Annotated in this window: 38 protein-coding genes and 2 pseudogenes (1 of these 40 running past the window's edge); 30 read left to right on the forward strand and 10 right to left on the reverse strand. The window is 69.5% G+C overall.

What is annotated here, in order from left to right:
* Positions 1 to 796, reverse strand: a protein-coding gene (locus ACIPWY_RS37705) for an IS5 family transposase (protein ID WP_393705696.1) whose coding sequence is annotated in 2 segments (ribosomal slippage) — positions 1 to 458 and positions 461 to 796 — 825 coding nt in all; it reaches 31 nt to the left of the window's first position. Because the reading frame shifts where the segments join, the coding sequence is not laid out codon by codon here.
* A 594-nt stretch (positions 797 to 1,390) separates the two neighbouring features.
* Here ACIPWY_RS37705 and ACIPWY_RS37710 point away from each other — a divergent pair.
* From ACIPWY_RS37710 to ACIPWY_RS37720, 3 genes and pseudogenes are all read left to right on the forward strand, one after another.
* Positions 1,391 to 1,813 carry a hypothetical protein gene (locus ACIPWY_RS37710; protein ID WP_362909828.1) on the forward strand — a complete coding sequence of 141 codons (423 nt, stop codon included), beginning with the start codon at positions 1,391 to 1,393 and terminating at the stop codon, positions 1,811 to 1,813.
* Positions 1,814 to 2,669: 856 nt separating this feature from the next.
* Entirely contained in the window at positions 2,670 to 2,861 is a 192-nt protein-coding gene (locus ACIPWY_RS37715; protein ID WP_362909826.1) for a hypothetical protein, read from the forward strand.
* 4 nt (positions 2,862 to 2,865) lie between these two features.
* Positions 2,866 to 3,093 (forward strand): annotated as a pseudogene (locus tag ACIPWY_RS37720) (transposase); the annotation flags it as partial.
* Between the two features lie 3 nt (positions 3,094 to 3,096).
* Here ACIPWY_RS37720 and ACIPWY_RS37725 read toward each other — a convergent pair.
* Positions 3,097 to 3,560: pseudogene (locus tag ACIPWY_RS37725) on the reverse strand (IS5 family transposase); the annotation flags it as partial.
* 30 nt (positions 3,561 to 3,590) lie between these two features.
* On the opposite strand from ACIPWY_RS37725, the gene ACIPWY_RS37730 reads away from it, so the two are divergent.
* Positions 3,591 to 4,097 carry an SMI1/KNR4 family protein gene (locus ACIPWY_RS37730; RefSeq protein WP_362909824.1) on the forward strand — a complete coding sequence of 169 codons (507 nt, stop codon included), beginning with the start codon at positions 3,591 to 3,593 and terminating at the stop codon, positions 4,095 to 4,097.
* A 414-nt stretch (positions 4,098 to 4,511) separates the two neighbouring features.
* On the opposite strand, the gene ACIPWY_RS37735 is transcribed toward ACIPWY_RS37730, so the two are convergent.
* Together ACIPWY_RS37735 and ACIPWY_RS37740 are read right to left on the reverse strand one after the other, a co-directional pair.
* The gene (locus ACIPWY_RS37735) at positions 4,512 to 5,285 is read right to left on the reverse strand and encodes a hypothetical protein (RefSeq protein WP_362909822.1); all 774 of its coding nucleotides are present in this window, start codon (positions 5,283 to 5,285) and stop codon (positions 4,512 to 4,514) included.
* 799 nt (positions 5,286 to 6,084) lie between these two features.
* Complete coding sequence (locus ACIPWY_RS37740; RefSeq protein WP_362909820.1) at positions 6,085 to 6,216, reverse strand: integrase; 132 nt, start codon at positions 6,214 to 6,216, stop codon at positions 6,085 to 6,087.
* 324 nt (positions 6,217 to 6,540) lie between these two features.
* On the opposite strand from ACIPWY_RS37740, the gene ACIPWY_RS37745 reads away from it, so the two are divergent.
* Both ACIPWY_RS37745 and ACIPWY_RS37750 read left to right on the forward strand, forming a co-directional pair.
* The gene (locus ACIPWY_RS37745; RefSeq protein WP_393705678.1) at positions 6,541 to 7,338 is read left to right on the forward strand and encodes a maleylpyruvate isomerase family mycothiol-dependent enzyme; all 798 of its coding nucleotides are present in this window, start codon (positions 6,541 to 6,543) and stop codon (positions 7,336 to 7,338) included.
* Positions 7,339 to 7,797: 459 nt separating this feature from the next.
* Complete coding sequence (locus tag ACIPWY_RS37750) at positions 7,798 to 8,061, forward strand: hypothetical protein (RefSeq protein WP_401536823.1); 264 nt, start codon at positions 7,798 to 7,800, stop codon at positions 8,059 to 8,061.
* Positions 8,062 to 8,391: 330 nt separating this feature from the next.
* Here ACIPWY_RS37750 and ACIPWY_RS37755 read toward each other — a convergent pair whose 3' ends face one another.
* Entirely contained in the window at positions 8,392 to 11,778 is a 3,387-nt protein-coding gene (locus tag ACIPWY_RS37755; RefSeq protein WP_393705677.1) for a BTAD domain-containing putative transcriptional regulator, read from the reverse strand.
* Between the two features lie 192 nt (positions 11,779 to 11,970).
* Between ACIPWY_RS37755 and ACIPWY_RS37760 the strand changes: the two genes are divergently transcribed.
* The 4 genes from ACIPWY_RS37760 (at position 11,971) to ACIPWY_RS37775 (ending at position 16,259) form a co-directional block, all read left to right on the forward strand.
* Positions 11,971 to 12,543 (forward strand): SDR family NAD(P)-dependent oxidoreductase, encoded by a 573-nt coding sequence (locus ACIPWY_RS37760; RefSeq protein WP_393705676.1) that lies wholly within the window; start codon positions 11,971 to 11,973, stop codon positions 12,541 to 12,543.
* A gap of 99 nt (positions 12,544 to 12,642) precedes the next feature.
* The gene (locus ACIPWY_RS37765) at positions 12,643 to 13,905 is read left to right on the forward strand and encodes an MFS transporter (protein ID WP_362909813.1); all 1,263 of its coding nucleotides are present in this window, start codon (positions 12,643 to 12,645) and stop codon (positions 13,903 to 13,905) included.
* A 466-nt stretch (positions 13,906 to 14,371) separates the two neighbouring features.
* Positions 14,372 to 15,541 (forward strand): transposase, encoded by a 1,170-nt coding sequence (locus tag ACIPWY_RS37770; RefSeq protein ID WP_393705675.1) that lies wholly within the window; start codon positions 14,372 to 14,374, stop codon positions 15,539 to 15,541.
* Between the two features lie 28 nt (positions 15,542 to 15,569).
* Positions 15,570 to 16,259, forward strand: a complete 690-nt coding sequence (locus ACIPWY_RS37775) for a response regulator transcription factor (RefSeq protein ID WP_362909879.1) — start codon at positions 15,570 to 15,572, stop codon at positions 16,257 to 16,259.
* Positions 16,260 to 16,313: 54 nt separating this feature from the next.
* On the opposite strand, the gene ACIPWY_RS37780 is transcribed toward ACIPWY_RS37775, so the two are convergent.
* Entirely contained in the window at positions 16,314 to 17,075 is a 762-nt protein-coding gene (locus ACIPWY_RS37780) for an arylmalonate decarboxylase (RefSeq protein ID WP_362909809.1), read from the reverse strand.
* Positions 17,076 to 17,331: 256 nt separating this feature from the next.
* On the opposite strand from ACIPWY_RS37780, the gene ACIPWY_RS37785 reads away from it, so the two are divergent.
* The 12 genes from ACIPWY_RS37785 (at position 17,332) to ACIPWY_RS37840 (ending at position 30,160) form a co-directional block, all read left to right on the forward strand.
* Positions 17,332 to 18,489 (forward strand): isopropylmalate synthase, encoded by a 1,158-nt coding sequence (locus ACIPWY_RS37785; protein WP_393705674.1) that lies wholly within the window; start codon positions 17,332 to 17,334, stop codon positions 18,487 to 18,489.
* 111 nt (positions 18,490 to 18,600) lie between these two features.
* Positions 18,601 to 18,786: a lysine biosynthesis protein LysW gene (locus ACIPWY_RS37790; RefSeq protein ID WP_081222306.1), complete on the forward strand. Its 186-nt coding sequence runs from the start codon at positions 18,601 to 18,603 to the stop codon at positions 18,784 to 18,786.
* A gap of 1 nt (position 18,787) precedes the next feature.
* Positions 18,788 to 19,642, forward strand: coding sequence for a RimK family alpha-L-glutamate ligase (locus ACIPWY_RS37795; RefSeq protein ID WP_362909805.1), 855 nt, complete (start codon positions 18,788 to 18,790; stop codon positions 19,640 to 19,642).
* The gene (gene argC, locus ACIPWY_RS37800) at positions 19,639 to 20,694 is read left to right on the forward strand and encodes an N-acetyl-gamma-glutamyl-phosphate reductase (RefSeq protein ID WP_393705673.1); all 1,056 of its coding nucleotides are present in this window, start codon (positions 19,639 to 19,641) and stop codon (positions 20,692 to 20,694) included. Before ACIPWY_RS37795 ends, argC begins: the two co-directional genes overlap by 4 nt.
* Positions 20,691 to 21,521, forward strand: a complete 831-nt coding sequence (locus ACIPWY_RS37805) for an acetylglutamate kinase (protein ID WP_393705672.1) — start codon at positions 20,691 to 20,693, stop codon at positions 21,519 to 21,521. Before argC ends, ACIPWY_RS37805 begins: the two co-directional genes overlap by 4 nt.
* A complete protein-coding gene (locus ACIPWY_RS37810; RefSeq protein WP_401536829.1) occupies positions 21,518 to 22,081 on the forward strand; it encodes a type 1 glutamine amidotransferase in 564 nt (187 codons plus the stop codon). The genes ACIPWY_RS37805 and ACIPWY_RS37810 overlap by 4 nt, the downstream gene beginning before the upstream one ends.
* A 73-nt stretch (positions 22,082 to 22,154) precedes the next feature.
* Positions 22,155 to 23,270, forward strand: coding sequence for a Glu/Leu/Phe/Val dehydrogenase dimerization domain-containing protein (locus tag ACIPWY_RS37815; protein ID WP_362909797.1), 1,116 nt, complete (start codon positions 22,155 to 22,157; stop codon positions 23,268 to 23,270).
* The gene (locus ACIPWY_RS37820; protein WP_393705670.1) at positions 23,270 to 25,054 is read left to right on the forward strand and encodes an AMP-binding protein; all 1,785 of its coding nucleotides are present in this window, start codon (positions 23,270 to 23,272) and stop codon (positions 25,052 to 25,054) included. Before ACIPWY_RS37815 ends, ACIPWY_RS37820 begins: the two co-directional genes overlap by 1 nt.
* A 48-nt stretch (positions 25,055 to 25,102) precedes the next feature.
* A complete protein-coding gene (locus ACIPWY_RS37825) occupies positions 25,103 to 26,401 on the forward strand; it encodes a pyridoxal phosphate-dependent aminotransferase (RefSeq protein ID WP_393705669.1) in 1,299 nt (432 codons plus the stop codon).
* Positions 26,402 to 26,438: 37 nt separating this feature from the next.
* Positions 26,439 to 27,413 carry a fumarylacetoacetate (FAA) hydrolase gene (locus tag ACIPWY_RS37830; RefSeq protein WP_393705668.1) on the forward strand — a complete coding sequence of 325 codons (975 nt, stop codon included), beginning with the start codon at positions 26,439 to 26,441 and terminating at the stop codon, positions 27,411 to 27,413.
* A gap of 111 nt (positions 27,414 to 27,524) precedes the next feature.
* The gene (locus tag ACIPWY_RS37835; protein ID WP_393705667.1) at positions 27,525 to 28,916 is read left to right on the forward strand and encodes an NtaA/DmoA family FMN-dependent monooxygenase; all 1,392 of its coding nucleotides are present in this window, start codon (positions 27,525 to 27,527) and stop codon (positions 28,914 to 28,916) included.
* Complete coding sequence (locus tag ACIPWY_RS37840) at positions 28,913 to 30,160, forward strand: LLM class flavin-dependent oxidoreductase (RefSeq protein ID WP_393705666.1); 1,248 nt, start codon at positions 28,913 to 28,915, stop codon at positions 30,158 to 30,160. The genes ACIPWY_RS37835 and ACIPWY_RS37840 overlap by 4 nt, the downstream gene beginning before the upstream one ends.
* A gap of 640 nt (positions 30,161 to 30,800) precedes the next feature.
* Here the strand turns inward: ACIPWY_RS37840 and ACIPWY_RS37845 are convergent.
* Complete coding sequence (locus ACIPWY_RS37845) at positions 30,801 to 31,793, reverse strand: helix-turn-helix domain-containing protein (RefSeq protein ID WP_393705665.1); 993 nt, start codon at positions 31,791 to 31,793, stop codon at positions 30,801 to 30,803.
* A gap of 137 nt (positions 31,794 to 31,930) precedes the next feature.
* Positions 31,931 to 35,665 carry a S8 family serine peptidase gene (locus tag ACIPWY_RS37850; RefSeq protein WP_393705664.1) on the reverse strand — a complete coding sequence of 1,245 codons (3,735 nt, stop codon included), beginning with the start codon at positions 35,663 to 35,665 and terminating at the stop codon, positions 31,931 to 31,933.
* A gap of 1,448 nt (positions 35,666 to 37,113) precedes the next feature.
* On the opposite strand from ACIPWY_RS37850, the gene ACIPWY_RS37855 reads away from it, so the two are divergent.
* Complete coding sequence (locus tag ACIPWY_RS37855; protein WP_393705662.1) at positions 37,114 to 39,792, forward strand: SpoIIE family protein phosphatase; 2,679 nt, start codon at positions 37,114 to 37,116, stop codon at positions 39,790 to 39,792.
* 637 nt (positions 39,793 to 40,429) lie between these two features.
* Positions 40,430 to 41,665 carry a PP2C family protein-serine/threonine phosphatase gene (locus ACIPWY_RS37860; protein WP_393705661.1) on the forward strand — a complete coding sequence of 412 codons (1,236 nt, stop codon included), beginning with the start codon at positions 40,430 to 40,432 and terminating at the stop codon, positions 41,663 to 41,665.
* A gap of 628 nt (positions 41,666 to 42,293) precedes the next feature.
* Here ACIPWY_RS37860 and ACIPWY_RS37865 read toward each other — a convergent pair.
* Both ACIPWY_RS37865 and ACIPWY_RS37870 read right to left on the reverse strand, forming a co-directional pair.
* Positions 42,294 to 44,606 (reverse strand): GH92 family glycosyl hydrolase, encoded by a 2,313-nt coding sequence (locus tag ACIPWY_RS37865; protein WP_393705660.1) that lies wholly within the window; start codon positions 44,604 to 44,606, stop codon positions 42,294 to 42,296.
* A gap of 335 nt (positions 44,607 to 44,941) precedes the next feature.
* Complete coding sequence (locus tag ACIPWY_RS37870) at positions 44,942 to 46,327, reverse strand: MFS transporter (RefSeq protein ID WP_401536834.1); 1,386 nt, start codon at positions 46,325 to 46,327, stop codon at positions 44,942 to 44,944.
* Positions 46,328 to 46,977: 650 nt separating this feature from the next.
* On the opposite strand from ACIPWY_RS37870, the gene ACIPWY_RS37875 reads away from it, so the two are divergent.
* The 6 genes from ACIPWY_RS37875 (at position 46,978) to ACIPWY_RS37900 (ending at position 51,299) form a co-directional block, all read left to right on the forward strand.
* Positions 46,978 to 47,673: a HemK2/MTQ2 family protein methyltransferase gene (locus ACIPWY_RS37875; RefSeq protein WP_401536836.1), complete on the forward strand. Its 696-nt coding sequence runs from the start codon at positions 46,978 to 46,980 to the stop codon at positions 47,671 to 47,673.
* The gene (locus tag ACIPWY_RS37880; protein ID WP_401536838.1) at positions 47,657 to 47,911 is read left to right on the forward strand and encodes a CDGSH iron-sulfur domain-containing protein; all 255 of its coding nucleotides are present in this window, start codon (positions 47,657 to 47,659) and stop codon (positions 47,909 to 47,911) included. Before ACIPWY_RS37875 ends, ACIPWY_RS37880 begins: the two co-directional genes overlap by 17 nt.
* Entirely contained in the window at positions 47,908 to 48,924 is a 1,017-nt protein-coding gene (locus ACIPWY_RS37885; RefSeq protein ID WP_401536840.1) for an iron-containing redox enzyme family protein, read from the forward strand. The genes ACIPWY_RS37880 and ACIPWY_RS37885 overlap by 4 nt, the downstream gene beginning before the upstream one ends.
* 208 nt (positions 48,925 to 49,132) lie before the next feature.
* Positions 49,133 to 49,537 carry a cofilin family protein gene (locus ACIPWY_RS37890; RefSeq protein WP_362909770.1) on the forward strand — a complete coding sequence of 135 codons (405 nt, stop codon included), beginning with the start codon at positions 49,133 to 49,135 and terminating at the stop codon, positions 49,535 to 49,537.
* A 664-nt stretch (positions 49,538 to 50,201) separates the two neighbouring features.
* Complete coding sequence (locus tag ACIPWY_RS37895) at positions 50,202 to 50,762, forward strand: hypothetical protein (RefSeq protein WP_362909766.1); 561 nt, start codon at positions 50,202 to 50,204, stop codon at positions 50,760 to 50,762.
* A gap of 54 nt (positions 50,763 to 50,816) precedes the next feature.
* The gene (locus ACIPWY_RS37900; protein WP_401536843.1) at positions 50,817 to 51,299 is read left to right on the forward strand and encodes a hypothetical protein; all 483 of its coding nucleotides are present in this window, start codon (positions 50,817 to 50,819) and stop codon (positions 51,297 to 51,299) included.
* Positions 51,300 to 51,301: the final 2 nt, after the last annotated feature.

Consider the following 51,301-nt stretch of genomic DNA (forward strand, 5'->3'; position numbering starts at 1 on the left):
TTGGTCAGTCTGCGGTAGCAGATGAGGGTGCAGGCGATGCTGGTGAAGGCCAGGAAGTGGTCGGCTTTGCGTTCGTAGCGGCGGTGGAGGCGGCGGCAGCCGGCGAGCCAGGCCATGGTGCGTTCGATCGTCCACCGATGTCGTCCGAGTCGCTGCGAGGTCTCGACGCCTTTGCGGGCGATGCGGTGCCGGATGCCCCGCTGGGATAACCATCGCCGCAGGTGGTTGTAGTCGTAGCCCTTGTCGGCGTGGAGTTTGCCGGGCTTGCGCCGCCGTTGGCCGCGGTGGGAGCGGATCGGTGGTATTCCCTTCACGAGCGGGATCAGGGCCTGGCTGTCATGGACGTTGGCGCCCGAGATCCCGACGGACAGGGGTAGGCCGGTCCGCTCAGTGATCAGGTGGATCTTCGAGCCGTACTTGCCCCGATCCACAGGATTCGGACCTGTCAGATCCCCCTTTTAAGGGCCCGCATGTTCACCGAGTCGATCGCGCACCTCGACCAGTCCAGGTCACCGCGAGAGCCCAGTTCGTCGAGGACCAGGCGGTGCAGTTTGGCCCACACCCGTGCCTTCGTCCACTCTGCAAACCTGCGGTGGGCCGTTGCCCCGGACGACCCGAACGACGCAGAGGGCGGCTGCTGCCAGGTGCAGCCCGACGTGGCCACGAAGACGATCGCGGCCAGAACCTCACGGTCACCATGTCTTCGCCGGCCACCGCCCTGAGGCCGCGTCGGCGCCTCCGGCACTACCCGTTGGAACAGATCCCACAACTCATCCGGCACCAGCCGCTCAACGATCCCCACCACGGTCAACAGCCTACTGAGCCAAATGAGATGACTTCTAAAGCGGTGGTCGGCCGACAAATCCTGTGGCGGTACAGCAGCGAACTACAGCAACCACACCAACTGGCCCCCGCCGGCGATGACTCCGTAAGGCCGTAGCGCGACTGGTCCGACCCTCACCAACCGATCTACATAGAGCTGCGGATCAGAAGGTGGTGCGCAGTCTCAGGCGCAGCGGGCGATATCCCATCGCGCCTGGGGAGGCACCACCGTAGGGTCACACCGTCCCGACAAACGGCGCCCGGGGGCGCCCCAGGCGGAAGCCAAACCGGTGGGAGTAAGAGGCGGCTCGCGGGGTGGTCGCACGCGTGGCGCGCGGTCGGCGTCCTGAGTAGTCCCCACCGGACCCTGGCAGTTGCTCGTGCCAGACCCATGCCAGGTTGGGCGGGGAGCCACGGGGAACGGCGGGCAACGGGCCGTGCGCCGAGGGCCGTCAGGCCACTGCCTCGCAAGTCAGACACCCAACACCCCTAGAGCTACCAAGCTTCCCAAGCTCATGTCCCGCCTAAAGCAGTGGGCGGTTCGGCCGCCGTCAGTAAGGATGGCGGCATGCACTACTTCAACGTGACTGGCTGGCTCGCGATCTTCACCGGCACGGAGACCATGACCGGTAGAACCGTGCACGTGGATGCTTGGGACGACGAGACAGGTGTAGCCCTTGTCGTCGATCCCCAGCGAGGAACCCGCAGGCCAGTCACCGATTACTCGGACTTCTCGCACCTGGAGCAGTCCGACCAAGTGATAGCCGCGGTACCTGGCGGGGGTTGGCAGGCGTACTGGAAGGACGAGGGACCCGACAATGGACCGTTGACCGAGCAGGTACTTGCGTGGCTCGTCACTTCCAAGGGACGGGCCACTCCGATCACGGTCGACGCGCACGGATATGTGGACGGTGCCGAAAGCGCTGACCGGCTCATTCCGCCCGGGGAGGAGCGAGGGGGCTCTCTGCCGCCTGAGTGTCTAACTGCGTGACAACCGCGACGCACAACCGCGAACTACCGTGGATGTCAGCGGACCATCAGCGCAGGTGACAGGCACAGCAGTCCAAGGGCAGCGGCCATCCCAAGTTGCTTCGGGACGAAGCGGTCGTTGAGGAAAAGCGCTGTCAGGGCTGGAAGCGAACGAATCCGTTGAACTGGTCCAGGTGGAACGGTGAGCCCGGGCGCGTTGGTTGCCAGCCCTGAGCGAGAGCCGATGTGATGGCGGCGCTGACATCTCTGGGCAGCACGGCGGCAGTCGGCGCGCCGAACCAGTTGCTGGCATGCGGCTGATTCGTGGTGACGACGAGGGTCGTGCCGGGGTGTCCGCGTGTTGCACTGCGTACGTACACGGCCTGTCGCAGAGAGCCTGGTCGTAAGTCGGCCGGCGGCGCAGGCGCCAGCGGTAAGCCGTGCCGTCGACGACGATGCGTCGCGAGCCCTTGCGGCCGATTGCCATGGCGCACCCCAATCCCCTGGACTGGCCGCGATGCTAACTGGTCAGACCGTGGACGAGCCGAGGATTTCGGGCCGTCTCTGGGCTGTCCGAGGCTGCTCAGCAGTGATCAGCGGCGACTGTCACGCGCTCCGGCCCCATGCCAGATCCGTACCAGGTTGGGCGGGGAACCGCGGGGAACGCACCGTCGACGTCGAGGGCTCTTAGCCCAGCTCTCCTAGGGCCTGTCTGGCAAATGATCACCGAGCGGGGATGTGGTGCTCGGTCCAATTGCCTTGCCGTCCTGACGCTGGCCAGCGATTCTGTGCCGGTGCCAGGGCAAGGGAAAAGAAGGCGGCAACAAGAGGCCGAGCGGCTTGCTGCTCGCACTGCACCGGACGTGGGGCGGTGGGAAGTGTTCCTTGAGACTCGGGACGAGGCGGAGTTGCGCGCGCACCTGCGCCGTCTTCGGGAGGCACGAATCGACGGCTCGATGATCCGGATCGACGCGCTGTGCGGCCGCCTGGCGCTGCCGACCACCTACCGGCTGAGCCGGTTCGTGGCGGACCCCGCGTGCGAGGCCGATCACGAGCACTCCGATCATTGATCTTGTGGCAGGTCGAGGTGAGTTGACGGATACGGCGTGGGAGCGGATAGAGCCGCTGCTGCCGCAGGTGGACGGGCGTGGCCGTCCGTGGCGTGATCACCGTCAGGTGGTCAACGGTGTTCTGTGGCGGCTGCGGACCGGGGCGCCCTGGCGCGATCTCCCCGAGCGGTACGGGCCGTGGCGGACCGTCTACGAGCGGTTCGCCCGCTGGGAGGCGGACGGGACGTGGGCGAAGACGTCGTCGGCGGGTGGCCGCCTGGTCGCGGCGCTCGGGGATCGTGGCGACGATGCTCCGGCGCCGCAGCAGGCGGCGGATCGCCCTGCTGGAGTACGCCTTGTCGCCCAGCACGCGCTTGGGTGTCGTGCGCGGGCGGCCCCTTGAGGCGCGCGGGACGCAGATCCCATCGAGGACCTGGCTGAACGCGGTGGCGTCATTGACATTGCCGGGCGTGAGCACGATCGACATGGGCAGGCCCCGGCCGTCGACGGCGAGGTGGACTTTGGTGGTCAGCCCTCCTCGGGACCGACCGAGGGCCTGGCGCGCCTGCGAGCGGCCCGGATCTTCCAGTTCGTCCCCGTCTGCATCCCCTTTTTACGGGCGCCGGCTGCGTGCTGGTGGGCCCGGTTGACGGTGGAGTCGATCGAGACGGTCCATTCCACCCGGCCCACCGCGTCATCGCGGACCTGGACGTGCTCCAGTACGGACATCCGGGCGCCGAGGATCTGCATGTGACTGATGACGAGCTCATAGCGGCTGTCCGTACCTACGCAGCTGACCAAGATCTTCCTGGTCCGGCTCTACCGGCGGATATTGCTGCGTTCGAGCACATCGCCGGGCACACGATGCCCCACCTGCTGAAAAGGATCTACCTCGAAGCCTCCAATGGCGGCTTCGGACCCTGGGAGGTCGTCTCCCTGACCGATACGGGCGACTGGTTCAGTGACTGCGAGGACATCGCGATGGCCTACCGCGAGTTCGCAGAACCTGAGCGCGGCCTACCACCCGGGCTCGTTCCCCTCATGGACCGCTGCTGCGCCATGAGGGCACTCATCGACTTCACGACGGCCGACGGGCAGATGTGGGAGTCCGATCCGAATCTCTGCTGCAAGGAGCACGCCTTGGCCCCACTCGGGCAGTCGCTGGCCGAGTGGCTTGCCGACTCGTTGCACGGCGCCATACCCGATGGGTCCTATCCGCACCGCGAACTGGCTGCCGAGGACTGCCCAGCCGGATGAACGGACGCACTCCGAGCTTCTGGACAGAAGGTATCAATCACCCTGAATAAGGGCCCCCTCAGTAATCACATGAGGGAGCCCTAGTACGTCCGCTGCGCCCAGGCGTGCGAAGCATCACAGGTCAGAGCGCTTCCAAGTTCTCCTCGGGCGCCTCGCCAGGCCTATGTAATGGAGGCAAGACACTCCAGGGGGAGTTGCTCCAAGCAACACGTTCCCGTGCCCCAACCGTCCCCGATCGAGCGGGGAACACCGGGGAACAGCGGGAACCCACGGGCACTGGCCGGACAGCCCCGGACAGAACCAGGGATGCAGCTGCATTTCAGAGTTGGATACCTCGCCGCCGACCGCGCGACGCCGAAGCTAAAGGTTGTCCCGTTAGCTGTGCCGAGTAGGTCGAGAGGCAGTCCAGGGAACTCAATTCACTACGACGTTGTCGCCGGCCGAAGTCGACGGCCCGGTGGTGGTGTTGCCGTAGTACGCCCAGCGCCAGGTACCGGTCTGGGATGCCTTCACGGTCGTCCTGAGATCACCCGAGCCGTTCGCGTATACCTTCTTCACCGTGGTGTAGGAGGTGGCCCCGGTGGGCTTGAACTGAAGGCTCACCAGGCGGCCTTCGTAGGAGGCGTACTTCCTGGTCTCCCAGTTGGCCCGCGTGACCTTTCCGGTCACAGTGATGGTCCTGCCCTTGGCTACCGGCTCGGGCGAGGCATTCACAGTCAGGCGGGAGTTGCGCTTGACGTAGACAGTGAGGCCCTCATCGTCAGTGTCACCGCCGCCGCCCTGGAAGGACACCTCGGCCGCGACCTTCCAGGCTCCGGCCTCGCTGTTGTGCATGTCCCACACGCTCGGGTCGAAGTACATCGTCTCGTTGAAGTCGCACACGCCAGTGCTCACCTTGATGCAGTCGCTCGTCTCGATGGCGTGCCACAGCCGATCACCCGTCGGATCCGCATTGCCGCGGTACAGGAACACCGCCGGATACTTCCACTCGTGGGTGGTCGCCATACGGAAGGAGGTGGGCGCCGCGACCTCGTTCGACACCCCGATCACAATGGGCTTGCCCCCGTTCACCTGGACACGGGTGAACGAGACCCCGCCCTCGGCCGCCCCGGCCGGCACGGCGACCACGCCCGTGAACACCACCGCCGCGCCACCGGCCACGACAGCTCTCCAGACCTTCTTCCCCACCTGATCCCCGATCTTTGCTCCGAAAGGCGCCGGAGACTCCTCTTCCGGCGTCTTTCAGACAGCCTGGATCCACACGGGGTTGTACACCCATGGATCACGATCGGGCATCAGGCGATCTTCGCCTCGCACGAGGCGGCCGACACCGGTCGAAGATCATTTACGGAACAACCTTCAGGGCCTCACACGGACAGTAGTAGCGGTGCGTGTCTAACTGCGTGACAACCGCGACGCACAACCACGAACAACCGAGGACGTCAGCGGACCATCAGCGCCGGTGACAGGCACCGCAGCCCAAGGGCAGCGGCCATCCCAAGTTGCTTCGAGACGAAGCGGTCGCGTCGCCAAGGTGCATTGTGTGAGCGACGACGTTCCGGCCTGCGCTGAGTGCGGCCAGCCCATGCGGTCTGGTGGCCTCGTGCTCTCCGAGCGGGAGGACGAGGGCCGGCAGATCTGTCGGTCGCTGTGGAAGTGCGCCGACCGACACGTCTGGTGGCGCTGGGCCGACCGGCCGGACGGGCCATGGGAAGTCTGCCCCTTGCCGCAACGGTTCCGCTGACATCCAACGTTGACATCAACGAGCCCGGACGGCGGCATACGGCAGCGCCCGGCAACGGCACCCGCGCACAGGTGGTACCGCAGTCACGCAGGGGCGGGATCGAACTTACAAGGCAGATGTCGGCGGTTCGAAACCGTCCGCGCCCACCTGGGAGAAGACCCCCGGCCGTTCTCGGCCCGGGGTCTTCGACGTACAGGGCTGCTTCAATGCCCGAATCCCATGACTGCTCGCGCTATCCCATGATCACTCGCGCTCGGGCCGCCTCCTGAGCAGCCAGTCCGTGTGGCTGACAGCCTCGCGCTGCGTGTCCTGCACGACGTGGGTGTACGCGTTCGACGTGACCGCGATCTGACGATGGCCGGAGGGTGACGGCAACGGCCCTCCAAGGCTGAGCTGTTACGGACTTCTCTACCTCGTCAAGGCACCCGGCTGCGCTCCGCTCCGCCGGGCGCGCTCCCGGCTGCCTGTGCGCTGCGCTCCTGCCTTCGGCCCGCTCTGCGCGCGCTGCGCCGACGCGTGCCCGCTGAGTAGGCCCGAGGGCATGAGTCGAGACCCGTGGACGCCGCAGCCGCTCAACGACAAGACCACGCCTCCGGCGAGGGCGCTCAGACTCCGGGTTGGACGGGGCGACGTATGCGAGTGCCGGCACATCGTGAAAATCACTGTCTGATTGTCGGGACACGGTGATAGAGAGTCCATGTGACAACGACACTTGCGTTCCCCGTTCTGATGCGACTGATCGACGAACGGTCGAGCGCCTTCCGCGCCGCGGTCGCCTCCGCGCCCCGCCTCGACGTACAGGTGCCGACCTGCCCCGAGTGGACGCTGTTCGATCTGGCGCAGCACATCGGCGAAGGGCGCCGCGACTGGGCAGCCACCGTCGCCGCAGGGCCTGCTCCGGCCAAGTCCGCAGCGGAGGGCGCCCCGGCTGCGCCTCGGGAGCGCGAGGCGCTGCCGGCCTGGCTGGCGGAGTCCACGGAGCAACTGCTGGACGCACTGCGGAAGGCCGGCCCGGATCGCGGTTGCTGGACGTGGTGGGGTGCGTCCCAGTCGCCGCAGACCTGTGGCGCCGTCGCCCGGCACCAGCTCCAGCAGATCGCGGTGCACACCTACGACGCCCAGGTCACTGTGGGTGCCCCGGAGCCGCTGCCGGATGAGGTGGCACTCGACGGTGTCGAGGAGTTCCTGTCCACCTGCGTCGCAACGACGAGCGCCTGGCCGCACAAGCCCACTGCCTTCGACTTCCACGCCGCCGAGGGCCACTCCTGGCGCCTCACGGTCGACGGTGACGGCGCACGCTCCACCCGTATCTCCGTGCCCGGCACGACGCCTGTCGCCGCTGCCGACGAGGGCCCGAAGGCGGCTGGCGTCTCCGTTCGCGGCACGGCCAGTGAGCTGGTTCTCTTCGTGTACGACCGTATCCCGGCGGACTCCCTGCAGATCGAGGGAGACGCAGGCTTGTTCGACCTGCTCCGCGCGTGGGAGCCGGAGGAGTAGGACGGGTGCTGTTGGGCGGCGAAGTAAGCCTTGTCAAGACTGCATGCGGCGTCCGACACCAGCGGCTGAGAGACTTCGCCGGCCTTGAGTTCGAGGACATGCAGGGGAACGGACTAGCGATCAGGTGATCCGATCGGAGCGGCTTAACATCACCTCTCATGGCCACAGTGATCTTGACCGTCGGGCTGGCGTTCATCGGCTACCTGGCGACCTATCTCAACGGACTGCGACTGGCGCAGAGACAGGCCCGACTGACGCGGGTCAACATCCAGTTGAGCGACTTTTACGGTCCTCTGTTCGCGCTGATGGAGGCCAACAGCCGCGCCTACGACACCTTCTCTGAGATGTACGCCCGCCCCGACGGGCGATCCCTTCCACCACGACATACCTCCGACCGAGCAGGAGCTCGCGCGGTGGCGCACATGGGCCACTACCGTCTTCATCCCCAACATTCAGGCAATGCGCGACGTGGTGGTCACGAAGGCCGACCTTCTGATCGAGGAGGAGATGCCTTCGGCCCTGCTCCAGCTCTGCGCGCATGTCGCAGGATACGAGATCACCGCCGCGCAGTGGGCCGAGGGCAATTACGAAGAACACCTGTCACTCATATCGTTCCCTGGGCGGGAGCTGAGGGAGTACACCCGCGACCGGTTCTCTCACCTGAAGAGCGAGCAGGCGAGGCTGCTGGGGCGCCGACGCGGGCGCTCAAACCGTCGACGCTGAAGCGGAGAGGCGAAGCCGCGCCGCAGCCGTGCCAGAACGGGCGGGGACTCACGGGGAGTCGGGATACGCAGAGGCGCGTGCCGTTGAATCGCATCTTCGAGCGGCACAGGCCCTGGCTCCGGCCGACCGTGTCCAGGCCCGCTCCCGCGAAGCGGACCTGGACACGAAGCGGATCGTCCCGGACACCCGCGGACTCGACGACCGGACTGCCTGCACCCGTCCAGGACCCCCTCGGGGCCCCGGTCTTCATCACCACCGCGGCCACCGAGGGGGCACACGCGTTCACCGAGAAGCGCCCGCCGGCCTGGCACGGCCAGGAGTTCCGTTCGGTCAAGTCGACTCGCGTCCGGACAGGTCAAGTGCCGTGCGAGCGTGGCGCATTGCTTCCTCGGCACTCAGTACGGCGCCGCGCTCGTACGCCTCCGTGAACGCGGAAGTGCCCAGGGCTGTCCGGGCCGCAGCGGTGATGCGGTCGACGTCACCGCGTTCCGCGGGCGGCAGCGGGGCTCCGGCCCGGGAGCGGGCGGCTGCCGCCGCGCCCAGGAGTTCGGCCGCGCAGGTGGCGGTGGGGTCCTGTCCGGGCAGGGTCGCCGCACCGGCGAGACCCTCCAGGGAGAGTGCCAGGGCGCGGGGTTCGGCGAGGAGGCGGGCGATCTCCAGCCCTTCCAGGTGGTGCGTCGCCGCCCCCTTCGCGTCACCGCGGAGCTCGGCGACGAAACCGAGTTCGGCGAGGAGCAGGTGGTCACCTGCCTGGGACGACACGTCGGCGTAGCCGTCGCGGATCTGCAGGAGGTGCGTCTCGGCCTCGTCGAGGTCACCGGAGCGGCGTGCGCCGAGGGCGAGGCCCATCACGGAGTGGATCTCACCGTACTTGTAGCCCTGCTCGGCGGCGATCCGACGTGCCTGTTCATGCAGGTCGCGAGCACGGTCCCAGTCGCGGGCGAGCAACGCGAGGCGCCCGAGCCCGGAGAGCCGCGCGGACACCTCCGCCTCCAGGCCCAACTCCCGTGCCATCCGGAGCCCTTCGTGCTGACGGCGTTCCGCGTCCGCGTACGCGCCCTTGATCTCGGCGAGTGCGGCGAGCGGGGACACGGTCTGCAACTCTCCCCAACGGTCGCCCAGTTCGCGAAAGAGCTGGGCGCTTCGCAGACCGTCACGGCCGAGTCCGGTGAGGTCGCCGCAGATCAGCGCGAGGGTCGCGCGCAGGCCGAGCGCGGCAGCGGTGACCCACTGGTCCCCGGCGGCGGTGGCCAGGGTGAGGGCACGGGTGTTCAGCTCGTTGCCTTCGGCCGTTTCACCCGCGCTGAACAGCCCGTACGCGCAGAGCCACAGCGCGCGGGCGCGCCGGACGGGGTCGGGGATCGCCTCCGCACCGGTGTCGAGGCCGCTCGTGGTGTCGAGGCCGTCTTCCGTGGCCGTGCAACTTCTCGCCGAGAGAGCGGCGACTGCTGTGAGGTCTCCGGTGAGCAAGGCGAACGCGGTGTGCAGCAGGGCGAGTTCGGCGGGTACGGAGGAGCCGGACGGGGTGGCCAGCGCCGAACCGAGGTTGCGGCGGGCCTCGTTGAGTCGGCCACGCAGCAGCCACCACCAGGCCAGAGCGGTGGTCAGCCGGACCGCTTCCTGTGGTTCCCCGGCGAGCGCGCGGCGCAGCGCTTCGTCGAGTGCCGTACGGAGGTTGCCGGCCTCGGCGTCCAGCCGGGCCAGCCAGGACCGCTGCGCGTCGCCTCGCAGGTGCGGCTCGGCGTGTTCGGCGAGGGCCCGGTAGTGGCGCAGGTGACGGTCCCGTACGGCGGTGAAGTCCTCCATCTCGTGGAGCTGTTCGGTCGCGTACGCGGCGACGGACTCCAGCAGGCGGTAGCGGGGGCCGGTGGGTCCCTCCACCACGACGACCAGGGACCGGTCGACCAGCCGGGTGAGGAGGTCGAGCACCTCGTCGCGGGTGACGCCGTCACCCGCGCAGACCGCTTCGGCGGCGTCGAGGTCGCAGCCGTCGGTGTGCGCGCCGAGGCGTCGCAGAACGATGCGTTCGGGCGCGCTGAGCAGTTCCCAGCTCCAGTCGATGACCGCCCGCAGGGTCTGCTGGCGGGCCGGCGCCCCGCGCTGTCCGAAGGTCAGCACCCGGAAGCGGTCGTTGAGCCGGGCGGCCAGCCCCTTCACTCCGAGGGCCCGTACGCGGGTGGCGGCGAGTTCCAGGGCGAGCGGGATGCCGTCGAGGCGGCCGCAGATCTCGGCGACGGCCTGCTGCTCGGTCTCGTCAGGTGCTTGCGGGTCGCGCGGGAATCCGGGGGTCGCTGCGGCCGCGCGTTCCATGAACATGCGGACGGCGTCGGCGGGCGGCAGGGTCTCGACGAGGAACACCGCCTCGCCCGCAAGGCCCAGCGGCTGCTGCCCGGTGGCCAGGACGCGCAGGCCGGGAGCGGTGCGCAGGAGCAGCTCGGTGAGTTCGGCGGCCGCGTCGACGACGTGCTCGCAGTTGTCCAGGACGAGCAGGGTGCGCCGGTCGCGCAGGGCGGCGGCGAGCCGGTGCGGCAGGGAAGCGGCCGAGGCACCGGTGCCCGGCAGTGAGTGAGGGGTGTCGTCCCGGATGCCGAGGGTGGCGGCGATCACCTGGGCCAGGTCCGCCGCCGTGCCGGTGCGGATGCCGGAGAACTCCACGAGCCATACTCCGTCGGCCGGTTCACCGGCCTCGGCGCTCTCGTGCTCGGCCTTGGCCGCTGCCACGGCCAGCCGGGTCTTGCCGACGCCGCCCGGCCCGGTGAGGGTCACCAGCCGCAGCTCCGCCAGGAGTTGGGACAGCCGGGCGAGAGCCTGGTGACGGCCGACGAGAGGGGTGAGGGGGACGGGAAGATTCGACTGGGCGCCCGGTCCGGGAGTACGCGGGGCGGCGACGGTGCCCGTGCCGGAGGCCACGGCCGTGCTACGCGTCGCGCCGGCGCCCACCCCGGATGCGTGGCCCGGCGCCCTTCTCCGGGGCGTCCCCGCACTCAGCTCGGGGTCCTGCCGGAGCAACGCCCCGTGCAGCCCGGCCAGTTCGGGGCTCGGATCGACCCCCAACTCCTCCACGAGCCGGCACCTCAGGTCGTCGTACGACGCGAGAGCCTCGCTCTGCCGCCCCGCCGCGTACAGCGCCCTCATCTGGACGGCGCGCAGGCGCTCCCGAAGGGGGTGACGTGCCACGAGGTCGGCGAGCTCCCCGGCGAGAAGCGCGTGGTCCTGTGCCTCCAGACGCGCCTCCGCCTGATCCTCCAGCACGGACAGCCGCTGCTCCGCGAGGCGTTGTGAAGCCCCCTGCACGAACCCGTCGTCCGCGAAGTCCGCGTACGCCGGCCCCCGCCACAGGTTCAGCGCCTCGGTGAGCAGGGCGGCCCGGGCGCGCGGGTCCGGCACGGGGCGGGCGCCGGTCACCAGAGCACGGAACCGTACGGCGTCCACCTCGTCGTCGCCGTCGAGCCGCAGCGCGTAGCCCGGCGGCTGCCGCACCACCCGGTCGCGGCCGACGACCCGGCGCAGCTGGGAGATCTTGGCCTGAAGGGCGGCGCGGGGATTGCCCGGAGGCGTGTCGCCCCACAGGTCCTCGATGAGCCGGTCGGCGGACACCGGCCCTTCGTCGTTCGCGAGAAGGTCCGCCAGCAGCGCCCGGACCTTGGCCTCGGGGACCTTGACCTCCCGGCCCTCGCCGTCCCACACCACCAGTGGCCCGAGCACCCCAAACCGCATGGTCACCACCGTACATGTCCGGGGAACCGGCGCCCGCAGGCTCTCGACGGCACCGCCCGGGCGTCACCGCCCGCCACGCGGCGGTCAGCCCGAAGGTTTCCGGAAGGTTCCCCGAAGCGCCTGGGCGCAGAGTCGTCGTCGGGGAGGCACCACGCACCGGCGAGGAACGGGCACCCCCGGAGGGAGGCACTCATGACCAGGTACGCGGGCAGGAAAGCTCTCGTCGTCGGCGAGGTCACCGGCATCGGCCTGGCCATCGCGAAGCGTCTCGTGGAGGGCGGGGCCACTGTCCTGCTGACCGTCCGCACCGCACCCGAGCGCGCCCACGCGGTCGCCGAACTCGGCTCCGCCGCCCGCGTCGTCACCCCGTCCACCCTCGAAGCAGCCCTCGTCGCACCGGCAGGAACCGGGCCCGGGGCTGCCACAGAAGGCGGCCTCGATCTCCTGTTCTCCGACGTCGTGGCCACCGCGCGGCCCCTGCTGCCCCATCTCGGGGTCGGCAGCGCGATCGTGCTCACCGCCCCGACCCCCTGCCCCGACGTCGTACGGGCGCTCGCCACCGAACTCGTCGCCCGGGGCATCCGCGTCAACGCCGTGGCCCCGGGCTGTATCGAGGCACCGGGCGCCGGCGCCGTCCCCCTTCCTCCGCTGGGCCGTCTCGGTGCCGCCGAGGAGGTGGCCCGCGCCGCGCTCTTCCTGGCCACTGAGGCGACGTTCTCCACGGGGGTGCGGCTGCCTGTCGACGGCGGCCTCACCTTCCCGTGAAGCGGCCGCCGTCCCGTACGTGCGCCCTACTGCGTCCATCACCGTCCCCATGCCCCTCGACGTCCCACACCCCCTCCCGGAACACCTGGAGCACATCCCATGAGCACCGCACCCGACACGGCGCCCGTCGCCGCGGCATCGGACCCGAAGAACGAAGGCGAGGAACAGCGGAAGCTTCCGCTGTTCGCCCTGTTGGCCCTCGCCACGGCCGTCTTCATCACCAGCCTGACCGAGACCCTCCCCGCCGGTCTGCTGCCCGCGATGAGCCAGGACCTCCATGTGAGCGAGTCCGCGACCGGCCAGACCGTCACCGTCTACGCGATCGGCACCGCCCTGACCGCGCTCCCGCTCACCGCGGCCACGGCGGGCTGGCGGCGCAAGAAGCTGCTGCTCACCGCCGTGGGAGGCTTCGCCCTCGCCAACACGGTGACCGCCGTGTCGTCCGTCTACGAACTGACGATGGCGGCGCGGTTCGTCGCCGGCGTCGCGGCCGGTCTCGCCTGGGCCCTGCTCGCCGGTTACGCGCGGCGCATGGCCCCCGCCCACCTCCAGGGCAAGGCGATGGCCGTCGCGATGGCGGGCATCCCCGTCGCGCTCGCCCTCGGTGTGCCCGCCGGTACGTTCCTCGGCGACTGGCTCGGCTGGCGCGTGGCGTTCCTCGCGATGACGGCGCTCTCGCTGCTGCTTCTGGCATGGATCACCGCGGCCGTCCCGGACTTCCCCGGACAGGAGCGCGGTGAGCGGCCCAGGATGCTGCCCACCCTGCGTATCCCGGGAGTGACTCCGGTCCTCTTCGTCACCCTCGTCTTCGTCCTCGCCCACACCATCCTGTACGCGTACATTGCCACCTACCTCGACAATCTGGGCCTGGGCGGCAGCACCGGCCTGGTGCTCCTCGTCTTCGGTGCCGCGTCGCTCGCGAGCATCTGGATCGTCGGCGCCCAGATCAACCGACGGCTCCGCGGACTCACCATCGGCGGCGCCCTGCTGGTCGCCCTCGCCGCCGCGCTCCTGGCGGTCCTCTCCGACACCACCGCCCTCGTCTTCGTCGCCGCGGTGCTGTGGGGTCTGGGCTGGGGTGGAGTGCCCACGCTGCTCCAGACCGCCGTCGGTGACGCGGGCGGCGAGTCGGCCGACTCGGCCCAGGCCATGCTCGTCACGCTGTGGAACGTGGCGATGGCGGGCGGAGGCATCGTCGGAGGCATCCTGCTCGACGTGGTCGGCAGTGAGTCCTTCCCCTGGACGGTCCTGCTGCTCCTGCTGCCGGTGATCGCGGTCGTCCTGTATGCCCGTCAGGCGGGCTTCCCCGCCCGACGGCCCGTCGCTCCTGCGGAGGCGACGGTGACGGACCCGGCGGCCTGACGCGCAGAGGCGCTGAGGCGCGACGACCGGCCGTCGGAGGCCGTCAGCACTCCGGCGGCGGAAGTCGCCCCGTGGTCGCCCGCGCCCGGCGGGTCGTCGCACCCTGCCGGTCGCGGGGCGCGGTCGCCGAAAGCCGCGTCTGCTCACGGCACTTGAGGCAAGTTCATGACTTGTTAATATTTCACCTGACATGTCCGTCGCTCCGCTTCGCCCCTGGTGGAGCCTGTTTCCCGGCCCGCGCGTGTCACTCGCGCGGAGTCCCACGGGTGGCGTTTACGCAGGTCAGCCCGCGACCTCGCAAAGTAGACGGCGGACCCGGGTAAACCCTGGCCGGAACGGTACTTTCACCTCGTACGTATGTGCCATGCATCCACTCGGGTGTGGGCGGTGATCCGGTATCGAGGGGGCGTGGCGTCGGATGTCGTCGAGTGAGATACGCGCGGGGGCGCCGGGCGACGGCGCACGCATGCGGAGGTTCATGGACGAGGTCTTCGGGGTGAACCAGCGCCCCGAGCAACGGCGTTGGGCCCAGGCGTATCTGTGGGCCCTGATCCACGTGTCCGGCAAGAAGACACTGCGGCGCATCGCACGGGCCAGCCCCATACCTACGGCTGCGGCGCGGGGCCTGCACCAGTTCGTCAACGCCAGTCCGTGGAACTGGGTTCCGGTGCGCCGACGGCTCGCCCGACTGGTAGCCACGCGGACGACTCCGCACGCCTGGACCGTCGCCGAACTCGTCATCCCCAAGCGGGGCGAGCACTCGGCGGGCGTGCACCGACGTGTCGACGCAACGACCGGACGCACCGTCAACTGCCAGAGGGCACTGGGCCTGTTCCTCACCTCGGGCACCCAGTCCTACCCGGTGGACTGGAGTCTCGTGCTCGGGGGAGCGTGGGACTCGGACCGCGAGCGCAGGCGCCGTGCGCGCATCCCGGGTGCCGAGGTGGGACGCACCGCCGCCGATCACGTGGTCCGGTACGCCACCGAGATGGCCGATCAGCCGCAACTCCCGCGCCTGCCGTGGGTGCTGGACCTCACCCGGTGCGACGACGTGGCCGGGGTCCTCGCGGGTCTCGCCCGGCTGCGGGCCGACGTCGTGTGCGAGGTCTCCCCGGACCAGCAGGTGATCACAGGACGGCACGCCTCCGTAGTGACCACGGTGAGCGCGCTCATGGAGGTGCGGCACGGCCGCCAGACGCACGTGCTCCTGCGGCAGACCCCCGACGGTCCCGTCAGGGCCGTGCCGGTCCACACCCACGCGGACACGGTGGGGCTGCCCGCGCCCGGAGGCGCCGACGAGGCCGGCTCCCGTCGGTACCGCACCCTGGAACGGCCCGACCCGGAAGGCCGGCACCCCGCCCGGTACTGGCTCACGACACTCACGGACCGCCGGGTGGAGGAGAACTTCCGTCTGGCCCGGAGCCACTCCGCAGCTCTCTCCGCCGTCACCACGCTCGCGCAGCGGTTCGGCGCCCTCGACTTCGAGGGTCGCTCCTTCCCCGGCTGGCACCATCACATGACCATGGCCTCGGCCGCCTACGTCTACCAGCGCCTGTCCGCCACCCACGGCGGACAGGCCGTACCACCCGACCCGCCCCGCGCACCCGCCGGCGCACTCGCCGGAGCCTCGAACTGACGTGAAGCCGAGGAACAGGGGTGGGCACATGCGACAAGTACTCGTGGTGGAGCAGAACGCCGAGAACGCCGCGACCATGGTGAGCGATCTCCGGCGCCAGGGATTCACGGCTCGCAGCGTCGGCACCGGAGAGCGGGCCCTGCGTGCGTCCGGTGACGCCGATCTGCTGCTGTTCTCCCTGGAGTTGCCCGACATCGACGGACTGGAATTGTGCAGAGAACTGCGGAACAGCGGTGAGACCGCGCTCATAGCCGTCACCGATGCCGACGACGCACTGGGCCGTGTTCTCGCCCTGAACGCGGGCGCGGACGACTGCGTGGTGAAAAGCTGGGGATTCCGCGAGATCGGAGCCCGCATCGAGGCGGTGCTGCGCCGTTCCCAGCCCCGGCAGGTACTTCCCGACGCCATCTCCCTTCGCCATCTGCATATCGATCCCCGCCTGCGTGAAGTGCGTCTGCACAACCGGCTCGTCGGGGTCACGTCGAAGGAATTCGAGCTGCTCTACACCTTGGCCGCCACCCCCGAAACGGTTGTGACGCGAAAGGAGCTCATGGCCCAGGTCTGGGGAAGCAACTGGGGCCACAGCAGCCGTACGATCGACACGCACGTGAGCAGCCTCCGGGCGAAACTCGGCTCCAGCGGCTGGATCATCACGGTCCGGGGTGTGGGCTACCGCATGGGGTACGCATGGCGCATGGCCGAGACGTCCGCCGGGTGAGAGCCGGTCGAGCCGGGGCCCGGGGACGCGTGGTCGCGTTCCCGGGCCCTCCCGTCACGCCGTGCGGACCGACGTGCGCTCCAGCCTTCGCAGCAACGGGTGGTGTGCCTCTTCGGTGATTCCCGCCGCTCGCCGCGCCCACCAGGCCGACGCGAGGTTCGAGGAGAGCAGGGTGCGCCCCGGGTCGTGTCGGGCCAGCTCGTCGAGCGCGGCGAGGGTGCCCATGCCCGTGCCCGTGAACAACAGGGCGGTTTCTGCGGGCAGTTCCCCCTCCCGTATGTGCGTCAGGAGCGTCCTGGTGGTGACCTCGTACGGGTCGTAGTGCGCACCGCCGTCCGCACCCGCACCCGCAGGAACGAGCACCACCCCGTCGACCGTGAGACCGGCTCGCTCCCAGAAGGCGCGCGAGGTGTCGGTGAGCCATGGCCGGTAGGGGGAGACGAGCGTCAGACGGGTCACCCCGAGCGCCTCGCAGACCGCGAGGATCGCCTGCGTCGACGATCGCACGGGGGAGCCGGCGCGTCGGGACAGCTCGTCGCAGAAGTCCCGGTCACCCTCGGGGTCCAGCAGGTAGTGCGACGCGCTGCACGCCACCACGGTGGCGTCCAGCCGCAGTGCGCCGAAGCTGCCGAGCAGGGCGGGCAGAACCTCGTTGTACGTCTCCAGCATGGCTCTGAGCCCGGCTCCCGGCGTCACCGGGAACCTGGAGGTGTACACGTTCATCGCGGTGCCGAGCAGATGGTTGAACTCGGGTTCCGCCGTGGGGTTTTCCGGTGGAACGACGACCCCCAGCCGGGGCAGCGAGAAGAGATCCATGACCGCACGCTAGGACGCGAGTGCCGTGAACGGCCCTCGCTTCACCGATATTTGGCAGGCAGCCCACACCCGCCCAGGAGTCCCTATCCTTCTTGAGATTCCTTGACACTTCACCACACAGGTCTGACACGGACGATATTGCTCTTTCGGGCCCGGCGGCGAAGGATGTTGATCGGCGATCAGGCCGGTCCCCCCGAATTCCGATTCACAGACCCTTTCGCGAATGCAGACCCTTCGGGAACAAGGAGTGAAGGAAATGGCAGAAGCAGTGAGCCTCGAGAATCTGGAGAGGCCGCCCCGCATATCCGACGCGACGCTGCGGGACTCCGCCCACATGGCGGGTGTCGAGTTCGGCCCCGATGACGCCGCCGCCATCGCGGACCTGCTGGTGCGTACGGGCGTCGAGCTCGTCGAGGTGGGCATGGTCTCCGGGCCGGACTCCAAGGACGCCGATCTCGTCCTCGCCACCCACGAGGCCGTCGGCCCCGAGCGCAGCATGACGCTCCTTGTCGTACGTGACCGCCGTCAGGTCGCGCGGGCTCTCGATGAGGCCGAGCGCCTGGGCGTACGCCACATCATGTACTCCATCCCCACCTCCAAGGAGCACGCACGGCTGAAGCTCGACTCGACCAGTCCCAAGTTCCTCCAGACCCTGGCGCGTTCGGCGATCACCCAGGCCAAGGAGCGCGGCTTCCACGTCACGTTCAGCGGCGAGGACGGCGCCCGCACCCCCAAGGAGCGCCTCGTCCCCTACGTCGAGGCGGGGTTCGCGGCGGGGGCCGACCGGTTCCGGCTCGCCGAGACCGTCGCCCATCTGTCCCCCTGGCAGATGGAAGGTGTGATCGCGGACATCGTCGCGATCGACGGATCCGAGATCGAGATCCACTCCCACAACATGCTGGGCATGGCCGTCGCCAACTCCCTCGCCGCGGTCCGGGCCGGCGCCCGGTGGATCTCAGCCACCGTCGGCGGCATCGGTGAGCGTGGGGGCAACGCCCCGCTGGCCGAGCTGCTCACCTCGCTGCGCGTGATCCACGGCGACACCCGCTTCGATCTGAGCCATCTCACCGAACTGTCGAGGATCGCCCTCGGCGGAGCCGGCCTGGGGGACGCCTTCCAGTCCGGGCCGACCACCCCGCACGCCTTCGCCTACGAACTCCCCGGGCAGCTGAACCACCCCGAGGCGTACGAGACGCTGCCCGCCGAACTCGTGGGCAACAGGCGCGAGTTGCGGGTACGTAGTCGCCTCACCTCCGCTCTGGTCGCCTGGGCGCTGACCGACTCGGGCCTGGAGGTCGACATCGACGCCTTCACCCCGTGGCTGGCCCAGCGGCAGGAGCGCGACGGGCGCCCGACGCTCGACCGGGACGCGATCCGCAAGGCCGCGATCGACTTCCGCCCCGCGCACGCCTGAACTCCGCCCGCACGCAGGATCACGCCGCACGTCCGAGCATCCCGCACGCAGGAACACCGCACGCAGGAACACCGCACCCGTATGTCCCGTCCACCCAAACGGAGTTGACCGATGTCCACCGCCACCCTGACCGGCGTATGCCCCGAGTGCGAGACCGACCTGACCGTGCCCCCGGTCACCAAGGGCGAGACCCTCTCCTGCCCCGAGTGCATCCTGACTCTCCGCGTCGAGGCCGTCGAGGACGGTCGTCTGACGCTGGAGATGATCGAGGTACAGCTCCGCGACTGGGGCCAGTGACATGGGCAGTGAGCGCGCTGTCGCGGTCGTCGCCGATCGGATCGCCTGGGAGGAACGCCTGCTGATCGAGGCGGCCCCGGCCTTCGGACTCCGTCTGGACTGGATCAACGACGAATCCCTCTCCCTCGGCCACCCGGACGCCCCGGCCGTCAAGGGCTACGAAACCCTCCTGATCCGCAGCCGCAGCTACACCCGCGGCGGACTGATAGCCACCCTCGCCGAGGCGGCCGGCGTCCCCACCCTGAACACGGCCAGGGCCATCCACGCCTGCGAGAACAAGGCCGCCCTGCGCGCCCTGCTGCACACGGCGGGCGTGCCGGTGCCGGACCACCGGCTCGTGCTCTCCCGCAAGGACTTCGACAAGGCGCTCGGCGAACTGCCGCCGCCCCTCGTCCTCAAGCCCGTCTTCGGAGGCATGGGCAAGCGGGTCACGCTCATCCGCCATGCCGACACCGCCCACTCGGTCTACGACTACATCGAGGACCTGGCGCACGCCTTCGAGCAGGCCAGTGTGGTGGAGCCGTACCTGGGCGGCCGTTCGGTGCGCTGCTTCGTCGTCGGGCGGGAACTGATCGGCGCCGCGGAGTTCGAGAGTGGCGGGAGCGACTGGCGCAACAACGCCGCTCTCGGCAACAAGAACCGCGCGGTCGCCCACGACCCCGACGTACTCAAGATCATCGACGGAGTGGTCGACGTCCTCGGACCCGGCATCTACGGGGTCGACCTCTTCAGCACCCCCGACGGCTACGTCGTCAACGAGGTCAACCACGCGCCCGGCTTCCGGGCGGTGGCCTCCGCCACCGGTGCGGACATCCCCTCGGCCGTCGGCCGTTACGTGCAGGAGCTGCTCGCATGATCCGTGCAGGAGTCGTCGGTGCCTCCGGGCTCGCCGGCGGCGAACTCATCCGACTCATCACCCAGCACCCTGACCTGGAACTGACCTTCCTCGGCGGCGCCTCCAGCATCGGCAGGCGCCCCTCCGAGCTCCACCCCGGACTGCGCATCCACCAGGGACTGACCGTCGAGCCCGTCACGGAGGAGGTCGCGGACAAGGTCGACGTCCTCTTCCTGGCCACCCCGGCGCCGGTCTCGGCCGAGCTGGCCTCCCTCTACGCCGACCGGATCCCGGCCGTCGTCGACCTCAGCGGTGCCTTTCGCATCCGTACGCCGCACCTGCACGACCGCTGGTACCCGAAGGTCGCACGACGCACCGACCTGGCCGACCGCTTCGTCTACGGCGTACCCGAGCTGGTCGGCGACCAGTTGAAGGACGCCGCGCTCATCTCGCTGCCCGGCTGCTACGCCACCGCGATCACCCTGGGACTGGCGCCGCTCACGCTCGGCCTCGGCCTGGACCTCAAGACGGTCGTGGTGGACGGCAAGAGCGGCTCCAGCGGCGGCGGGCTCCAACTGCGCACCTCCGACCTGCACCCGTTCCGGGCCGGGGCCATCGCCCCGTACTCGCCGACCGGGCACCGGCACGCCGCCGAGGTCGCCGACTTCCTGGAGCGGAGCAAGCCCGGCGCCGTCGGCAACCTGTCCATGTCGGCGTACGGCGTCTCCAATGTGCGCGGTCTGCTGACCTCCTCGTACGTCTTCACCGACGACAAGGTGGACCAGCGCGAGCTGTCGCGGGCGTATCTGCGCTTCTACAAGGGACGCCCGTTCGTGCGCGTGCGACGGCACGACGAGACGCTGATCCCGGTGCCCGACCCCCAGGTCGTCCTCGGGTCCAACTTCGCCGACGTGACGGTCCTGCACGACGAGGAAGGCAGCCGGATCGTCGTGCTCGCCGCGCTCGACAACCTCGTCAAGGGCGCCGCCGGACAGGCGGTGCAGGCTGTGAACCTGCGGTTCGGCCTGCCGGAGGAGACAGGACTGACGCAGCAGCCGGTGATGCCGGCATGAGCGCACAGCACCTTGCCCCTACGGTCGTGAAGCTCGGCGGCAGCTGCCTGGACGACCTCGACGGCAGCTGGTGGGACGACCTGGCCCGCCTCGGCCGGGACCGCCCCCTGGTCCTCGTGCACGGTTGGTCCAAGCCGCTCAAGCGTCTCAGCGCGCGCTACAGCGAACCGTCGGCGATCCTGCGCGACCGCTACGGCAACCAGAGCCGCTGGACCACGCCCGAGGTCATCGACGACATCAAGGCCGTCAGCGCCGAACTGGCCGCGGACGTCCTGGGGCGGCTCGAGGACCGCGGCATCACCGCGGAACGGCTGCTCGGCAGCGACGGTCTGGTCAGCGCCGGCGAGGGCGAGCGCTGGTGGTGGCGGGAGAAGCAACTCGTCGAGCTGGAGAACTTCGTCGGCCCGATCACCGGTGTCGACGTGACCCCGCTGAAGAGCCTCAGGCCCGGCCACGCCCACCTCGTCACCCCGCTCGCACGGAACGCGGCCGGCCAGGAGGTCAACACCGACGCCGACCGGGCCGCCGCCGCCATCGCCGGGGCCACCGGTGCCACCGACCTGGTCCTCGTCACCGACGTCGGCCACCTCCTGATCGACGGCGAACCGGTGAGGCTCATCAGCGGCCCGGCCGCGGCCGCCTTCCGCGACAAGGGAGCGAAGGGCGGCATGCGCAAGAAGCTGCGAGCCGCGGGGGAGGCCCTGGACCACGGAGTGGAACGGGTCGTCATCGGCAGCGCCGCCGTCACCGAGCTACTGGACGGCCGAGTCGGCACGGTCATCACCGACGAGCGGCCCTCCACCCACACATCAGGAGCGAGCGCATGACGCGGCCCCGTGTACTGGTCGTCAACAACGGAACCCTGTCCCTCAAGCAACTCCGGTCCCGGTTCGAGGCGTTGGGGTCCGACACCGACGCATCCGACGCCTTGTCCGTACCCGCTCGGGTGGACGGCCGCTACCAGGCGATCGTGCTGAGCGGCACCAAGGTACGCGCGTACGACACCGAGTACTACAAGCCACTGATCGACCTCGTCGCCGCCACGGACGTGCCGGTCCTCGGCATCTGCGGCGGTATGCAGATCCTCTCCGTCGCGGCCGGCGGCCGCCTGGAGGAAGGACCGCAGCGGGTCGGCGGTTACGAGGCACAGGTCGACACGCAGGAACCGCTCTTCATCTACGTGAAGCCGACGGTCACCGTCTTCCACCGGCACACCCTCTACCTCCAGGAAGCCCCGGCGGGCTATCGCACCATCGGCCGCTCAGAGCAGGCGCCCGTCGAGTTCCTCCGCTCCGACGACGGCCGGGTCTTCGGCTCCCAGGCCCATCTGGAGTTCCGCAAGGACGGCCTGGAGATCCTGCGCGGCTTCGCGCAGCTCTACCGGTGACCCCCACCCCGCCCGATTCCCCTCACCTCTCAGTTCCTGAGATCCCTCACACACCAGACGCAAGGAATTCGCCATGAGTGCTCTGGAAGAGCCGCAGGACCCCGCCCTCACCGTCCACCTCAACGGCAGCGGCGGCGTCATCAAGGGCTGGGTGGTCGTCGACACGCTCGTCGACGGCCTGGCCATGGGCGGCACCCGCATGACCACGGGGGTGACCGAGGAGGAGGTCGCCGGCCTGGCCCGCGACATGACCGAGAAGTTCACCCTGGCAGGACTGCGCATCGGCGGGGCCAAGGCCGGAATCGTCTCCGACGGCACCGACCGCGAGGAGACGTTCCGCACCTTCGGCCGCACGGTGAAGCCGCTCCTGCACGGCGGCATCCACCTCGGCATCGACATGGGCGTCACCCCCGCCGACCGCGCCGTCTTCTTCGCCGAGGCGAACTACGACCCCCGCTACCGCCTCGGCGCCCCCGACATGCCGATCGACTGGCGTACGTACTACGAGCCCCTGATCGACGCCACCGGCCACGGGGTCGGCGTCGCCGCGATCACCGCTCTGGAGGCGAGCGGCCGTACCGAGCCCGCCCGGGTCGTGGTGCAGGGCTTCGGCGCGGTGGGCCGGGCGGTGGCGCGGTTCCTCGAGGACCGTGGGCACGTCGTGGTCGGCATCGCGGACGTCCAAGGCACGATCAGCGCCGACCGGCTCCCGGTCGCCGAACTCGTCGCCGTCACCGACCAGTTCGGCCGCATCGACCGCACCCGTCTCCCGGAGGGCGTCCAGCTCTCCGGCGAGCCCGACGCCTGGCTGGACGTCGACGCGGACATCCTGATCCTCGCGGCGCAGAAGTACGCGCTCACCGCCGAGAACACCCACCGCCTGCGGGCCGGCCTGGTGGTGGAGGGCGCCAACCTGGCCTCCAGCGCGGCCGCGAAGGAGAAGGTGGCCGCCTCAGGGGCGGCGCTGGTCCCCGGAGTGATCGCCAACATCGGGGGCGCCGCCTCAGCGGCCCTCGCCGTCACCCGGGTCGTCCCCTTCGACCTGCCCGCCGAGGCGCGCAAGGCGTGGGTCTTCGACTGGGTCGGTGACCGGGTACGGCAGAACACCCGCGACCTGCTGGAGATTGCCGCCGCCCGCGCCGGCAACCCGCTGCCCGAGTTGCTGGCCGCCCGCAGGAAGGACCGCTGATGAGCACGACCGCCACGGCGCGTGCAGGGACGACGGCGGGGGAGCGGTCCACCCCTGTGGCCGCGGTCGTCCCGGCGGAGCGCGCCGCCGAGTACCGCCGCCGTGGCTGGTGGCGCGAGGAGACCTTCCTCGACGACCTCCACCGCCAGGCCGCCCTGCGTCCACGCCGGCTGGCCGTCGCGGGCCGGCGCGTCGCGGAGTCCCGCACCGACACCCTGGACTACGCCGAACTGAACCGGCTGACCGACCGGTTCGCCCTGGCCCTGCTCGAACTCGGCGTGCGACCCGGCGACTTCGTGGCCGTACAGCTCCCCAACCGATGGGAGATGGTGCCGCTGATCTTCGCTTCCATCCGCGTCGGCGCCGTCATCATCCCCATCTCGCCCATCTGCACGGAGGAAGAACTGCGCCACCGCCTCGGCCTCACCGGGGCCCGGGTGTGCGTCACCCTTCCCCGATGGGCGGGTACACCACTGGCGGAGATCGTCACCCGGCTCCAGGGTGAACTGCCCTCCCTCGAACACGTCTCGGTGGTCGACGGCCCGGTCCCCGAGGGCGCGCTCTCCTTCCACGAGCACTTCGTGGCAGAGGAACGGGAGGAGCGTGAGGACGCCGCCGCCCGCCTGGACGGCTTGGCCCTCGGCGCAGACGACCCGTTCGTAGTGCTGTTCACCTCCGGCACCACGGGCCTGTCCAAGGGCGTCCTGCACAGCCCGAACACGGTCCACTCGGCCGTACGCGGTTACGTCGACGCGTTCGGGGCGGGCGACGACTGGGTCGCGGCGGTGTCCACACCTCTGGTCCACTACTCGGGGTTCGCGCAGGGCGTCCTCGCGGGCGTCATGCTGGGCGGCACGGTCGCCTTCCAGGACGTACGCCGCAACGAGGCACTGCTCGATCTGGTGGAGCGGTACGGGGCGGCCCTCCTGTACGGGCCGCCCGCCACCCTCGCCGACGTCGCCGCGTCCCAGCGGGCCGAGCGGCGTGACACGAGCACGCTGCGGCACGTGGTGATCGGCTCGGCCCCGGTCCTGCAGGAGTTGGCCGACGAGGTCCACGAGACGCTCGGAGCCCGCGCCCACTCCCTGTGGGGCATGTCCGAGAACGGTCCCGTGACCACCACCCGACCCGAGGACCCGGCGGGCTGGGCAGCGCGGAGCAACGGCAGCGCCATCGACGCCATGGAGACCCGCATCGAGACGTCCGCGGAGTTCGGAGGCGCGCAGGCCTCCGGCACGCCGGGCTCCGTGGGCCGGCTCAAGGTGCGGGGTGCGTCCCTCGCACTCGGCTACCACCGGCGTCCGGAGGCGTTCGCGGCCGAGCTCGGAGCGGACGGCTGGTTCGACACCGGGGACCTCGCCCGCGACGACGGCAGGGGCGGTATCCGCATCATCGGCCGGGCCCGCGACGCGGTCCTGCGGGACGGGCAAGTGGCGCCGATGACGGAGCTGGAGGCGGTGATCGGCAGCCACCCCCAGGCCGTCGAGGCCGCGCTGGTCGGCCTGGAGCCGCCGGCCGACCACACGGGAGCCGGGCCCGGGAACGTGATCGTCGCCGTCGTCGTCCCGCGAGACGGCCGGGGCCCGACACTCCAGGAGGTACGGGACCGGGTCGCGCAGGCGGGTCACGACCCCCGCTTCCTGCCGGACCGGCTGGAGCTGGTTCCCGCTCTCCCGAAGACGCTGACCGGCAAGGTCCGTAAGGCGGAGCTGCGCGAGCGGTACACCCTGCCGTCGGCGTCAGCGTCGGCGTCTGCCTCGTCATCCTCATCACCCGTGCTCTGAACGGCACTTCGCCCCCGTCAGCCGTTTCCCCCGATCGCTGGAGCTGTCATGCCCCACCCCGCACCGGTTCCCATGTCGGCGACCCTCGCCGCCGATGAGGCCCTGGCCCGACGCCGCCGGGCCGGGGAACGGGTCCTGTCGATGGCCAGCGGGGAGATCGGCCTGCCCGTCCTGCCCGCGCTCAGGGACCGGCTCGCCGCCGCCGCGGCCGAGAACGCGTACGGCTCGGTCGCCGGAAGTCACGCCCTGCGTAACGCCGTTGCGGGCTACTGGGAGCGGCGCGGCCTGGGCATCGAGCCGGGACTCGTCGTCGCGGGCCCCGGCAGCAAGTCCTTGCTGTTCGCGCTGCTCCTCGCCATCGGCGGAGACGTGATCGTCCCGGTTCCGAGCTGGGTCAGCTACACGGCGCAGGCCCGGCTGGCCGGGGCGCGGCCCATCCCCGTCCCGATCCTGCCGGGCGAGGGCGGTGTGCCCGACCCGGACCGACTGCGCGAGGCGGTCGCCGACGCCCGATCCGCCGGGCAGGACCCGCGAGCCGTGATCGTGACCACGCCGGACAACCCGACCGGCACGGTCGCCTCCGCCGACACCGTACGACGGCTGGCCGACGCGGCACGCGAACTGGACCTCGTCATCGTCTCCGACGAGATCTACCGCGATCTGGTGTACGACACCTCCGCGCCGGCCGTCTCCCCGGCCCTGTTCGCGCCGGAGCGGACGGTGGTCACCACCGGCCTGACCAAGAACCTGGCGCTCGGCGGCTGGCGCACGGGAGTGGCCCGGCTGCCCGACAGCGAACCGGGGCGCGCCCTGCACACCCGGCTCGTCGCGATCGCCAGCCAGATCTGGTCGAGCCCGCCCGCCCCGGTGCAGACGGCGGCCGCGTACGCGTTCGGGGAGCCGGCCGAGGTCGTCGAGCGCATCGCGGCGAGCAGACGGCTGCACGAGAAGGTCGTACGCGCGGTCGCCGCCCGTTTCACCGCCGCAGGAGCGGAGTTGGCCCCCGTCGCGGCGACCTGCTACCTGTACCCGGACTTCGAGCCCCTGCGGGAGCACCTCGCCCAGGCACACGGTGTGCGCGACGGAGACGCCCTGGCCGGCCTCCTCTCGGAGCGTCACGGGGTCGGAGTCCTGCCCGCGAGCGCCTTCGGGGAGCCCGCCAGCCCCCTGCGAATCCGGGCGGCGACAAGCCACTTCTACGGCGACACCCACGAGCGGCGCACGGCCGCGCTGGACGCCGCGGAACCACTCGACCTGCCCTGGATACGGGAGTCGGTCGACCGGGTCGGCGAGGTGCTCGCCGACCTCACGGGCGCGCAGGCGCCGGCGCTCCTCCCTCACCCCTGATCCACCTCAACTCACCTACACGCAAGAGGAGTCACCCGTGTCCCACCCTCATCTGCCCGTCCTCTTCGAGGTCTTGTACAAGGGCGCACGCCACGTTGGCTTCGGCCGCCCCGAGGACGGCGCCCAGCAGACCCTGTACCGAGTGGAGGTCGGCGATACGGCCGCCGCGTTCATCGCCACGGACGGTTCGGAGGAAGCCCTGCGGGCCACCCTCACCGAGGGTGCGGAGACCGTCACCGTCACTGCCGGGGACCCGGAGGTGCAGCTGCTGCCACCGCTGCTGCCGGCGGCCACGGGCAACGCCCTGCTGAGCGGCTTCATGGGCACCCACAAGAAGAAGTGGGGAGGCGAAACAGCCCCTGAGGACGGGGAGTTCACCCCGCCCAAGTGGTTCTTCAAGGGGTTCGGCGACTGGGTGCGCCTGCCGGGCGAGGCGCTGAACGTGCCCGCGCACCCGGTCGCCCTCATCGAGGAGCCCGAGGTCGCCCTGGTCTACGTGAACGACACCGACGGGACACCGCACTACGCGGGCTACACCTTCGGCAACGACCTGTGCGACATCGGCCTGCACCGGCAGGACCCGGGCTACAACCCGTACTGCAAGCTGTGCGACACCGCTCTGACCCCTTGGCTGTTCCTCGGTCCGCCGCCCCGCACGGTGACGGGGCGGGTCACCATCGTCCGGGACGGGTCGACCGCCTGGGAGGGACTCTTCGACTGCGGCGACGACGCCCTCTACTACCGGGTGCACGACATGGCCGACCACCTGTTCACGTTCCCGGCGGTGCGACGGCCCGGGCTGGTCAACTACGTCCTCCTGGGCGCGGACGAGGCGAGCTTCCACGACGGGTTCCGCATCGCCGACGGCGACCGCATCGCCATCGACGTGAAGAGCCACGGCGTGGCCTTCGAGAACCAGGTGCGGTACGTCTCCCCGACCCCGTCCACCACCCCGGCCGCAGCCCCGGCGCCCCTCGCCGCAGAGGCGCCGGAGCGTGTCACCACGGCATGAAAACCTCGTGAAGCGGGGCCGGTCGAGCTGTGCAGACGCCGACCGGCCCGTGCACGCTCTCAGAGCGACCACCCCGTCCCGCCGTCCGACCTCGCTGGAGGAGACCGAGCCGTGCCCGCCACCCGCAGGAAACAGGTGCACCTCGCAGCCCAGCTGCCCGGCATCCACAACGTCACCGTCTGGTCGGACCCGCGCTCCGAGAGCCAGATCTCCATCGACTCCTTCATCCGGCTCGCGCAGACCGTCGAACGCGGCAAGTTCGACTTCTTCTTCCTGGCCGAAGGCCTGCGGCTGCGCGAGCACAAAGGCCATGTCTACGACCTGGACATCGCGGGACGCCCGGAGAACCTGACCGTGCTCAGCGCCCTGGCCGCCGTCACCACGCATCTCGGCCTCGCCGCCACGGTCAACGCCACCTTCAACGAGCCGTACGAGGTGGCGCGCAGGTTCGCCACCCTGGACCGGCTCAGCGGCGGGCGGGCCGCGTGGAACGTGGTGACCAGCTACGACGCCTTCACCGGCGAGAACTTCCGCCGGGGCGGCTTCCTCCCGGAGACCGACCGCTACACCCGGGCCGCCGAATTCCTCGGCACGGCACGGCAGTTGTGGGACAGCTGGGCCGAGGACGACCTGCGAGCCGATGCGGCGACGGGGGAGTACGCCACCGCCGGGGCCGGCCGCTTCGACCACCGGGGCCGGCACTTCGACATATCCGGCCGGTTCACGACCCCGCCCGGGCCGCAGGGGCACCCCGTGATCATCCAGTCCGGGGAGTCCGACGCGGGCCGCGAGTTCGCCGCGTCCGACGCTGAGGTCATCTTCAGCAAACACAGCAAGATCGACGCGGCACGGGACTTCTACCGGGACGTGAAGCGCCGCCTCGCCAAGTACGGCCGTGGCCCCGACGATCTGCTGATCCTCCCCACCGCCAACGCGGTCGTCGCCGACACCGACGAGGAGGCAGCCGCCTACGCCGAGGAGATCAGCCGTGAACTGGTGAGCCCGCAGACCGCGATCGCCCACCTGGAGGCCGTCTGGGGCTGCGACCTGTCCGCGTACGACCCGGACGGACCGCTCCCCGACATCGAGCCGGAGGACGACGCCCACCTCCTCAAGGGGCACTCAGTGTTCCGCAAGGGCCGGGGAGAGACGGCCCGGCAATGGCGCAAGCTCGCCGAGGAGCGGAACCTGTCGATCCGGGACCTGGTCATCGAGGTCGGCGGCCGCCAGACCTTCGTCGGCAGCCCGCGTACGGTCGCCGACGCCATCGACCACTACGTCCAGACCGAGGGCGCCGACGGCTTCGTCCTCGTCCCCCACCTCACCCCCGGCGGCCTGGACGACTTCGTGGACCGGGTGGTGCCGCTGCTCCAGGAGAAGGGCGTCCACCGGGACGACTACACCGGCAGCACGCTCCGCGACCACCTGGGCCTGTCCGCCGCACCCCGCCCGGCCGGCTGGGGCGGACCGGCCCCGCGCGACGACAAGGAGACCTCCGCATGACGGGCACGACCACCCCCACCGACCCGACGGGCACCCCCGGCGCCCCGCTGCACCTCGCCGTCGCGCTCGACGGCGCCGGCTGGCACCCGGCTGCCTGGCGCGAGGAAGGTGCCCGGCCCGGCGAACTGCTCAGCGCCGCGTACTGGGCCGACCTCGTTGCGGAGGCCGAACGCGGCCTGCTCGACTTCGTCACCTTCGAGGACGCCCTGGGGCTCCAGTCCGCCGCGTTCCACCGGCCCGACGACCGTACCGACCAGGTCAGGGGCAGCGTGGACGCGGTGCTGCTCGCCGCCCACCTCGCCCCGCTCACGACCCACATCGGCCTCGTCCCGACCACGAACGTCACCCACACCGAGCCGTTCCACCTGGCCATCGGCATCGCCACGCTCGACCACGCAGCCAAGGGCCGTGCCGGCTGGCGCCCGCAGATCTCGTCGCGCGCCGCCGACGCCGCCCACTTCGGCCGCCGCACCACCCCCCGGCTCACCGACGAGGACGTGACCGACTCGGAGCTGATCGCCGCGCGGCTGCGCGAACTGTTCACGGAGGCCGCCGAGGTGGTGGAAGCGGCGCGACGGCTCTGGGACAGCTGGGAGGACGACGCGGAGATACGGGACGCCCCGACCGGCCGCTTCATCGACCGCGACAAGGTCCACCACATCGACTTCCAGGGCGCGAACTTCAGCGTGAAGGGCCCCTCGATCACCCCGCGCACCCCTCAGGGCCAGCCGTTGGTGGCGAGCCTCGCGCACGCCTCCACTCCGTACGAGTTCGCGGCGCTCAGCTCCGACGTCGTCCACGTCACCCCGCACGACAGGGCCGGCGTCGCGGCGATCCTCACCCAGGTCGACGAGGCGGTGCGCCGCACGGGCCGAGACGTGACGGAACGGCCGCTACGGACCTTCGCGGACCTGCTCGTCCTCCTGGACGACGAACCCGGCGCCGCCGCCCGCCGCAAAGCCCGCCTCGACGAGGTGGCCGGCACGGAACTCGCCTCCGACGCCGAGATCTTCACCGGCACCCCTGCCGAACTCGCCGACCTGCTCCTCGACTGGCGCTCAGCCGGCCTCGACGGCTTCCGCCTCCGCCCGGCCACCCTGCCCCACGACCTCACAGCGATCACCCGCGGCCTGGTCCCGGAACTGCAACACCGCGGCGCATTCCGCACGCAGTACGAATCCACCACCCTGCGCGGCCACTTGAACCTCCCCCGACCTGCGAGCCGCTACGCGACGGCGGGTTGAGAAGTCCCGGTGTGACCGAGGGAGCGTGATCCCGGGACGAGGACAGCACCGTGGGGTACTTCGCGTCCCGGTCCCGGATCAGGCAGGTGATGGTGGCGTCAGCGTCCGCCAGGTCCATGGCCAGGCTGCGGTGGGGTGGGCAGTGGTGCCGAGGATTCGGACGCGGCGGGTGACGTGTTCGCCGTGCACCCTGCGGTAGTCCGAGGCCGAGTTGTCTCGGACCAGGCGGACAGTCAGCGCGCGGATTGAGTGGACCGTGGGCGGTCGGCTCGGTCTCTTCGGCCGGCACACACGGGCATGGCGGCGCTTCGTCAGGGTCGTGGTGCCATCGCAGCACGGTGTCAGGTCGTACCAGTAGCCGTGACCGGCATAGGACCTGACGGGGCAGCGGCACTGGCAGCGCGGCAAACAACGCCCGGTCCTCCGGTGCGAGTCTGACCCGGTCCGACCGAGCCGCCGCTCAAGGACGGTGAGCTGGTGGCGCAGAGCGAGAATCTCCGCCAGCCGCCGGAGGCGATCGTCGACGGGCTGGCCTTGCTGTGCGCCGCATCCTCAGGGCGTGGGCTGCTGGTCCCGGCCTGGCCGATACCGGAGGAGGCGGCTGCGTTTCCAGCCGCCCCGGAGCCGGCCTCACGCCTGCTCAGTGTGGCTCCACCCACCCGTGTCGAATGGCGTAGCCGCCGAGCTGCATTCGGGTCCGGACACCGGCTATGTCCATGAGACGGCGTAGGCGCCGGTGCAGCGTCCGCGGTGACAGCCCGAGTTGTGCCGCGGCCGTCGGGTCGGTCAGGCCTGCCAGCAGTAGGGCGAGGATCCTCCGGTCGAGGTCGGTCGGGCCTTCCGCACCGAGTTCGACGGTGGTTTCGGCTTCTCCGCCGGAGCCTGACAGTTCGAGCGGGTGGGCGGTGCGCCACACCGTCTCGAACAGCGCGTCCAGAGCATCCAGCAGGCCGCTGCGGTGCAGCAGCACGGCACCGGGCTCTCCGGCCGGTGTGTCCGCGAGCGGGACAAGGCCGAGGTCGGCGTCGGCCAGCACGAGTTTCATCGGCAGCTGGTCGGCGACACGCAGTTGCACGCCGTTGCGCAGTGAATCGATCGCATCGGTGATGATGCCCGGCTCTGCCAGCACGGCCCGGTCCAGTACCGCCCGGAAGTGCACGCCGCGGCCGATGGCCACGGGTTCGGCCGTGTTCTCGTCGGGCGGCACAGCGAGGAACGGTGCGGTGATGAAGCTGCGGACCTGCGTGCACGCTGCCTGCTGCACCTGGAGGAAGCGATGTCGGATGGCGTCGACGCCCGTGACGACCTCGATCAGATCGTTGATGCTGCTCCCGGTCATCGCCGCCCGGTGTTCCTCGGCGAAGGTCACCAGCGCCTGCTCAGCCATCCGCAATCCGTCTCGGCGCTCGCTGATGAGGGCGCCGAGCGCCATGGCCGGCGGCGCGGCGGTGAACTGCTCATCCGCCGACCCGATCACCAGTCCCCACTCGACCAGACGGGACAAGGCCTTGTCGACGTCGGCCCGCGATACGACGAGCAGATCCGACAGCAGCATCGCGGTGGAGTCGGGCCGTCCGAGCAGCGCCCGGTAGACGCGCTCGTCATCGGGTTCGAGGCCCAGGACATCCAGCATCGGCGACCGACTCTCTTCCGCTTGCCGCAGCAGGGGGAGTATGCGACATGGCGGCTGACCCTGAATAGTCCCTGCTGGGGGCAGGTGTGACGGGAAAGGCCCCGGGGAGTCGCCTCCCCGGGGCCCGACCGTGCGGTTCATCGCAGACCGTACGCCCGGATGATCTCGTTCTTGACGCTGAAGCCGCTGTCCGTCCCGGCGCTCGCGCGGACCGAGAGGAAGCCGCCGGGCTTCTTCGCTGTCCTGAACGAACCCGTCCAGTAGCCGTGGGCGCCCTTGGACAGGGTCACCTTCTGCCACGTGGCGCCGTCGTCGTACGAGACGTCCAGCTTCACCTTGGTGACGGTGCCCGGCACGTTGCCGAGGTCCATCGACACCGGCTTGAGCGCGATCTGCTGGGTCGCGTCGGCCTTGACGTCGCCGTGCAGGTCCGACTCCAGCTTGTAGTTCAGGTTCAGCACCGAGAACGGCTCGAAGAAGTCCGAGTCGACGGTGTCCGACATGAACGTCCACTCGGTGTGGGTGCGCGTCGACAACCGGAAGGTGTCACTGGGCCGCTCCGCGTCGAGGACGGCGCGGTAGGGCAGGTTGCCCGCCGGCACCTCGACCCACTGCATGTCCGTGCTGCTCGGGTTGTCGTGGATCAGCTTGTCGCCCTGGAAGACCTGTAGGTGGGTCGGCGTCTCACCCCAGTCCAGGAAGCCGCCCAGCCGCATGTTGTCGCTGGCCGAGGCCCATGCCTGCACGTTCCAGGTCATGTAGTTCTGCCAGCGGGAGTTGTACACGCCAAAGGACTCGCCCTGGCCGGGCCGGGTCGCCGGAGCGAACCAGTCCAGACGGGTGGTGCTGCCCTTGCCGTACGTGTTGTCGCCCGAGACCATCACCCACGGCAGGTCTCCGTCGACGCCCTGCGCATGGAACTCCCTCCAGACCTGGCCCGGGGTCACCCATTCGGTGCGGGTGCCCGGGTGCCACTCGCGCTCGGGGAGATTGAACGACGGGCTGAGGGTGAAGTCGGACCGGTAACCTTCCGCCACCCTGCCGTCCGTTGCCGAGTAGTAGCGGGCATCGATCCGGGCGAGGTCACCCTTGGTCGGCTTGTAGACCAAGGCCCGGTCCGGCACTTGGCCGGGGTATTCCCGTGTCAGGTCGTAGACGAACGGCGTGTACTCGGTCTGCTTCGCGGTCAGCTTCAGGAAGCCGGCCTTGGCCATCGAGACAAGGGTCCTGCCCGCATCGCGGTGCACGGTGGCGACCGGGATGGTCGACTCGCCGACGTACTCCATCAGGGCACCGACACCGTCGTTGACCACGATCAGCGCCTTCGCACCGGCCTCGGCAGCCGCCTCGGTGCGCTCCTCCGGCGACACCTCGTCGCTGCGCTTGATGACGACGGCCTTGCCCTTGGCTCTGACCTTCTTGTATTCGGCCGCCGCGCCGGTGCCCGCGTAGACGGCGTCCAGCTTGTCGGTGGCGGTGCCCAGCGCGCTGCCCGCCTGTACCAGTGTCTCGAAGCGGAGCCGGCCGCCCGGCGTGCTCAGGCTGAGCCGCGGCTCGCCCTTGCGCCAGCGGGTGGTCAGCAGGAACTCGCCCTGCTTCATCGGCTTCGTCGGCGCGACGTAGACGTCGTCGTACGTCGGCGGCAGCACGTACGCGCTGCGGTAGTCCATGAACGGGTCGAGGCCCTTGTAGTGGACGTTGAAGTCGACCTTGCGCTGGCGGTCCTCCGTGCGCTGCGGCGCCTCGGTCTGCAGCAGGCGTGCCTTGCGCGCGTCCAGCACCACGTCCGCGGAGCCGTTCCTGAGCACGGTCTCCGGGGCGACCAGCACGGCCAGACCGGAGCGGTCAGCCTTCTCGCCGGCCACGTCGAGGTACCCCGCGGCGGTGTACAGGCCGGGGGCCATGCGCATGGTGGTCGAGCCGTCGACGTAGACGTTCCACGGCCAGAAGTCGCCGGCCAGGTTGACGGTGACCCAGCCGGCGGCGGGCTTGCCGTCCCGGCCGACCAGCTTGATGTTCAGGTCGTAGCGCTCCTCCTCCTTGAGCAGTGCGACGGAGGTGCGGGTCACCGGCTTCCCGGTGGCCGCATCGGTGCCTATCACGTAGCCGACGTGCCGGCCGGCCGAGACGGCTTGCGGGTCACCGGTCGCCGGGACGGTGGCTGTGCCGCCCGCCGGGACGGTCACCTTGGTCGCTCCCAGCGCGAACGGGCCGCCGCCGTCGCTCAGCGCCAGATTCAGCGTGACGTCGGCCGAACCTGAGTTGGTGAACGTCAGGTCCTTCTTGACGGCGACGTCGCTCGGCTCGTGCGGCCACGTGTAGTTGCCGAAGAAGAGCGATCCGGTACCGCGGACCGTGGTGCGCACGGCGGCGGCCACATCGACACGTCCGGTGCCGACCTCGTACGGCGAGTACCCCTCGTCCAGCGCCTTCGCGGTGCTCATCAGGTGTTCCTTGAGCTGCGCGCCGGTCCAGTCCGGGTGCCGCTGGGCCAGGATCGCCGCCGCGCCGACCACGTGCGGGGTGGCCATCGAGGTGCCGCTGAGGGTGCGGTAAAGGCCCTCACCACCGTCGGTCATCTCCTGCGAGCGGGCCGCGGTGATGTCCACGCCGGGCGCCGCGATGTCCGGCTTCATGCCGCCGGAGCCGGCCAGCGGGCCGGTGCTCGAGAAGGACGCGAGCCGGTCCTGCTTGTCCGTGGCGGCCACGGTCAGCGCCGAGGCGGCCGCGCCCGGGGCGGAGATGCTCTCCGGGCCCGCGTTACCGGCGGCGATGACGAACAGAGTGCCGTACTGCTCGGAGAGCGCGTCGACCGTCTGCGACATCGGGTCGCTGCCGTCCGTCGGGTAGGTGTCGCCGAGGCTCATGTTGACGACGTCCGCACCGGATTCGGCGGCCCACTGCATGCCGGCCATGACCCAGGAGTCCTGGCCGTAGCCCTCCGCACCGCCGAGCACCTTGCCGACGAACAGGTCGGCACCGGGGGCGACGCCCTTGTTGTCGCCTCCGGAGGCGGCGCCGGAGCCGACGATCGTGCTGGCCACATGCGTGCCGTGCCCGTTGATGTCGGCGATGGCCTCACCCGGTACGAAGCTGGCCGTGTCGTCGATCACGCCGGCGAAGTCGGGGTGGTTGACGTCGATGCCGGTGTCTAGCACCGCGACCTTGACGCCCTTGCCGGTGTACCCGGCCGCCCAGGCCTCGGGCGCGCCGATCAGCGGCACGCTGTCCTTGAGGTTGACCTTCACGCGACCGTCGAGCCACAGCTTTGCCACACCCGCGCCCAACTTGGCGCTGCCTTGCGGCGCGACGGCTTTCCAGAAGGTGCGGGCCTGCCGCTTCTCGGTGCTGAGCACGGCGCCGCGGATGCCCTTGAGCTTGCGGGTCAGCTTGCTGCCGCGGGGGGCCGTCGGCTCGACGGCCGAGCGGGACTTCGATTGGGCGTACGTCGCGATCAGCGGCACCGCGGCCGACTTCGCGTCGTCGTAGCCCATCTCGATCAGGTCGGTGACGTTGAACAGCCGGCGGTCCAGCTTGTCCGTGCCCAGCAGCGGCATCGCCTCGTCCGGGATGACGAACAGGTCACCTTTGATCTCCTGGATCTTTACGCCGCCGACGGCGCTGTCCGGCCGGTCGACGTCGGCGGTCTGCTTGCCGTCGGCCATCGTGGTGACCGTGACGATGTCGCCGGTGACCAGGGTGACCTTGTGGGTCGCCGAGGGCCTGGCGGGAACGGTGGGCTTGCTCGGAGCGGCTTGTGCGGGCGCTTGCAGAACTGCGAGCCCCGACGCCAGAAGCGGCACCACGGTGGCAGTCGAGATCAACTGCCAGCGTCTGCGCCGGAAGGCGGAAGACTGAGAGGGGGAGGACATGGCATGGGTCTATCGGCCGGTAACGCCCGACGTGAAGGCCTGATCGCGGCAAGTCGACGCCATGGCAAGGACTTGCCAGCCGCAAAGGGCTAGGAACCCGGGCAAGACTCACTCGCTGACGCCGAAATTCTCGTTGGGTTCGGTCGTCGTGCGGGGGCGGGTTCAGGCGTGGGGGGCTGTCCGGCTGGGTCGGCGTCTCGCCGAGGTCGATACGGCGTTGCTCGTCGCGCACCTTGTAGTCGAGCTCTGCAATGCAGACGGCGCAGGTGTACATCGGCCGTTCGCCGTCGGGAGTGCATGCGGGGCCGATCCACGTCTCACGGATGCCTTCGCGGCGGCAGTACAGCCAGCACCGGCCGGTGAGGCACGGACGATGTACGCGAACAGCCCCGCCGCTCGGTGGAGGCGCACATCCGCTACCACGCCCGCCATCGTCTCGAGGCCTTCGTCGGCACCGTGACATGGGGTCGAGGGCCCGCCTCCCGGCTGGGCGAGTTGGCTGGAGTGGGCTGCCGATCGGTGGCTCTTGCTTGCCTGACTGTTCCTCAGCGCACTGACGGGATCGGGACCGTCGCTGCCGTTCCCCAGCGGAGCGAACACGGCCTGCGAGGAAGGCCGCCGGGGAGTTCTGGTGGCCGGAGCCGATGGTCAGGAAGAGCGGCGCGATCATCGGGGCAAAGGACTGCGGCAGGGAGTTCGCGACCCGGAAGACGCTGTGCCGCTCGAAAAGTCATCGTCGTCGGAGCAGTGACGATCCGTTGGCTTTGAGCATGTGCGGGTGATCCTGTCCCTTCCGTACAAGGTGACTCGGGAGTTGCTCTCCCTGCTGTCGGCGCTGCTTCGCAGCAACGGGCGAGAGACGCGGAGCTGCTTGTGTTGCGGTATGGGAATGCGGTGCTGCGCCGGCAGCCGGTCGGCCCGGTCCGCTACGAGCCAGCCGATCAACTCTGGTTCGCGGTCCTCTCCGTTCTGATACCTCGACGTCGCCGGCGCGACGTCTTCCCGGTCACGCCCGGCACCCTCCTCGGGTGGCACCCACGTTCATCGCGGGGAGGTGGGACTACAGCGCACGCAGGCCCGCCGGTCGCCCGCCGGCCTCGCCGCCGGCGAACGCCTGCCCCCATGCCGGTGCTCCTGGCCTGTACGGGCCTGCGGCGCGGACGCCGACGAGTGGGAGCGCCGCGGGAAGCAAGTGAGCAAGGAGATTGCGGCGCACCGGCGCCCGGGCGCTGAAGCCACCGACCGGCCCCGTGTCGCGATCGAACCAGGGAGCCCTACGGCGGGGCGGAAAACAGTGCTAGAAAGTGAATATGAATGGGTTTTTGAGCCCAAAACGCCATGAGTCACACCATCTCTCCGCCGACCCCGCGTCTGGTCAGCGTGAGTTCGAGGGCTCGGGGCTGCGCTCTCCGCTGAATCTGCGCAGCGCAGCCGGGCAGGTGTTCGTTATGCAGGTCGTGATCGTGGTGCTGCTGGTTGCGGCCGCGGTGACGGCCCTGGTGCTCCAGGCGGGGAATGACCGTACGCGGGAGGCCGAGCGCCAGTCTCTGACCGCAGCAGAGACGTTCGCGAACGCCCCGGGCACGGTCCAGGCCTTGAACAGCAAAGATCCGACGGCCGTGCTGCAGCCGCGTGCCGAAGCAGCCCGGAAGCGGGCTGCGGTGACCTTTATTGTTGTTATGGACACCAAGGGAATCCGATATACACACCCCGACCCGAAAGAGATCGGGAAGAAGTTCATCGGCACCATCAAACCGGCGCTGGAAGGCCGCACCACTATCGAGCGGGCCCGCGGGCTGCCCCTCCACGCGGGCAGGGGGCCGGTCATCCAGGCGGTGGTCCCGGTGACCGATGTCCGCGGCTCGGTCGTCGGCCTGGTGGCCGCCGGGATCAAGGTCCAAAACGTGACTAGCATGTTCCAGCGGGAACTGCCGATCATCTTCGGCGCCGGGGCGGCCGCGCTGGCCCTGTCCACCTCCGGGATGGCACTGGTGGCCAGGCGGTTGAGTCGGCAGACACACGGTCTGGAGCCCGCGGAGATGACGCGCATGTACGAACACCATGACGCGGTGCTGCATGCGGTCCGGGAAGGGGTACTGATCATCGGTGCCGACGGACGGCTGATGCTGGCCAATGACGAGGCGCGGCGGCTGCTGGAGCTACCCCCGGACGCGGAGCAGCGGCAGCTGGAGGAGCTGGAGCTGGACACGGACATGGCACAGCTGCTGGCGTCGGGCGAGCCGGCCACAGATGAGGTGCATCTCGCAGGGGACCGACTGCTGGCGGTCAACATGCGCCCCACCGCCCCGCACGGCGGCCAAGCGGGCTGGGTGGTGACGTTGCGCGACACCACAGAGCTGGCGGTGGTCACCGGACGGGCGGCGGTGGCGCGGGAGCGGCTGACGCTCCTGTACGAGGCGGGCAAGAGGATCGGCACCACGCTGGACGTGGTGCACACCGCACAGGCATTGGCGGATGTGGCGACGCCGCGGTTCGCCGACATCGTCACCGTCGATCTTCTGGAGTCGGTGGAGCGCGGCGAGGAGCCGACCAGGACGGCGGGTATGCGCCGAACGGTGATCAGCGAGGGGTACCAGGAACGGGAGGAGATCTACCCGGTCGGAGAGCTGATCACCTACTCGCGGTCGGCCCCGCAGACGCGGGCCCTGGAGACAGGGCGGGCAGTGCTGGAGGACGACCTGCGACAGGCCTGGGGGTGGCGGGAACAGGACCCCGACGGCGCCAGTAGGGCCCTGGAGTGCGGGGTGCATTCGCTGGTGACCGTGCCGCTCCAGGCACGCGGTGTGGTGCTGGGAACGACGAACTTCTGGCGCAAGGGGGATTCGCCCCCGTTCAAGGAAGAAGACCTCTCCTTCGTGGAGGAGCTGGTGGCGAGGGCGGCGGTGGCCATCGACAACGCCCGCCGCTTCACCCGGGAGCACGCGATGGCGGTGACACTGCAGCGGAGTCTGCTACCGCAGGGGGTACCGGAACAGGATGCGCTGGAGGTGGCCTGGCGGTATCTGCCGGCCGAAGCCGGGGTGGGCGGGGACTGGTTCGACGTCATCCCGCTGCCGGGCGCCCGGGTGGCACTGGTGGTCGGTGACGTGGTCGGCCACGGACTGCATGCGGCGGCGACGATGGGGCGGCTGCGCACCGCGGTGCAGAACTTCTCCGCCCTGGACCTGCCGCCGGACGAACTGCTCGGGCACCTCGACGAACTGGTCACCCGCATCGACAGCGACGAGAGCGCCGGCGACGGCCCGCAGGGCCGGCAAAGCGAAGCAGTCACCGGGGCGACCTGCCTGTACGCGATCTACGACCCGGTCACGGGAGTCTGCACGACGGCGCGTGCAGGGCACCCGGGCCCGGCGGTGGTACATCCGGACGGGACCGTCACCTCTCCGGACGTGCCCGCTTCGCCACCTCTCGGCCTGGGCAGCCACTCCTTCGAAACCACCGAGCTGCGCCTGCCCGAGGGCTCACGACTTGTCCTGTACACCGACGGACTGATCGTGAACCGTGACCAGGACATCGACACCGGACTCGTCCTGCTGCACCAGGCGCTGGAGGGCGCGGGGCGGACTCCGGAGGAGACGTGTCAGGCGGCGATCGACGCGATGCCGTCGGCGCACCCGTCCGATGACATCGCACTGCTGGTGGCGCGCACCCGATTGCTCAAGCCGTCCCAGGCGGCGCACTGGCAGGTGCCGCCCGATCCGGCGGCGGTGGCCCCGGTCCGTGCGGAGTGCGGGGCGCAACTGCAGGCATGGGGACTGAATGACATCGGGTTCACCACGGAACTCATCCTCAGCGAGCTGATCACCAACGCCATCCGGTACGGCTCGCCGCCCATCAGCGTGCGGCTGCTGCACTACCGCAGCCTGATCTGCGAGGTGTCGGACGGGTCCAGCACCTCGCCACATGTGCGCAGAGCAGCGACCACGGATGAGGGCGGCCGTGGGCTGTTCTTGGTGGCGCAGTTCGCCCAACGGTGGGGCACGCGGTACACGCCGGGCGGCAAGGTCATCTGGGCCGAACAATCGCTGCACGACGGCGCCGCTGCCGCAACGGGCGACGCACTCACCGAAGCGCTCCTCGACCAATTCGACGATCCCACCCTCTGATGGGCGTGTACCAGCGGCGCTCCGGCAGGAACTGACTTGGCGGTCGGATCCGCCGCGAGGTGAAGCAAAGGCAGAGCTGATCTGCCGACCGCAGCCGAAGGCGCGCAGGATTATCAGGGCGCAGAGAGTGAGCACGACCGGGCCCTCTGAGGGCCGCCCGCCTCCAGCAGCCGGTGGGCTTCCCCAGCCTGCTCGGCCGCCAGGGTCCGTGCGACACGGGGGCACCCCGCCTTCCTGCGCCAGACCCTCTCCCTCGCCGCCCGGAGGGCGATCATCGCGCGCCCTGAGGCTGCCCGTCAGGGATCAGCCTGGTCCGATGCGTGTTCCCTACGAGGGGCAAGTGCCGCGTGGCGCCCATGCGGGCAGCGGGCCCGACACAGCCTAGGGCCCGTACAAGGTGCGGCTCGCTCAGCACTGCGACAATGCGAAGAGGGACTGCGAAGAGTCAGCCGCCCCCCGGGGTGCACAGGCCCGACGTGCGCGTGGCCTCGTCCGGAGTGCCGATCCGTGACTTCCCGCTCGGCGGACGACGAAGTGTCCCGCTGAGGCTTGGGCGCCTGTCCGGAGGCCCGGGTTTTCCCCGGGACCGCATTGGCGGGAGTCCCCTTGGACAGCGGAAAGGCCGGGTGTGAAGCCCGTGGAGCAGAGCATTGACTACCAGGCGTTGTTCTCGGCCACGCCGAGTCCATATTTGGTGCTGCGCCCGGACCTGGTGATTATCGACGTCAACGACGCGTACCTGCGGGCCACCGGTCGGAGCAGGCAGGACCTGGTCGGCCAGTACCTGTTCGATGCCTTCCCAGACAACCCGGCGGACCCTACCGCGGACGGGGTGCGGAATCTGAGTGCCTCGCTGGACCGGGCGCTGCAGTCGAAGCAGCCGGACACGATGGCGCTGCAGAAGTATGACATCCCCGTTCCGTACCGGCCCGGAGTATTCGAGGAGCGGTGGTGGTCGCCGATCAACACTCCCGTGCTGGGGCCGGACGGGCAGGTGACGTGGATCATCCACCGCGTGGAGGATGTGACCGAGTTCGTCCGCTCCCGCTCGGCCCACCCGACGCGCGGACCGGGGGGTAAGCGGATGGCGATGGAGGCCGAGCTGTACACGCGGGCGCGGGAGCTGCAGGTGCTCAACGAGGAACTGCGCCAGGCGCACGCCCGGGAACGCCAGGTCGCCGTCGCCTTGCAGGAGGCCATGCTGCATTCGCCCGACCTGGACCGGCACCGGAATATCGCGGTGCGCTACCTGCCCGCGGTCGGGTCGCTGAACGTGTGTGGCGACTGGTACGACGTCGTGGATCTGCCCGACGGCTCGTTCGGTGTCGCGGTCGGCGACGTCGTCGGCCACGGCCTGGAGGCCGCCGCGGTCATGGGCATGCTCCGCAGCGCGCTGAGCGCCGCCGTCCGTGCCCTCCGCGAGCCGGCCAAGTCACTGGAGGTGCTCGGCCTGTACGCCCGATCGGTCGAGGGCGCGTTGGTCACCACCGCCGTCCAGGCCGTGATCGACACCCACCATCAGCGGATCGCCTACAGCAGCGCCGGTCACCTTCCGCCCGTCCTGGTTCACTCCGACGGCACCAGCGACCTGCTGGACCAGGCCACCGACCCCCCGCTGGGCGCCCGTCCCGAACACGTCCCCCGTCCCCAGGCCACCCTGCGCTACACCCCCGGTGACGTCCTCGTCCTGTACACGGACGGGCTCGTCGAACGCCGCGACGAGGACATCGATGCAGGCCTGCACCGGCTCACCAACGGCCTCACCCGTCATGCCCGCCTGAGCCCAGACCGCCTCGCCGACGCCCTGCTGGCCCACCTTGATGTGGCTGGCGGTGCCCAGGACGATATTGCCCTGGTCGTCGTGTGCCTATGACATCGCGCCGAGGCCTTTCAGGTTGATGTCGCTCTCTGAACCAGTTTGCTGCACTCACTGCCCGCGCAGGCGATCTCCCTCGACGACTCCCGTCCGTGAGGAACGCCGCCGTGACGCGCACGCAGTTCAGCGCAAGCTGGATGCCATCGCGGCGGCCATGCTGGAGTAGCGCGAGGGTGCGAGCCACACAGCGGCCGACGAGCTACGGCGTGCCATCCGCATGGAGCAGAAGCAGTAACAGGGCTGCGTCACGGACGTCCGTCAGCGAGGAACGCGACCTGCTCCGGGGGCTGGTGCGGCGTCGAGGGCACGACCGGCCGTACCGGGGCGGGTGGCACCTGTCGGGGGCGAACCGACCGGGCCGGCGCGAGGGTACACCGCCGCGCCGCCCCCGGGCCGCACAGAATGGCAGAGCCTGCTGCGGGAGGCGCTGGTGCACATGGCCGGATCCGGGCCGGGTAGAGCTCGTCAAGCGATTCGATCATGCCTCGCAGCGCCCGCGCGGACGCGCCTGGGTGGTGCATGGAGGGCGAGTTCGAGAACCGCGCGTTCGTCGGTCGTACAGAACGGATTGCACAGCGGGCAGCCGCAGTGCGGCCCCTGTGTGGAGGGGCCGCAGCCGACAACGTCAGTTCTGGTCGATGGCGGGCGGGGCGGTGCTGACGCCCCAGGTCGTGGGCTTGTGGGAAAGGTCGATCTTGATCGTGCCGGAGCGGAGCAGATCCTTGTGGGAGAGCCAGCTCTGGTGCAATGTGCCCTTGCCCGTGTTCACGGAAGACACGTACTGGAGCTTCGAAGCGTCGGCGCCCGGCGCCTCGATGTTGATCTTGTTTCCGTGTTCGGGCCGGATCTCGACCTTTTCGAACATGGGCGCAGTGACGATGTAGTTGGCGGAGCCGGGCTGCGCCTCAAACACGCCGGCCATGGCGAAGACGAGCAACGACGACGTGGCGCCGAGGTCGTCGTTGCCGGGCATGCCGTACGCGTCGTCGGTGAAGAGCGTTCGCATCGCACGCAGCACCGCGGACGTCTTCCACGGGGCGCCGGTCCACGAGTACATCCACGGAGTGTGGAAGTCGGGCTCGTTGTTGGGGTTGAAGGCGAAGTTGTTGTGGTAGTCGTACGCGCCGCTCACCCACGACTCCGAAGCGGCCTTCGCCGGGTCGGTGAGGACGGTCGGCATGTCGAAGAACTTGTCCAGCCGCTGCTCCGCAGCCGCCTGGCCGCCCATGAGACCGAAGAGGGTCTGCGGGTCCTGCTGGGCGAGCCACTGGTACTGCCATGCGGTGCCTTCGTGGAACGCACCGGCCTGGGTGGGGTCGGGATCACCGGCGACGGTGCCGTCCTCGTTCTTGGCGACGGGGAACCCTGAGAAACCCTGCGACGTGACGCTCGGGTCCCACAGCTTGGCGAAGTTGTCGCAACGCGACGCGAGCGTCGCGGCCTTGTTCTTGTAGCCCAGGTCGCCGGCCATCGTGGACAGCGCACAGTCGCCGAGTGCGTACTCGAGCGTGGCCGAGCCCGACTGGCGGCTGTCGCCGTACAGGTAGCCGGGCAGGTTCTGGTACCCGACCCAGCCGTTCTTGACATACGACGGATTGCCGTCACGGCCACGGAAGATCGACTGGTCGACGGGGACCTGGTTGGCGTTCTTCCACAGGGCGTCGAAGAGCTGGTGCGAGGTGTGCTTGTCGAGCAGCCCACGCTGGTAGATGTCGACGATCCACGGGGTGATGGGATCGCCGCTCATCACGTTGGTCTCGCCGCCGCCGAGCCCCCAGCGCGGCAGCCAACCGCCGTCCTGGTAGATGTGCAGCACGGACTTGGCCATGTCCGCGGCCCTGTCCGGGTTGAGCAGGGCCACCAGCTGGTTCTGCGAGCGGTAGGTGTCCCAGAGCGAGAACATTTGGTAGTACGTGGAATCCGCTCGGTGCACCTTGTCGTCGAAGCCGCGGTAGCGGTTGTCGACGTCGGAACCGATCGACGGGTGCAGCAGCGAGTGGTAGAGCGCGCTGTAGTACGTGCGCTGGTCGGCGGTGCTGCCGCCGGCCACGCGCATCCGGTTCAGCTCGTCGCGCCAGGCGTCGTGCGCGCCGGCGCGGGCCTTGTCGAACGACTTGGGCTGCTCGGCCCCGCGGTTGAGGCGCGCGCCGTCGATCGAGGTGTAGGACAGGCCCACCGACGTACCGACCTGGTCGCCCTTGGCCGCGTCGAACGTCAGCCAGGCACCGGCGCGCTTGGTGCCGCGCGATGCTTCGCGCTGGTTCGGCGTGAGGGTGCCGTCGGTCCAGGTGCCGTACTTCGAGAACGTCCGGTCGAACTTGGCGCTGAAGTAGACCCGGTAGCGCTCCTTGCCGGTCTCGCCGCAGAAGTTGCCGCCCTGGACCCAGCCTTCCACGGTGTCGTTGCCGACCACCTTCACGTCGCCGGCGTAGGTGCTGCCGTTGCTCTCGCCGGCCTCGATGAGGACGTTCTCGGAGCCTGATCCGCCGGGGTAGGTGTAGCGGTGCTGACCGGTCCGCTGCGTGGCGGAGAGCTCGGCCTTGATGCCGTTGTCGAACTTCACGCCGTAGTAGCCGGGCGCGCGGGTCTCGTTGTCATGACTGAACTTCGCACCGTACTGCGCCGGGTCGGACGAGGTGACCGCACCGGTGGTCGGCATGAACCGGATGTTGCCCATCGTCTGGCAGCCGACGCCCGACAGGTGTGTGTGGCTGAAGCCGAGGATGGTGTCCTGCGCGTAGTCGTACGAGGCGTACTTGTTCAGCTGCGTGTCAGGACTCAACTGCACCATGCCGAACGGCGCGGCCGCGCCCGGGAAGGTGGTCCCGTCACCGTTGTTGCCGATCGATGTGTCGACCAGCGCCGTGGGGTCATCGGCGAACTTCGGTCCCTGCTCCCTGGCGTTCGCGACGCCGGCGGTGGCGGAGGCCGTGGCCATAGTGGTGACGATCAACAAGACGGTGAACACGCGTCTCAGCGCTCTCATCGCAGTCCTCTCGTATGACAACGTTGTCAAATCAGTACCTGTCGATCTTTGCCCTTCCGGTGTCGTTCCGTCAATCCATCGTTTTCCGTGGCCGGTTGGGTGTGGGGCGGGGTCCAGGTCCTTGCCTGCGTGGCTTCGACAGGGCGTGCTGGTTCTGCGGGGGTGTTGCAACCCCCTTAAGATCCCGCTCCTCTTGGACGCCGCCCGACGTGTGGCAGGCGGAGCCGGGCGACGGCCTCGCCGAGACGCCGCCTGGCCTGGATCCGGAGGGTGGGGCGGATGGTCGTTCAGATGGCGTCCAGTGCCAGCCCCTTCGTCTTGGGGCCGAAGAGCCCCACGTTGAGGCACAGCAGCACCATGAGTGCGGCGGAGCCGGCGAACACCGCGGTCGCGCCGAGGTCGTCGAGGACACTCAGTGCGATGAACGGCAGGATCACGGAGACCAGCCGCGACAGTGAGTAGGCGATGCCGATGGCGCTGCTGCGCAGGTTCGTGGGGAAGATTTCGGCCTGGTAGACGTGGAACGCGTTGGAGAAGACGTTGCTGCAGAGTGTCAGCAGGAAGCCGCTTCCCACGATCAGCCAGGCCGCGTCGGCGAACCCGAACAGGACGCCGAAGAAGGCCTGGCCGAGGGCGGCGACGATGATGAGGGTGCGGCGCTCGAACCGCTCGATGAGCGGGATCGACAGCGCGGAACCCAGCGGGTAGCCGCAGAAGCTGAGCGCCGCGTAACCGAGCGAGGCGGTCGTCGAGTGGCCCTTGGCTGCGAGGACGACGGGGGCCAGAGAGCCGAAACCGTAGTAGCCGACGGTCTGCAGGACCTGGAAGATCCACCACATGACGGTGCGGCGGCGGTAGGGCGGCTGGAACATCCGGCGCAGTGGAACCCGCACGGTGGGGACCGCTTCGGTCTCGGCTTCGGCCCGTCGTGGCGAGGGGCGCGTACCGGCAGTCCCCGGTTCATTGACTGTCTCGATGTGCACGACGACGGACTCGGCTTCCGCGCGCCGTCCCTTGGCCTCCAGCCATCGCGGGGACTCGGGGAGAGTGCGCCGCATCCATTGGATGCAGAAGGCGCCGAACGCGCCCGCCACCAGCAGCCAGCGCCAGCCGGAGACCCCGGCGATCTCGTGCTCGGCCACCAGGCGTGCGCCGAGGAGCGCCGCCAGTGGCACACCGAGGAAGCCGACGGTGTAGGCCCAGGCGATGTAGCGTCCGCGCACGGCCGTCGGCAGCAGCTCGGAGAGGTACGTGTCGACGAGCACGAGTTCGGCGCCGAGCCCGAGTCCGGCGAGGAACCGAGCCGCGATGAGCCAGTTCACGTCGGGCGCGGCGGCGCACAGCAGGGAGAACGCGGAGTACATGGCGAGGTTGACCAGGAACATCCGGCGTCGGCCGAAACGGTCTGCGAGGAGTGACATGACGTTGGCGCCGACGAACATCCCCAGGAATCCGGCGGCGATGATCCACGACTTCTGGGTCTGGCTCAGATGCCAGGGCTCGGTGAGCGCGGCGGCGAGTACGCCGCCGAGGAACACCTCGTAGAGGTCGAAGAAGGCGCCGATGCCGACGATCGCCGTGAGCCGTCGGTGCCAGGGGCCGGGCCGCAGGACCTCGAGGCGGCGGGACACCGGTGAGGGAGAGCCGGCGGTGGAAGGGGTGGTTTGCGTCATGCGCCTGTCAGCTCCTTTCAAATGTATGCAAGGTACATGCATGCGATGCGACGTGACCATGGTCGTGACGTGGTCGGATACCCGCCTCGGGGTTGTCGCGACGCCGGCCGCGCGTCACCCCGGCCGCCTCTTCCGCGGCGAGCGTGGCACTGAAGTCATGGCGGGCGCGTGCGGGGATGAGGAACTGCGCAGCGCGCTGCGGACGTTCGACCGCCGTATCGACGACGACGTCCTGTCGGATGCCGTCCACCGGCTTGTGGGGCGGACCCCGGACCGCCGAGAGCCCCGGCTTCGACGACAGTCTCCTTCTGAGCCCGACGGCCGCTGTCGTCCGCTCTCCCTGAGCGTCACACCAGGGCCGCGGAGGACGCTCGGCAGTGGAACGGGGATTTCATGCGGTCCGCGAGCATGAATGTCTGCATAGACATCAGTAATTGATGAAAAACGCGGTACTCCTCAGCGATAGCGCCATGTCTCCCTGCTCTGCACGGGTCTGGCGTCTCCGCAGGTGAGCGACGCTCGCGGGGTTGTTGTGCGCTGACGGAGGCACTCTGCTGCACATGTTGGTCAAGTGGTCAGCAGTGGCGAGCTGGCCCAGGATGAGAGATGAACACGTCCCTGTCCAAGCAGCCCCCCGTGATGAGACGCCCATGACGACACGGCTAGGTGCTAGGCCGACGTTTACGGCCAAAGGGCCCAGGTTACTCACGCCGCACGGGGTGTATGCGCCCCAGTACGACACTGATCTGCTGACGCGGGCCCTGCAGAGCGAGCCCATCAGCGGGCAGACCGACGTGCTGGACCTGGGTACCGGATCGGGCGCACTGGCGGTGATCGCCGCTCGGATGGGAGCCCGGGTCACTGCCGTCGACATCTCTTGGCGCGCCGTGTGGACGGCACGCCTGAACGCCCTTCTCAACCACGCTTCTATTACGGTCCGGCGCGCTGATCTGAGCATGGGGTGTAAAGCCAATGCTTTCAATTTGGTCGTCAGCAACCCCCCGTATGTGCCCGCGCCCGCTGGGCAGCGGCCGGTACGCGGCGTTGCCCGGGCCTGGGACGGGGGTGTGGACGGTCGCAGTCTGGTGAACCGGGTCTGTGACGCGGCGCACCAAGCCCTGCGACCCGGAGGTCGGTTGCTGATGGTGCACTCCGAGATGTGCGGTTCAGCTGAGAGCATCGACCGGCTTACCGGCCTTGGTATGTCAGCCGCTGTGATCGACAGGGCACAGGTGCCGTTCGGCCCCGTCCTGCAGGAGTATCGAGTCTGGCTGTGTGCGCAGGGGCTCCTCGACGAGGGGACGGCGACAGAAGGACTGGTGGTCATTCGTGCCGAACAACCCTGAGCGCCCGCGCCGGATCAATATCGCGCCCGAGGGGCCCCTCCTGGTGGAAGGGCCGGTTGAGGTCGTCGACGACGAAGGTGTGGTGCACGTGTCACGGCGTTTCCAGGTCGCGATCTGCACCTGCCGGCGCAGCCGCACCTTCCCCTGGTGCGACACCAGCCATCGCCGACGCGTCGCGCCCGCGGAGGCACAGAACACGGCGGCGGACCGTTCGGACCATGGGGAGGCCACGCCGTGACTGTCCTTGCGGAGTCCCGTTCGCTGGAGTCTGAACTGCCCGCTCCCCGGGGCCCGTTGTCTGCCCGGGTGATCAGTGCTCTGCAGGACCGCGGCCTCGACGTCATTGCACACGACGACGCCGACCCGTACGGCGACGACCTCCAACTCGCGCTGTACGTGCTCTACGAACTGCACTATCAAGGGTTCCGGGGCGTGGCGGCCGAGTGGGAGTGGGATCCGCAGCTGCTGGCCCTGCGGTGTGCTCTGGAGCATCGCTTCCTGGGTGCCCTGCGGGCCGACGTGTCCGTGCGGGCAGACGCCGAGCGGACGCTGGCCGAGCTGCTCGTCGAGCCCGTCGGGCACGACGACGCAAGCGTCAGCAACCACCTGCAACGCGACGGTGAGCTGTGGCAGTTCAGGGAGTACGCCGTGGTGCGTTCGCTCTACCACCTCAAAGAGGCGGACCCGCACGCCTGGGTCATTCCCCGGCTGCACGGCAGGGCGAAGGCCGCCATGGTCGCGGTCGAGTACGACGAGTTCGGTGCCGGACGCGCGGAGGACATCCATGCCCGGCTGTACGCCGAACTGATGGCGGATCTCGGCCTGGAGACCGCGTACGGCCACTACCTCGACGCGGCGCCCGCGGCCGCCCTCGCCACCGTCAACCTCATGTCGCTCTTCGGCCTGCACCGCAGCCTGCGGGGTGCCCTGGTGGGCCACTTCGCCACCGTCGAGACCACGTCCTCGCCGAGCTCACGCCGACTCGCCCAGGCGTTGCGGCGCATGGAAGCCGGAGCGGCAGCCCAGCGGTTCTACGACGAGCACGTCGAGGCGGACGCCGTGCACGAGCAGGTCGTTCGACGTGAGGTGGTCGGTGGCCTCCTCGAAGCCGAACCCGGCCTGGACGCGGACGTCGCCTTCGGCGTGCGGGCCACCGGTTTCCTCGAAGAGCACCTGTCGACAGAGCTGTTGGACGCGTGGCGGCACGGGCGCAGCGCCCTGCGTGAACCTTTGGCCTCGCCCGCCGCCTGAGGCCCGGTCCGCACTGCGGACGTGGACGTCCAGGCGAGGTGAGCGGGCAACCTCCATCGGGAGGTCTGAGATCCCTGATCGTGGGGAGTCTGCGGTTGCGGGCGGACACGGTCTCATAGGTGCTGCCGAACGGCCTCAATCCACAACCTCGCGGTCAAGCGTTCGTTGAGCTCTCCGAACGTCCAGCCCGTGATCGGAAGGTGTCGTCGTGACCAGTGCTATCTCAGTGGAAGACCGCTGCATCGACGCCTTCAACGAACTTCAGAGCAACCGGCACATCACCACCGTCCTGTACAGGCTCAACGACGACCTGGACACCCTCATCCTGGACTACGAGGGGAACTTGACCCACGACGAGCTCCTCAAAACCCTGCCGTCCGATCCACGGCTCGTGGCCTATGAGCTCTGCTTCGCCGACCGGGACGGCAGTCGCAGAGCGGCCATTGTCCTGATCTCCTGGTCGCCCCAGGGCGTCAGTCCCGAGCAGATGGCAGCGTACGCCGCGGTGTACGTCGCCCTCAGAGATCAGCTTGGCGGCATCGACCTCTTCGTCGAGGCCATGAGGCAGTCCGATCTGGAGTACAACCGGCTCGTCCGCGCTGCCCGGACATAGCCTGGCAGACCTCGATCGTCCGCCAGGAGCAGGCCGAGCTCCTTGAGCGACCCGGGCTACCCGGAGGGGCAAAACCAGGCTGAGCCTCAAGACGGGGTTCATACGCGCGCCTATCAACCCGCCCCCGGTCGGGTCCGGCCCACTCGCGTCCGTGGAAACCATCCCGTTCCAACCTCAGCTGCGTCGCGGGTTCTTGGAAGCGGCGTGGCCGGCCCAGCGGGCGTGTTCGCCGACGGCGTCGGCCAGACTGGGGTCGTATTCGCGGGCGCCGATGGGTGAGGCCGGCCGGGTCTGTAGTGCCACCGACGTACCCGCGCTTGCCGGGAACGGTGTCGGCCTGTTCGGCGTGGAGCTCGCCGAAGGGGAGTTGCTCGCGGCGGCTGACGGCGAGGGCGGCCATGGCCACGGCTGCCCTGGATGCGCCTGGCCGGCCCCCGCTTGTGGGGTCTCACCCGACATTGCCGGCATCGAGGGGAACGAGCAGCCCGCCGAGCGCCACGTGCACCACCCGACCCGCCCGTGGAGCACGGCGTCGGTCACGGCCGTGCTCCGGGTGTGGCACTGTCTGCTGCCAGTCGCATGCCGCACCACCGGCATGTATCGCTCACATTGGGAGAAAACGCTAAAATAGGCACGGTTGGCGCATTGAGGGAGGTTCAGCCTCATGTTGAATGGGACACTTCTGGCGATCATCATCGCCGTCGTGGTGGTGGTTGCACTGCTCGCAGTGGCGGGCTCTCTGCTTGCGCGCCGTCGCCGTCTGCGCGAGCGTTTCGGTCCGGAGTACGAGCGAACGATCGAGGACGCGGACAGTCGCAGGGCTGGTGAAAGCGAGCTCAGGGCACGCGAGAAGCACCACGACTCGCTGGACATCAAGCCCTTGGACAGTGGCGCCCGGGAGCGTTACAGCCGGGACTGGAGCAATGTCCAGCAAGAGTTCGTGGACCGGCCTGAAGACGCGGTGCACGATGCGGACCATCTGGTGACTTCTCTGATGCGCGAGCGGGGCTATCCCACCGAGGACTTCGACCAACAGCTCAAGGATCTCTCGGTCGAACACGGGCGCACGTTGGAGCACTACCGGGCAGCCCACGAAATGGAAGCGCAAAGCACTGAGCACAAGGCGACCACCGAGCAGCTACGGGGCGCCATGGTGCACTACCGCGCTCTGTTCGACGAGTTGCTCTCCAACGGCGGCGGCCAAGCCCGACACGCCCGCGCCTGAACGACCTCACCCTCGTTGGATGGGGCCATCCACGCGGCCAGGGACGGAGGAAACATGCAGAGCGACGGCAATTTTGACCGATCGAGCGGGCTGTCGACGGAGGACCTCGCCCAGACCCCGGACCGTACCGATCGACCACAGGACGAAGCCGTAGAAGGGCGGAGCGAGGCTCCTGCCTTCCCCGGCGAGAGCAGCCCCGTCGCGTCGGCCGAACACTCCGAGACCGCGGACGAGAAGACGGAAACGGACGCGCCGGCCAAGGAGGAAGCCACCGAGCTCCTCAGCACGGAGGACGAGGAGGTCTTCCGCTCACGCTGGGGAGAGATCCAGAGCAAGTTCGTGGACGATCCGCGTGACGCCGTGCATTCCGCTGACGCGTTGGTCGCGGACGTCATGCAGACCCTGGCGTCGACGTTCGCCGATCGCAAACAGGAACTCGAAGAGCAGTGGAGCCGGGGTGAGCGGGCGGACACCGAAGACCTGCGCGTGGCTCTGCGCCACTATCGGTCGTTCTTCAACCGTCTGCTCACTGCCTGAAC

This window comes from Streptomyces sp. NPDC090032 (assembly GCF_044748025.1).
Taxonomy (GTDB): domain Bacteria; phylum Actinomycetota; class Actinomycetes; order Streptomycetales; family Streptomycetaceae; genus Streptomyces.

Bases quoted from the DNA above. Each gene is read 5' to 3' on its own strand.
- ACIPWY_RS37755 (WP_393705677.1), bottom strand. From the start codon at position 11,778: ATGCGGTTTGGGGTGCTCGGGCCACTGGTGGTGTGGGACGGCGAGGGC.
- argC (WP_393705673.1), top strand. From the start codon at position 19,639: ATGATCCGTGCAGGAGTCGTCGGTGCCTCCGGGCTCGCCGGCGGCGAA.
- ACIPWY_RS37765 (WP_362909813.1), top strand. From the start codon at position 12,643: ATGAGCACCGCACCCGACACGGCGCCCGTCGCCGCGGCATCGGACCCG.
- ACIPWY_RS37795 (WP_362909805.1), top strand. From the start codon at position 18,788: ATGGGCAGTGAGCGCGCTGTCGCGGTCGTCGCCGATCGGATCGCCTGG.
- ACIPWY_RS37900 (WP_401536843.1), top strand. From the start codon at position 50,817: ATGCAGAGCGACGGCAATTTTGACCGATCGAGCGGGCTGTCGACGGAG.
- ACIPWY_RS37895 (WP_362909766.1), top strand. From the start codon at position 50,202: ATGTTGAATGGGACACTTCTGGCGATCATCATCGCCGTCGTGGTGGTG.
- ACIPWY_RS37785 (WP_393705674.1), top strand. From the start codon at position 17,332: ATGGCAGAAGCAGTGAGCCTCGAGAATCTGGAGAGGCCGCCCCGCATA.
- ACIPWY_RS37770 (WP_393705675.1), top strand. From the start codon at position 14,372: ATGCGGAGGTTCATGGACGAGGTCTTCGGGGTGAACCAGCGCCCCGAG.
- ACIPWY_RS37805 (WP_393705672.1), top strand. From the start codon at position 20,691: ATGAGCGCACAGCACCTTGCCCCTACGGTCGTGAAGCTCGGCGGCAGC.
- ACIPWY_RS37825 (WP_393705669.1), top strand. From the start codon at position 25,103: ATGCCCCACCCCGCACCGGTTCCCATGTCGGCGACCCTCGCCGCCGAT.
- ACIPWY_RS37875 (WP_401536836.1), top strand. From the start codon at position 46,978: ATGACGACACGGCTAGGTGCTAGGCCGACGTTTACGGCCAAAGGGCCC.
- ACIPWY_RS37750 (WP_401536823.1), top strand. From the start codon at position 7,798: ATGCGCGACGTGGTGGTCACGAAGGCCGACCTTCTGATCGAGGAGGAG.
- ACIPWY_RS37815 (WP_362909797.1), top strand. From the start codon at position 22,155: ATGAGTGCTCTGGAAGAGCCGCAGGACCCCGCCCTCACCGTCCACCTC.
- ACIPWY_RS37820 (WP_393705670.1), top strand. From the start codon at position 23,270: ATGAGCACGACCGCCACGGCGCGTGCAGGGACGACGGCGGGGGAGCGG.
- ACIPWY_RS37865 (WP_393705660.1), bottom strand. From the start codon at position 44,606: ATGGCCACGGCCTCCGCCACCGCCGGCGTCGCGAACGCCAGGGAGCAG.
- ACIPWY_RS37850 (WP_393705664.1), bottom strand. From the start codon at position 35,665: ATGTCCTCCCCCTCTCAGTCTTCCGCCTTCCGGCGCAGACGCTGGCAG.
- ACIPWY_RS37870 (WP_401536834.1), bottom strand. From the start codon at position 46,327: ATGACGCAAACCACCCCTTCCACCGCCGGCTCTCCCTCACCGGTGTCC.
- ACIPWY_RS37840 (WP_393705666.1), top strand. From the start codon at position 28,913: ATGACGGGCACGACCACCCCCACCGACCCGACGGGCACCCCCGGCGCC.
- ACIPWY_RS37845 (WP_393705665.1), bottom strand. From the start codon at position 31,793: ATGCTGGATGTCCTGGGCCTCGAACCCGATGACGAGCGCGTCTACCGG.
- ACIPWY_RS37810 (WP_401536829.1), top strand. From the start codon at position 21,518: ATGACGCGGCCCCGTGTACTGGTCGTCAACAACGGAACCCTGTCCCTC.
- ACIPWY_RS37710 (WP_362909828.1), top strand. From the start codon at position 1,391: ATGCACTACTTCAACGTGACTGGCTGGCTCGCGATCTTCACCGGCACG.
- ACIPWY_RS37760 (WP_393705676.1), top strand. From the start codon at position 11,971: ATGACCAGGTACGCGGGCAGGAAAGCTCTCGTCGTCGGCGAGGTCACC.
- ACIPWY_RS37780 (WP_362909809.1), bottom strand. From the start codon at position 17,075: ATGGATCTCTTCTCGCTGCCCCGGCTGGGGGTCGTCGTTCCACCGGAA.
- ACIPWY_RS37790 (WP_081222306.1), top strand. From the start codon at position 18,601: ATGTCCACCGCCACCCTGACCGGCGTATGCCCCGAGTGCGAGACCGAC.
- ACIPWY_RS37775 (WP_362909879.1), top strand. From the start codon at position 15,570: ATGCGACAAGTACTCGTGGTGGAGCAGAACGCCGAGAACGCCGCGACC.
- ACIPWY_RS37855 (WP_393705662.1), top strand. From the start codon at position 37,114: ATGCAGGTCGTGATCGTGGTGCTGCTGGTTGCGGCCGCGGTGACGGCC.